Source organism: Rathayibacter sp. PhB179, assembly GCF_004345345.1.
Lineage (GTDB): Bacteria > Actinomycetota > Actinomycetes > Actinomycetales > Microbacteriaceae > Rathayibacter > Rathayibacter festucae.
In genome coordinates, this window is sequence record NZ_SLVD01000001.1 from 166,826 (window position 1) to 222,803 (window position 55,978).

The following is a 55,978-nucleotide window of genomic DNA, read 5'->3' on the forward strand; positions in this document are numbered from 1 at the left end:
GGCCACCGCGTCCGCGAAGAGCGGCAGCTCGCTCCGGGTCGCGTGGATCGCGTAGTCCTCGCGGCTGTAGTCGGAAGTCTCGGCGTCCGGCGTCGCGGCGTCGTCGCCGCGGTCGTCCTGAGTCATGGTGCCCTCTCAGCGGCCCGGTCCGTTCCGAGCACCCCGTCAGGCTAGCCCTGTTCAGGGGGTGTCGGCATCCCCGTCGGCACCGTGCGGCAGCGGCCGCCAGACCACGAGCTCGGTCCGCCGCTGCGCGCGCGTGCCGTGCCGGAGGGTGACGACGTCGCCCTCGAGACCCGCGGCGAAGACCCGGCGGCCGGGGCGGTTGAGCAGCTCGTCGGCCAGCGCGGACTCCAGCTCGCGCACGCGCTGCGACAGCGAGAGCACCTGGTTCTCGAGCTGGAGGATGCGCGCGATGCCCTCGAGCGAGACGCCCTCGGAGGAGAGCCGGGCGACCTCGCGCAGCTGCACGACGTCGCGCATCGAGTAGCGGCGGGACTTGCCGGCCGTCCGGGTCGGCCGCACGAGGCCCAGCCGGTCGTACTGCCGCAGGGTCTGGGGGTGCATGCCGGCGAGGTCGGCGGCGACCGCGATCGCGAACACCGGGGTGCTCTCGTCCACGTCTCCTCCTCTCCGGCCGGCCCGGACGGGCCGGACCGCCCTCGTGCCGATGCCGCGCTAGTAGCGGGCCTTCTCCAGGATGTCGTCCCGCGGGTTGTCCGACGGCTCGGCTGCCGCGTAGGCCTCGAGGGCGTCGCGCGCCGCGCCGGACAGGTGGTCGGGCACCGCGACCTGGATCTCGGCGAGCAGGTCGCCCGTGCCCTTGCCGGTCGCGACGCCGCGGCCCTTGACCCGCAGCACGCGGCCGCTCGGGGTGCCGGGCGCGACGCGGAGCTTGACCGGGTCGCCGCCGAGGGTCGGCACCTCGATCGTCGCGCCGAAGACGGCCTCGACGAAGGTGACGGGGACGGTGACGCGCAGGTTCAGGCCGTCGCGCTCGAAGACCGGATGCTTGCGCACCGCGACGGTGAGCACGAGATCCCCGGGCTCGCCGCCGTCGGGGCTCGGGCGGCCCTTGCCGCGGACGCGGATCTTCTGCTGGTCGGCGACCCCGGCCGGGATCCGGACCGAGAGCGCGCGGCCCTCGCCGGTCTGCAGCTGCACGGTGTCGCCCTGGGTCGCGGTGCGGAAGTCGATGGTGGTGCTGGCGGTGACGTCGGCGCCCTTCTGCGGGCCGCCGAAGCCGCGGAATCCGCCGCTGGGCTGGCCGAAGCGGCCGCCGCCCGCGTTGCCGAACATGCCGCCGAGGATGTCCTCGAAGCCGGCGGGCGGACCCTGCTGGGTGCTGTACGAGGTGCGGCCGCCGCCACCCTGGTTGAAGACGTTGCCGAAGACGTCGTCGAAGCCGCCGGGCTGGCCGCCGGCCGTGAAGCGGGCGCCGGAGCCCATGGCGCGGATCTGGTCGTACTCCTTGCGGTGCTCGGCGTCGGAGAGGACGGTGTACGCCTCGCTGATCTCCTTGAAGCGCGCCTCGGCCTTCGCGTCCCCCGGGTTGGAGTCGGGGTGGAACTGCCGGGCGAGCTTGCGGTAGGTCTTCTTCAGGTCCGCCGCGGAGACGTCCTTCGAGACACCGAGGATCTTGTAGAAGTCCTTGTCGAACCAATCCTGGCTGGCCATGCGCCTCTTTCTTCTCGGTAGTGCGGCCTGTGCCGTCCTGCGGCCCGGGTCGTCGTGGGGCCCGGTGCCGTCGTGCGGCGTGCGTCGTGGTGCGCGGCCCCCGCCGCCCGGCAGGGGCCGCCCGTGCTCGGGACGGCCCCTGCTCGGGAGCGGAGGCTCCGCAGTGGTGCGGGAGGCGGGTCAGTCGGCGGGGACCGCGACGACCACCTTGGCGGCGCGCAGCAGCGAGCCGCCGAGGTAGTAGCCCGACTCGACGACGTCCGCGACCGTGGAGGTCTCGGCGCCGGGAGTGGGCTGCTGGAAGATCGCCTCGTGGATGTTCGGGTCGAACAGGTCGCCCACGGCGCCCGTCTTCACCAGCCCGAGCTTCTCGATGCCGCCGCGCAGCTTCTGCGCGATGGCGGTGAACGGGCCGCCCTCGGCGAGGTCGCCGTGCTTCTCGGCGCGGTCGATGTCGTCGAGCACGGGGAGGATGACCTTCACCGCGTCGCCGATCGCCCGCTCCTTGTCGACCTGGCGGTTCGACTCCGTGCGCTTGCGGTAGTTCGCGTACTCCGCGGTGACCCGCTGGAGGTCGGCGAGGTGCTCGGCCGCGAGCGTCTCGGCGTCGGACTGACCGGAGAGGAACGAGAGGTCGGCGTCGGAGAGCGTCGTCTCGACGTCGGGACCCTCGGCCTCGATCAGGCCCTCGGTGTCCTGGGCGGACTCGGCCGCCTCGGCTCCGCTGGTCGGCTCGTCCTCGGGCACGCCGTTGTCCGGCTCCTGGTTGTGCTTCCCCATCGCTACTTCGTGTCCTTCGGCTCGTCCTCGTCGATGACCTCGGCGTCGACGATGTCCTCGTCGTCCTTCTTCTCGTCCTCGGCCGGCGCGTCCTGCGGGGCGCTCTGCGCGGCCTGGTCCTGCGAGTAGATGGCCTGGCCGATCTTGGTCTGCGAGGCGTTGAGGGCGTCGAACGCGGTCTTGACGGCCGCGTCGTCGTCGCCGGCGAGCGCGGTCTTCAGCGCGTCGACGTCGCCCTGGACCTCGGTCTTGACGTCCTCGGGCAGCTTGTCCTCGTTCTCCTTGATCAGCTTGTCGATCGAGTAGGCGAGGGTCTCGGCGTTGTTGCGGACCTCGGCGGCCTCGCGGCGGGCCTTGTCCTCGGAGGCGTGCTCCTCGGCCTCGCGCACCATGCGGTCGATGTCGTCCTTGGGCAGCGACGAGCCGCCGGTGATCGTCATCGACTGCTCCTTGCCGGTGCCCTTGTCCTTGGCGGACACGTGCACGATGCCGTTCGCGTCGATGTCGAAGGTGACCTCGACCTGCGGGATGCCGCGCGGCGCCGGCGCGATGCCGGTCAGCTCGAAGGTGCCCAGGTTCTTGTTGTCGCGGGTGAACTCGCGCTCGCCCTGGAAGACCTGGATCGCGACGGACGGCTGGTTGTCGTCGGCCGTGGTGAAGGTCTCGGAGCGCTTGGTCGGGATGGCCGTGTTGCGCTCGATGAGCTTGGTCATGATCCCTCCCTTGGTCTCGATGCCGAGCGAGAGCGGGGTGACGTCGATGAGCAGGACGTCCTTGCGCTCGCCCTTGAGGACGCCGGCCTGCAGGGCGGCGCCGACGGCGACGACCTCGTCCGGGTTGACGCCCTTGTTGGGCTCCTTGCCGCCGGTGAGCTTCTTGACCAGCTCGGCCACGGCCGGCATGCGGGTCGAGCCGCCGACGAGCACGACGTGCGCGATGTCGTCGACCTTGACACCGGCCTCCGCGATGACGTCGGTGAACGGCTTGCGGGTGCGCTCGATCAGGTCGTTCGTGAGCTCCTCGAACTTGGCGCGGGTGAGCGTCTCGTCGAGGTTCGCGGGGCCGTTCTCGGTGAGCGAGAGGTACGGCAGCTGGATGCTGGTCGAGGTGCTCGAGGAGAGCTCCTTCTTGGCCTGCTCCGCCGCCTCCTTGAGGCGCTGGCGCGCGATCTTGTCCTTCGAGACGTCGACGCCGGTCGAGTCCTTGAAGCGCTTGACCAGGTAGTCGACGACGCGCTGGTCCCAGTCGTCGCCGCCGAGGCGGTTGTCACCCGAGGTCGCGCGGACCTGGATGGTGGAGAAGTCGTCGTCCTTGCCCACCTCGAGGAGGGAGACGTCGAAGGTTCCGCCACCGAGGTCGAAGACGAGGATGAGCTCGTCCTCCTTGCCCTTGTCGAGGCCGTAGGCGAGCGCCGCGGCGGTCGGCTCGTTGATGATGCGGAGCACGTTCAGGCCGGCGATCTCGCCGGCGTCCTTCGTGGCCTGGCGCTCGGCGTCGTTGAAGTAGGCCGGGACGGTGATGACCGCGTCGGTCACCTTCTCGCCCAGGTACTGCTCGGCGTCGCGCTTGAGCTTGCCGAGGATGCGCGCCGAGATCTCCTGCGGCGTGTACTTCTTGTCCTCGACGGCGAAGGTCCAGTCGGTGCCCATGTGGCGCTTGACGGAGGCGAGGGTGCGGTCGACGTTCGTCACGGCCTGGCGCTTCGCGGTCTCACCGACGAGCACCTCGCCGTCCTTGGTGAACGCGACGACGGACGGGGTGGTGCGGAAGCCCTCGGCGTTGGCGATGACGGTGGGCTCGCCACCTTCGAGGACGGCCACGACCGAGTTGGTGGTTCCCAGGTCGATGCCTACGGCACGGGACATATGCGTGTTTCTCCTTCGCGGGCGGCCGTCGGGCCGCCCCTCACTGGTGGATCTTCTGCGGGAAAGTCGTTCGCGGGAGTTGAGCCCCGCACGCTCAAGTTTACGCATGGGTCGCGGGGAGTCAAGTCGAGAGCCGAGAACCTGAGTCGCATCGACTCAACTCTCAGGCTGCAGAAAACGTCACGCTACCTTCCGTTCTCCGGCTCCCCCTACGGTGAGTCCATGACCGCCGGAACCGCCCCCCGCCCCCGCACCGGCCGCTGGCCCGTCCTCGCCTGGGGGCTGTGGGACTGGGGCAGCGCCGCCTTCAACGCCGTCGTCACGACCTTCGTCTTCACCGTCTACCTCACCACCGACGGCCTCTTCGGCACGCCGAGCGGTGTCTCGGCCGCGCTCGGCTGGACCCTCGCGGGCGCCGGTGTCGTCGTCGCGGTGATCGCCCCGGTCACCGGTCGCCGCGCCGACCTCGGCGGGAGCCGGCGCCGCTGGCTCGGCCTGCACTCCGCGGTCGTCGTCGCCTGCATCCTGCTGATGTTCCTCGTCCGCCCCGACCCGGCCTACCTCTGGCTCGGGCTCGGCCTGCTCGCCGTCGGCACAATCTTCTTCGAGTTCGCGAGCGTCAACTACAACGCGATGCTCAGCCAGGTCTCCACCCGGGCGAGCGTCGGTCGTGTGTCGGGCTTCGGCTGGGGCATGGGCTACGTCGGCGGCATCGCGCTCCTGCTGATCCTCTACTTCGGCTTCATCTCCCCCGAGGTCGGGCTCTTCGGCGTCACGGGCGAGGACGGCCTCGACGTCCGCGTCTCGATCCTCCTCGCCGGCGTCTGGTTCGCCGTCTTCGCACTGCCGGTGCTGTTCGCGGTGCCGGAGCTCCCGGGACGGGTCGGCGGCGGGGAGCGGGTGAGCGTGCTCGAGTCCTACCGCGCGCTCTTCCGCCAGATCGGGGCGCTCCGCCGCGAGAGCCCGACGACACTCGCCTTCCTGCTCGCGAGCGCCGTCTTCCGCGACGGCCTGACCGGCGTCTTCACCTTCGGCGGCGTCCTGGCGCAGGGCACCTTCGGCTTCAGCGCGGGCCAGGTCATCCTCTTCGCGATCGCCGCGAACATCGTCGCCGGGGTCGCGACGATCGCCGTCGGCGCCCTCGACGACCGCCTCGGGCCCAAGTCCGTCATCGTCGCCTCGCTGATCGGGCTGATCGTCTGCGGCGGCGCCGTCTTCCTCCTGCACGACGCCGGCGCGACCGCGTTCTGGGTCTTCGGCCTGCTGCTGTGCCTGTTCGTCGGCCCCGCGCAGTCGGCGAGCCGCAGCTACCTCTCCCGGCTGATCCCGGAGGGGCGCGAGGGCGAGATCTTCGGTCTCTACGCCACGACCGGTCGTGCCGCGTCGTTCCTCGCGCCGGCCGCCTTCGCCGCGGCCGTCTCGATCGCCGCGGGCGTCTCCGACGACGCCGACGTGCAGTACTGGGGCATCCTCGGGCTGGTCGTCGTGCTGGCCGCGGGGCTCGCGCTGCTGCTGCCGGTCAAGACGCCGGCCGCCGCCGCCCGGACGAGCGACTGATCTGCTCGCGAACTCGTGTCAGCCCGCGAGCTCCGATCAGGTCGCGAGCCAGAACAGGATCAGGAGCAGCGTCACCAGGAACCCGGTGAGGAAGTTCAGAGCGAGGAAGCGCTTCCAGCCCGCGTTCGCCCGCTCGGCCTGCTCGTCGGACAGCGAGCGGTACGGCCAGACGCTCAGCGCGTAGGGGATCGCCAGCAGCGCGGCGAGGGTTCCCGGCCAGGGCAGCAGCAGCAGGAGCAGCCCGCTGGCGACGTACGCGCCGATCGCGAAGCGCACCGTCGCCTTCGCGCCGATCACCGTGGCGATCGAGCCGATGCCGCCGGCCCGGTCGGCGAGGATGTCCTGCACCGCACCGAAGGCGTGGCTGGCGATCCCCCAGAGGAAGAACGCGACCAGGAGGGCCCACAGACCCGGCGTCGCCGTCGTGCCCGCGAGCGCGAGGCCGTAGACCGCGGGGCTGACGAAGTGCGTCGCCGAGGTGAGCGAGTCGACGAAGGGTCGCTCCTTGAAGCGCAGTCCGGGCGCGCTGTAGGCGATGACGGCGAAGACGCTGATCGCCAGCACCAGCCAGGAGAGCGGCGAGCCGAGCAGCACGAGCGCGATCAGGAACGGGACGTTCGTCGCCACGGCCGCGATGAGCGTCGCGCGGTGCTCGCTGCGGTCGAGGACAGCGCCCTCGACGCCGCCCTTCCGGGGGTTCCGCAGATCGGACTCGTAGTCGAAGACGTCGTTGATCCCGTACATCGCGAGGTTGTAGGGGATCAGGAAGTAGAGGGTGCCGAGCACGAAGGCGAGGTCGAGCTCGCGGGTGGTCAGCAGGTAGGCCGCGGCGAACGGGTACGCCGTGTTGACCCAGCTCAGCGGGCGGCTCGAGACGAACAGCGCGCGCAGCCGCTTCACGGGGCGCTCCGGCGGCGGGCGGGCAGAAGGGTCCAGAGCGCCGGCAGGGCGAGCGCGGCGGCGATCGCGTAGGCGAAGTCCTCGATCGGCGCGACGCCGATGCGGATGCCGGAGATCAGGTCGTCGTCGTAGGCGACGAGGAGCCCGACGCCGATCATGATGTTGTCGAAGACGGCGGTCATCACGAGCAGCACCGCGAGGGTGCCGAGCAGCGCAAGCAGCCGGAGCCGGCCGCGGCGGAGCGCGACCACGAGCAGCACCGCGACCACCGCGAGGAACACCGCGTTCAGGAGCAGGTAGGTCACGCGCGCGCCTCCGCCCGCTTCGCGAGGAACCCGTGCACGTCCATCGACAGGTAGCAGAGCAGCGTGAGGAAGAGGACCTCCTCGATCGGCAGCTCCGGCGCGATCTGCAGCCCGGTCATGTACGGCGTCTCGCCGCGGAAGAAGACCCCGAGTCCGATCCCGGCGAGGTCCCAGAGCAGGAAGAACGCGACGCCGGCCGGGAGCACGATCGCGGCACGGCGGGCGTCCGCCCAGAAGAACAGGCCGAAGCGCCGGTCGAGCACGACCATCCCGGTGATCGAGACGACGAGCGCGAGCAGGTAGAGGACCCCCACGCGCTACTCCCCCGCGACCGCGACGACCGACTCGGGCACGGGCTCGGGCTCGGCCACGGGCTCGGGCTCGGGCTCGGGAGCCACGCTCGGAGCGACCGGCGCCGAGGGCGCCTCGCGCACCGGCAGCGGCTCGGTCGACACGTCGCCGCGCACGCGCTTGAGCATCACCTCGGCGCTGATCACGCACATCGGCAGGCCGATGCCCGGGATGGTCGAGCTGCCCGCGAAGAGCAGCCCGTCCACGTGCGCGCTGGCGTTGCCGGAGCGGAAGAACGCGCTCTGCGAGAGGATGTGCGCCGGTCCGAGCATCGAGCCGCGCCAGGCGCCGAGGTCGCTCTCGAAGTCGGCCGGTCCGATGGTGCGGCGCACCACGATCCGCTCGGCGAGATCCTCGGCACCGGTCCAGGTCGCGATCTGGCGGATCGCGGCGTCCGCGATCGCCTCGACCTGCGCGTCGCCGGCGCCGTCGACGCCACCGTGGCCGATCGAGGTGTCGGCCGGGATCGGCACGAGCACGAAGAGGTTCTCGTGGCCCTCGGGAGCGACGCCGGGGTCGGTCGCGCTCGGGCGGCAGACGTAGATCGACGCGGGGTCGGGGACGGAGGGGGTCTCGCCGAAGATCCGGCCGAAGTTCTCGCGCCAGTCGCTCGTGAACAGCAGCGTGTGGTGCTCGAGCTGCGGCAGCGCGCCGCGGACGCCGAGCAGCACCAGCACGGCGCTCGGGCCGGGCTCGCGGTTCTCCCAGTACTCCGGTGGGTAGCTGCGCAGCTCGTCGGGCAGCAGCGACTGCTCGGTGGTGAAGAGGTCCGAGGCGTTGACGACGAGCTCGGCCGGGAGCCGCTTCGTCCCCTCCGGCCCCTCGTACTCGACGCCGACGACCTCGGCGCCGCGCCGGCTGCCGCGCGGGGCGCGGGTCGTGAGGATGCGGGTCGCGGGCGAGGAGGTGCGGACGGTGACGCCCGCCTCCTCCGCCACCTCGGCGACCGCCGCGATCAGGCGGGTGAAGCCGCCCATCGGGTAGAGCACGCCGTCGGCCAGGTCGAGGTGGCTCATCAGGTGGTACATGCTCGGCGCCGCGAACGGCGAGGAGCCGAGGAAGACGGCCGGGTAGCCGAGGATCTGCCGCAGGCGGTTGTCGGTGACCGCGGTCGCCGCGAAGGTGTCCAGCGGGGTGAGCAGGAGGCGGCCGAGCCGCCCGGTGCGGCTGAGCACGTCGCGGCGCAGCAGGGGGAGGAAGGACGCGAAGCTGGTGTAGAGGAAGCGGCGCTTGGCGACCTCGTAGGTGTCGCGGGCCGACTCGAGGTAGACCCGCATCCGGGCGCCGGCGCCGGGCTCGATGCTCTCGAACAGGGCGAGGTTCGACTCGAGATCGGCGAGCACGTCGATCGGCTCCTCGATGCCCTGGCTGTACACCCGGTAGCCCGGGTCGAGGCGCTGGAGGTCGAGGCGCTCGGCGGCGCTCGTGCCCATCAGGCGGAAGAAGTGGTCGAACACCTCGGGCATCAGGTACCAGGAGGGGCCGGTGTCGAAGCGGAAGCCGTCGCGCTCCCAGGAGCCGGCGCGGCCGCCGACGACCTCGCGCTGCTCGAGCAGCGTGACGTCCCAGCCGTCGCGGGCGAGCAGGCCGGCGGAGGCGAGTCCGCCGATGCCGCCGCCGATCACGACGGCGCGGTGCGGGCCGCTCGCCGAGCGCGAGGCGCGGGCGGGGCCGGTGCCCAGGCGCGGGCCGATCGTCGAGACCGCGGCGCGGGCGGCGAGCGCCGCCTTCGTCGCGGTCGGGACACTGACCCGGGCACGGAGGAGCTCCTCGGCGGGGGTCGCGCGGATCCGGTCGGCGAGGGCGGCGAAGAGGGAGTGCGCGAGCAGCACGGCACGGCGGCTCGAGCGCGGCAGCTCCGGCACGATCGCGCCGGCGGCGGCGAGGTCGTCGTCGAGGTCAGCGAGCAGGACCGCCTTGTCGGTCTCCGAGAACGCCCGCGGGTCGACCCCGGGGAAGTAGCTGCGGCCGAGGCCGTCGACGTCGGCGGCCAGGTCGCGGAGGAAGTTGACCTTCTGGAACGCGGAGCCCAGGCGACGGGCACCGGCGACGAGGCGGTCGCGCGCGGCGGGCGAGACGAGCCCCGCGTCGGGTGCGGCGAGGAAGACGTGCAGGCACATCAGCCCGACGACCTCGGCGGAGCCGTAGACGTAGCTCTCGAACGACTCCGGGGTGTGCACCGTCTCGCGGAGGTCCGCGCGCATCGAGGCGAAGAACGGCGCGGTGAGCTCGGTGCCGAAGCCGGTCGCCCGCGCGGTGCGGGCGAAGGCGTGGATCACGAGGTTCGCGCTGTAGCCGCTGGCGAGGGCGCGCTCGGTCTCGGCCTCGAAGGCGTCGAGCGACTCCTCGACGGCGGCGCGGTCGAGGTGCGCCTCCTCGGCGACCCCGTCCACGATCTCGTCGGCCACGCGCACCAGCGCGTAGACGTCCTCGACGCGCTCGCGCACGCCGGCGCCGAGCAGGCGGGTCGCCAGGCCGAAGGAGGTGGAGTAGCGCCGGATCACCTGCGCGGACGCCTCATGGGCGACCCGGTCGTACAGTTCGCTCTGCCGGCTCATCGTGCCACCGTACGGCGCGCGCGGGCGTCGAGAAGCATCGGGCCCGAGATCCGCGCGTGGCGGGCGGCCGACGGCTGCGAGGCGGCCTGTCCGGCGGTCATCGGGTGCGCCCGAGGACGCTGGAGACGAGTGGCCGCATCTCGGTGCGGAACGCCTCCGTCACCGCGGGGGTGTGCAGCGCGTCCCAGGCCCGGTTCGCGAAGTCGCTCGCGAGCGCCTCCGCGTAGCCGCGCGAGCCGCACTCCTCGAGGATGCAGCGCACCCGCTCCGCCGTGTCCGGGTCGAGGTGCTCGTCGCCGATCAGCCCCTCGATCTCCGGCCAGCGGTCGGTGCCGGCCGCGTGCGCGATCAGCACCGTGCGCTTGCCCTCGCGGAGATCGCCGAGCGTGGTCTTGCCGGTCTGCCCCTCGGAGCCGAAGACGCCGAGCAGGTCGTCGACGATCTGGTAGGCGATGCCGATGCCGCGGCCGAACTCGCCGAGCGCCTCGACCGCCGCGTCGTCGGCGCCGGCCAGGATCGCGCCGGCCTGCAGCGGTGCCTCGAACGAGTAGACCGCGGTCTTCATCCGCTCCATCTCGAGCACCTCGTCGACGGAGGGCATGCCGGGCATCAGCGAGAAGTCGACGTCGGCCAGCTCGCCCGCGGCGGAGGCGAAGACGGCCTCGTCCAGCAGGGTGAGCAGGCGGGCGCGGACGCCGTCGGAGGCGCCGACGCCCTCGACCAGGCGGTGCGCGCCGGTGAGCGCGAGATCGCCCGCGATGACGGCGACGGAGGTGCCGCGGTGCTCGGCGATCGGGATCGAGAGGCCGGCGGTCGTCGCCTCGTCGCGGTAGCTGCCGGAGACGTTCGGGCCGCCGCGGCGGACGAAGTCGCGGTCGATCACGTCGTCGTGCACGATCAGCGCGGTGTGCAGCAGCTCGAAGGCCGCGCCCAGGTGGGCGGACGCCTCCGGGTCCTGGCCGCCGTGCGCCTCGTAGGCCGAGATCACCATCAGCGGGCGGAAGCGCTTGCCGCCGCGGGTGTTCGCCTCGATGGTCTGCCAGAGGGTCAGGTAGCGGGGTCCGAGCCGGGTCGCGCGCGAGCGCGCCAGCGAGAAGAACCGATCGAGGACAGCATCGACGTGCTCCTGCCGCCTTCGGGAGAGAACCACGGGGTCGCGCGTATCCACGGGGTCGAGGCTAACAAACTCGCTTCTCTAGCAATAAGCCGGCTGAGTTCCGCCGTCGTGCTTGACTTACGGTCATGACTTCGGAAGGAATCGCCGTGCGCACCGACGAGCTCGAGCAGCTGGATCTCCTCGAGGAGGTGGTCCTCCTGGACGAGTCCGGGGCCGCCGTCGGCGTGGCGGACAAGGCGACCGTGCACGACACGCAGACCCGCCTGCACCTCGCGTTCTCCTGCCACGTCTTCGCCCCCGACGGCGCGCTGCTGGTCACCCGGCGCGCGCTCGGCAAGCGCACCTGGCCCGGCGTGTGGACCAACTCGTTCTGCGGGCACCCCGCTCCCGGCGAGCGGATCGAGGACGCGGTGGTGCGCCGCGCGGAGCGCGAGCTCGGTGCCCGCCTCGAGACGCTCGAGGTCGCGCTGCCGGACTTCCGCTACCGCGCGGTCGACGCCTCCGGGATCGTCGAGAACGAGATCTGCCCCGTCTACACCGCGACCGTGTCGAGCCGCGATGCCCTGAACCCGCGCGCCGACGAGGTCATGGACGTCGAGTGGGTCGACCCCGAGGCGACGCTCGCCGCCGCCCGAGCGACCCCCTGGGCCTTCTCCCCCTGGCTCGTGCTGCAGCTCCCCCGCCTGCTCGGCTGACCGCTCCCCGCCCGCGAGATGCCACTTGTGCACGCCTTTCACGGCGTGTCGTGTGCACAAGTGGCATCTCGCGGAGGGGGTCAGTCGTTGTAGACGTCGGTTCGGTGGAAATTCAGGGACGAGCGGGAGGCGGTCGGGCCGCGCTGGCTCTGGTAGCGCGAGAGGTAGGCCGCCGAGCCGTAGGGCTGCTCGGCGGGCGAGCTCAGGCGGAAGAAGCACATCTGGCCGATCTTCATCCCCGGCCAGAGCATGATCGGCAGCGTCGCGACGTTGCTCAGCTCGAGCGTGACGTGCCCGGTGAAGCCCGGGTCGATGAAGCCCGCCGTCGAGTGCGTGAGCAGCCCCAGCCGCCCCAGCGAGCTCTTGCCCTCGAGCCGCGCGGCGATGTCGTCGGGGAGCGCGACCTCCTCGTAGGTCGAGCCGAGCACGAACTCGCCGGGGTGCAGGATGAACGCCTCGCCCGCCGGAGTCTCGACCAGGCGCGTCAGCTCGGGCTGGTCCTCGGCCGGGTCGATGTAGGGGTAGCGGTGGTTGTCGAACAGCCGGAAGAAGCGGTCGAGCCGCACGTCCACCGACGAGGGCTGGATCATCGCCGGGTCGTGCGGCGAGAGCCCGACGCGGCCGGAGGAGAGTTCGAGCTTGATGTCGCGATCGGAGAGCAGCACGAGGCGAGCTTAGGGCGCGGGGCTTGCTAGCATGGCGTGATGCGCCTGAGCGGCGCCGCGCGAGTGTAGTTCAATGGTAGAACTTCTGCTTCCCAAGCAGATAGCGCGGGTTCGATTCCCGTCACTCGCTCCGACTCCCCTCCCCCGCCGGCTCCGTCTCGGCGAACAGCGCGAGGATCTCCGCCGCGATGATCGCGTGGCCGCGCCCGTTCGGGTGGTTCGCCTGCGACATCAGCCCGGCCAGGGGCTCGCCGCGCTCGTGCAGACCGAGGAAGACGCGGAACGGGTCCGCGAGCAGCACACCGTCCCGCTCGGCGAGTCCGCGGATCTGCTCGGCGTGCCGCACGAGCTCGTCGGCGGGGTCGGTCGGATCGGCGGTCAGGTCCGGCGAGGGCGTGATCAGCACGGGGACGGCGCCGGCCCCGAGCACGGAGGCGATCATCGACTCCCACGCGCGGCCGGCCCGGCCGAGCCCGATCACCCGGTCGTTCAGTGCGTAGTCGAGGACCACGACGTCGGGGCGGTGGCCGAGCACCTCGCCCATCCGGCGCGCGCCCGACTCCGAGTGCTCCCCGCCGACGGCGGTGACGATCGCGTTGAGGACGGCGTGCGGGTGGCGCTCGGCGAGCCTGCCGGCGACGACGTGCGGGTAGGAGGCGCGCCGGTCGATCAGGGGCGTCGCGAAGTAGCCCGCGGGAACGCTGTGGCCGTGGAAGACGACGTTCACCGCCCGGTTCTCCGGCCAGATCCGCTCCAGCGCGGCGATCACCGCGGCGAGGCCGGCCACGCCCGACGGCCTAGCGGGTCGCGGGCGGCGCGGTGCTCGCCCGGACGATCAGCGAGGTCGGCACGAGCTCGAGGACGGGGTCGTCGCTGACGCCGTTCGCGAGCTGGTCGAGCAGCAGCTCGACGCACTTCGCCCCGACCGCCCGGTAGTCCTGCCGGACGGTCGTCAGCGGCGGGGAGAAGTCCTGCGCCTCCGGAATGTCGTTGAAGCCCACCACGCTGACGTCGTCGGGGATCCGCAGGCCGTGCTCCGCGAAGGCGCGGTAGACCCCGAGCGCCGCCTCGTCACTGGAGACCAGCACGGCCGTGCAGTCGCCCGCCTCGGCCAGGGCCGCGCCCTGGAGATAGCCGCCGTCCGAGCGCCAGTTGCTGTAGCGGGTCGGCGGCACGGGCGCGCCCGCCGCGAGGAGCGCCTCCCGCCACGCCGTCTCCCGGCGCTCGGCGGCGAAGGAGCCGCGGGGGCCCGCGATGTGGTGCACCGTGCGGTGCCCGAGCCCGAGCAGGTGCTCGACCGCGGCCCGGACGCCGCCCGCCTGGTCGGCGTCGACCACGGGCCCCTGGGCGCCGGCGGCCGCATTGACGAGCACGCGGGGGATCTCGGGGAGGACCAGCTCCGCCGTGTCCCGCAGATAGGTCTCCACGACCACGATCAGGCCGTCCACCGCCAGCTCGCCGAAGCGCGTGAAGGCGCCGTTGAGCCCGGTCTGGCTCGGTGCCGAGACCGGCACCAGCGTGATCGCGTAGCCCGCCTCCGCCGCTGCAGTGGCGATCGAGTCCACGGTCCGCATCATCCCGAGGGTGTCCAGGCTGAAGACCGCGACACCGAGGGTGCGGAACGAGCCGCTCTTCAGGGCGCGCGCGGCGCTGTTCGGCCGGTAGCCGAGGGTGCGCATCGCCTCCAGGACGGCCTGCCGCGTCGCGGGGACGACGTTCGTCTGCCCGTTCGCGACTCGCGAGGCCGTGACGGGCGCGACGCCCGCGAGGCGTGCCACGTCAGCCAGTGAGGGGCGGCGCGGAACGTCGGTCATCTCCCCATAGTGGCTCCTCTTGAGCCTCAGCTCGTCCAGGAGCTCGTCGAGGAAGTCCGGCGGGGGGATCGCCTCGAGCGCGTCGTCTGCGGACATGAAAGGCATGGTAAGGCAACCATCTCGGCCCCGCGTCTCGTAGGATCGGCGACGGCCTCCCCCTTCCGGGACGGCACCACGATCGAGCGAAGGACGACGATGTCTCTCCGGCACCACTCCCGCCCGGCGGCGGCACTCGCCGTCGCCGCCCTCGCAGCCGCGCTCACGGGCTGCGCCGACCGCACGGAGGCGGAGGACGACTCCCTGCTCGTGTGGAGCTGGGACGAGGAGCTGCCGGAAGTCGCGGAGCTCTACGAGGAGGAGCACCCGGGGGTCGAGATCGACGTGGTCGACGTGGGCACGGGCGACGAGCAGTACACCGCCCTGCAGAACGTGATCGCCGCCGGATCGGGACGTCCCGACATCGCCTTCCTCGACTCGACCGCGCTCCCCCAGTTCGCCCTCTCCGGCGCCCTCGCCGACCTCGGGCCGCTCGGCGCCGACGAGCTCTCCGAGGAGTTCGCGCCGGGGCCGTGGGCGGCGTCCCAGGTGGACGGCACCGTCTACGGACTGCCGTGGGCCTCCGGGCCGATGGTGCTGTTCTACAACCGCGCCGTCTTCGAGCGGCTCGGCGTGGCGGTGCCCGGCACCTGGGAGGAGTACGTCGGCGCCGCGGAGCAGCTGCACGCGGCGGACCCGGAGGTCTACATCCTCAACGACGTCGGCAATCCCGGACTCGCCACCAGCCTCATCCAGCAGGCCGGCGGCCGGCCCTTCTCCGTGGACGGCACCGCCGTCGCCATCGATCTCGCCGACCCCGGCACCGCGCGATACGCCGAGAACTGGCAGCGCCTGCTCGACGGCGGGCTGCTCGCCCCGGTCGCCGACTGGAGCGACGAGTGGCGGAAGATGCTCGCGGCGGGCCGGATCGCGACGCTCCCGGCCGGCAGCTGGATGGCCTCCGCCCTGACCCAGAGCGCCCCCGACGCCGCCGGCGACTGGCGCGTGGCGCAGCTGCCGCAGTGGGAGCCGGGCGGCAGCGTGGCCGCCGAGCACGGCGGCGGCGGCTTCTCGGTGCTCGAGAGCAGCGGGAGCAAGGAGCTCGCCGTCGACTTCCTGACCTTCGCCACCGCGGGCGACGGCGTGGACGTCATCCGGGACTCCGGGCTCTGGCCCGCCTACCGGGCCGCGACCGCGTCGCCCGCGTTCCTCGACCGGCCGAGCGAGTACTTCGGCGGGCAGGCCGTCAACCGGGAGTACGCGACCGCGTCGGAGAACGCCCCCGACGACGTCCGCTTCCTCCCCTACCAGGTCTACGCGGCCGCGGTGTTCAACGACTCCGTCGGCACGGCCTACACCGGCGAGACGACCCTCCAGGCGGGGCTGCTCGACTGGCAGGCCGAGCTGGAGGAGTACGGCGCCGAGCAGGGTTTCACCGTCGAGCGGTGAGTCCGGACCGCGACACGCCGACGGGATCGGCGCCGACAGGCCGATCGGGCCGTCCCGCGGTGCAGGGTGGAGGGATGAGCGAGCTCGTCCAGATCCCGTCTCCGGGCATCGCCCTCGAGTACGGGCACCCCGGCCGCCCCGTCGTGGTGATCATGCACGACGTGTTCGGCCGGCTGCCCTGGCTGGAGCCGTTCGCCGAGGCCGTCTCGAAGCACGGCTACCACGTGCTCGTCCCCGACCTCTACGACGGCTGGGCCACGCTCGCCGCCGAGGACGCGCGGGACCTCGCCGCGATGGCCGCGCAGGACCGCGCCCTCGCCTCGGTCGCCGACGCGGTGCGCACCGGATCGGCCGCCGGCGCTGCCCGCTCCGCCCTCATCGGCTTCGGCTTCGGCGGGCGGCTGGCGCTGCTCGTCGCCGCCACCGGTCTCGTCGACGCCGTGGTCGCCTACTACGCGACCCTCGGCCGGGAGGAGCACGCGCTGGTGCCCTGCCCGACGCTGCTGCACTACGCGCAGAGCGACGAGTGGCCCGAGGGCGACGACCCGGAGTCGTTCGTCGGCCGGCTGAAGGAGGCGGGCACGCCCGTCACCGCGCACACCTACCCGGACACCGGGCGGCACTTCGCGAACGCCACCCTGCGGGAGTCGGTCAGCCCGGCCGCCGCCGCGCTCGCCTACGCGCGGACGCTGTCGTTCCTCAACCCGCAGCTGATCGACTGCTGACGGCCCCGCGACGAGCCCGGCCCGGGGTGCTCAGCCCTGGACGTCGTGCAGGTGGTGCTGGACGTCGTGCAGGTAGTACTTCGCGATCGTCTCGACCGTGAAGGACGCGCCGTCGCTGCGGCGACCCGGTCGCTGCCACTGCCGGCCGTCGACCCCCTCGAAGACGTCGCTGATGCGGGCCGCCTCCTCGACGAGCTCGCGGCCGACTGCCGCGGGGTCCTGCTGGTCGTAGCGCTCCTCGACCGCCGCCACGTCCTGATCCCAGTTGGGGAAGAGCGGGTCGTCGCCCTCGAGCATCAGCCCGAGGCGCAGCCGGTAGATGCGGTGCACGTCGCGGACGTGCGCGGCGTACTCCAGCGGCGACCAGGTCTCGTCGTCGGGGCGGCCCGCGGCGTCCTCGCGCTCGAGGACGTACGGCCAGGCGGCGGCGTTCTGGCGGATCAGCGCGGGGACGGCGTCGGACTCCACGAGGGAGGCGTCGAAGCCGCACTCGAGGCAGGGGCGCTCGAGCACCCAGGTCCAGTCCTTGGTATCGGGAGTGATGGGCATGGACCCAGGGTAGGACGGCTCAGCAGCGCGGCTGCGCGCCCTGCACCGCGCCGCGCTCGCCGTCGGCCGTCCAGGGCAGCTGCGGCAGCCCGGCGGCGCCGGTCGCCGCCCCCTGCTCGACCGCGATCGCCGCGAGGGCGCGCGCGGTCGTGGCGGCGAAGCCCTCGCCGGCGGTCGAGCTGTTGAAGGCGACCGCGACCGTCAGCCCCGACTCCGGGTCGGAGTAGGCGGCGGTGAGGAAGCCCGGCGCGATGCCGGAGAAGCCGCGGAGCGGGCCGGCCTCGTGGCCGCCGAGACCGGCGAGCAGCCACTCCGCGCGCCCCTGCCCCTGCGGGACGGGATCGGCCCACATCGCGTCGCCCGCGGGCTCGGTCGCGAGTCCCTGCGCGAGGCGGCGCAGATCGTCGAGATCGGTGACGGCGCCGCCGGCCGCGCCGAGCGAGGAGGGCGACGCCGCGGAGAGGTCGCGGCGGACCTCGCACTGGACGGCGCCGGAGCGCGGATCGAGGGCGGCGGAGAAGCCGAGCATCGCCGGGGCGGGCAGCTCGAGCTCCGAGTCGCCGGGAAGGCTGGTGCTGCTCAGGCCGTAGCGGGGCACGACGTACTCGTCGTAGAGCGACTGCATGCTGCGACCGGTGGCCTGCGTCGCCACCACGCCCGCGAGGAGCGGGCCGGTGGAGGACTCGGACCAGGCGGCGCCCGGCTCGGCGATCGGCGCGCTGACCTGCGCGGCCGAGATCAGCTCGAGGGTGGGCCACTCGCGGGCGGGGTTCTGCACGACGGTCGGCCAGAGGACGGAGCGGAAATCGGCGAGGCCGGAGGTGTGCGAGCAGAGCTGGCGGAGGGTCATCCCCTCGATGCCGGGGAGGGAGGTGAGCGCGTCGCCGACGTCCGCGTCGAGGTCGAGGGTGCCCTTCTCGGCGAGCGCGACGACGACGTCGCAGGTCATCGCCTCGGTGCCGCCGGTGCCGAGCCGCACGTGCGCGTCGGTGGTCACCGGGGTGTTCGCCTCGTCGCCGATCGTGCCGATCGCCGTCTCCCAGCCGCCGGCCCAGGGCGACCAGACCCCCGCGACCACGCCGGAAGCCCCGGCGACGCTCTGCGCCTCGACGAGGAAGCCGGAGAGGGCGATGGCCAGGTCGTCGGGCACGGGCCCGGGCAGCGCATCGGGGACGACGGAGTCGGCACCGCCGGTGCAGCCGGTGAGGGCGAGGACCAGGGCGGGCACGACGAGAGCTCCGACCCGGGTCGGCCTGCGGCCACCGATCATGCCGTTCGACTCCCCCCGAAGACGCGTGCTGGAACTCCTCCACTGTACGGGCGCGGTCTCGCGCAGCACGGGGCGGGGGCCGTGCGCGGGGGCTTTCGTGTCCCGACCGTGACCCGCGACCACGCGGATCCGGATCCGGCCACCCCTTTTCCAAACCGTCTGAGCGGCTGCTACGAAGAAGGGACAAGCGACGCGGAGGCGTTGCCCGGAAGGAGAAGAGGAATCATGCGCACATCACCGAACCGGCTGCTCGCCACGCTCTTCGGCGCGGTCTACGTGGTCGTCGGACTGCTCGGCTTCGTCGTCACCGGCGGCGTCCAGTTCCTCGCGACGGAGGGCGGACTGCTTCTCGGGATCTTCGAGGTCAATCCGCTGCACAACATCGCGCACCTGCTCATCGGCGGCGCACTGCTGATCGCCGGCCTCTCCACCACCTCGGCGGCCAAGACGGTCAACACGACCGTCGGCGCGGTGTACCTGCTGCTCGGAGTCGTCGGCTTCTTCCTGGTCAACACCGCCCTCAACGTTCTCGCGCTGAACACCGCCGATCACTTCCTGCACCTCGCCAGCGCGCTCGTCCTCCTCGGAGTCGGGCTCACCGCCGACAAGGGCGCCCGGGCGCGCACCGCGACCGCCTGACCCGGAGCGGATCCGTCCGCTTCCCCTAGACTCCGTCCGCCGTGGGCCCGCCGTTTTCCGCGGCGGACGGACCGAACGGCCCCGGACGACACGATGCGGTGTGTCGATCCGGGGCCTCTTCCTCTTGCACCTCCACCACGATCGGAGACCGCGATGAGCACCGTCGCCCGCGGAAACGCCGCCTTCGCCGGGATCGGCGCCGGTCTCGTGCACCTCTCCCTCGCCGCCGGGCAGCTCGACGCGGGGACCCTCCCGCTCGCCGCCCTCGGCGTCGCCGAGCTGGTCTGGGGTGTCGTCGTCCTCGCCCGCGGCCGGATCGTCCTCCCGCGGACCGCGCTCGCCGTCACCGGCGTCACCGTCGCCGGCTTCGTCCTCGCGATCGCCGCCGGTCTGCTGCGCGATCCTCTGCCGGCTCTCGCGGCGGGCGCCCTGCAGCTCGTGGCCGCGGCCGTCGTCGCCGCCACCCTCCGCTCGCAGCGCACGGTGGAGCGGCCCGTCTCGGCCCCGCGCGCGGTCCTCGGCCTCTTCGCGGGCGCGCTCCTCGTCTCCGCCCTCGCGACGCCGGCGCTGTCCGCCTCCTCCGAGGGCTCGCACGACATGGGCGGGATGATGACGACGGTCACCGACAGCGGGCACTCGCACTGAGACCTGCCCTGGCGACCGCGGTGCCTTCGAGCTAAGGTAAGGGCAACCTAAGACGCCGAAGGAGGCCGCCGTGCCGAACGTCTCGAACGTCACCTCGTTCTCGCAGGCCCTCCGCACGCGCCTGGCTGAGTCCGGCGCGGACGACGAGGTCTCGGCCTTCATGACCGCGCTGATGACCGGGTCCGGCAGCCGGGACGACTACGTCGCGATGATCGCGCAGCACTACTTCGTCTACGAGGCGCTCGAGGCCGTGGCGGAGGCGATGGCGGGCGACCCGGTGGCCGCACCCTTCATCTCGCCCAAGCTCACCCGCCTGCCGGCGATCGCGGAGGACCTGCGCTTCCTGGTCGGCGAGGACTGGCGCTCGCGCATCGCCCCGCTCCCCTCGACGGCGGCCTACGTCGAGCGGATCCGCACCGTCGCGAGCGGCTGGAGCGGCGGCTTCGTCGCCCACCACTACACCCGCTACCTCGGCGACCTGTCCGGCTGCTCGATCGTCCGCACGCTGCTCCAGCGGCGCTTCGGCTTCGAGACCAACGGCGTCGGCTTCTACCTCTACGGCGAGATCGCGACGCCGTCCGCCTTCCGCGCGGTCTACCGCGAGCAGCTCGACGCCGCCGGCTGGGACGAGGACGAGCGCGAGCGCGTCATCGGCGAGGTGGCGGAGGCGTACCGGCTGACCACCGCGGTGTTCCGCGACCTGGCCGGCTCGCGCGCCGCGGCCTGACGTGCCGCTCGGGCGCTCAGGCGCTCAGGAGGACGCGGACTCCGGCTCCGCGACGGCCGCGGGCTCGGCCCGGCGCTCGGACATGAAGCGCAGCACGTCCTTGTCGACGATGATGTCGCTCGGCCGGAGCGGCCGGGTGAGGTAGAGCCCCTCGAGGCTCGTGATGCGGCTGAGCGCGACGTAGGTCTGACCGGGGGCGAACGCTCGCGAGCCGAGGTCGACCACGGCGGAGTCGTAGGTCTTGCCCTGCGACTTGTGGATCGTGACCGCCCAGGCCAGGCGCAGCGGGAACTGCGCGAACTCGGCGACGATCTCGCGGGTCAGCTTCTTGGTCGCGGCGGAGTAGGAGTAGCGGTAGCGCTCCCAGGTCGCGGGCTCGACCTCGTGCACCTCGCCGTCCACCTCGACCCAGACCGTGCCGGCGACCTTGGTCACGCGGCCGATCGTGCCGTTCACCCAGCGCTGCTCGGCGTCGTTGCGCAGGAACATCACGTGCGCCCCGATCTTCAGCTCGAGGTTCTGATCGGCCGGGTAGGCGCGGCCGCCGAAATCACCGCTGATCTCGGCCGAGGCGGTCTTGACCGGGCCCTTGAGCCGCGCGAGGGCGGTCTGGTTGATCCGGTTGACGGTGTCGTTGCGGGTCGCGAGGGTGATCGCGTCGTTCTCGGGCGGCGTGCGCGCGCCGGCGGCGTTGAGGACGTCCGCGATCTCCTTGGTCACCATGCCGAAGCGCACGGCGTTGAGCATCCACTTGAAGCGCTCGTCGCTCTGGCGGTGGATCCTCCCGAGCTCGATGATCCGCAGGGGCGCCTCCTGCCAGACCAGCGCGTCGAAGAACCAGAGCGAGCGGTAGCGGTCGGCGAAGTAGGCGCGCTCCTCCGGATCGCCCGGGACGGGCGCGAGCTGGAACGGGTCGCCGAAGAGGACGACCTGGACGCCGCCGAACGGCTCGGACCGGCGCTGCCGCGCCTGGCGGAGGCTGCGGTCGATGCCGTCGAGGAGATCGGCGTTGACCATCGAGATCTCGTCGATGACGAGGGTGTCGATGGTGTTCAGCAGCTTGCGCAGCTCGGGCGGCTGATCGAGGTCGGAGTCGGCGATGACCCCGATCGGGAGCCGGAAGAGCGAGTGGATCGTCTGCCCGCCGACGTTCAGCGCGGCGACACCGGTCGGCGCGCAGATGACGATCTGCTTGTCGGTGTTCCAGCTCAGGTGGTTGAGCAGGGTCGACTTGCCGGTGCCGGCGCGGCCCGTCACGAACAGGTGCTCGCGGGTGTTCTCGATGAGGTCGAACACCCGCTGCTGCTCGTCGGAGAGGGTCGGCTGGGTCACCGCTCCACTGTACCCAGCCGACCCCCGCACCCCGGCGCCGCGGTCAGACGTCGCGGACGCGGGTCGCCGTCAGCGCCGGGACCCAGACGGCGAGGAGCCACCCGGCGCTGGCGAGCAGCGCGGACGTCGTGCTGATCTGCTCCACGCCCGAGCCCTCGCTCGGGACGCTGGACAGCGCCAGCCCGAGGTTCGAGAGCAGATAGGGGCTGACGTCGATGATCCACTGGGCCTGCAGCAGACCGCCCGCGATGCTCGCGAGCAGCGGCAGCACGAAGAGCACGCCGACCGAGAGGCCGATGGCGGCCGCCGTGCTGCGCAGCAGCGCCGCCACGGCGACCGAGAACGCCCCGATGACCGCCAGGAAGAGGCCGCCGCCGAGCAGACTGCCGAGCACGCCGTCGTCGAGCAGCGACGTGGGCGTGCCCTTCGCCGCGAGCATCCCGCCGATGACGGCGAACGAGCCGACGCAGGTGAGCACGCCCACCACGAAGGACGCGACCGCCACGACGACCCCGCGGGCGAGGAGGGACGGGACCCGGCGCGGCACGGCGGTGTAGGTCGAGCGGATCATCCCGGTCGAGTACTCGCCGCCGAGCGACAGCGCCCCGAGGACGGCGATCACCAGGCCGACGAACTGCAGGTGCAGGGTCGCGCCGCCCGCGACGAACGCGGAGACGGAGCCCTCCTTCGGCGGCTCGACGACGGCACCGAGGGCCAGGGCCAGAGCGAGCGCGAGGAGCACCGAGACGACGATCGACCACCAGGTGGAGCGGACGGTGACGAGCTTGAGCAGCTCGGAGAGGACGACCCCGTCGAGGCGGAGCCTCACCCCGCTCGGGGCGTCGCGGGCGGGGCTCGGGGCGGTCGCGGTCATCGGGTGACTCCTTCGAGGGGCTGGGATCCGTGGGGACGGACGGCGGTGTACTCGACGGCGTCGGCCGTCATCGCGACGTAGGCCTCCTCGAGCGAGCGGGTCAGCGCGGTGAGCGCGTGCAGCACCGCTCCGGCCTCGTGGGCGAGCGCGCCGATCACCGGCGCCTCGAGCCCCTCGATCTCGAGCCCGCCGCCCGTGACGGCGACCGCGGCGCCGCGGGCGGCGAGGAGCGCGGCGAGCCGCACCGAGTCCGGGCTCTCGACGCGCACGCGCGGCCGCGCCTCGGCGAGGAAGTCGTCCAGCGGGGCGTCGGCGAGGATCCGGCCCCGGCCGAGGACGATGATGTGGTCGGCGGTCTGCGCCATCTCGCTCATCAGGTGCGAGGAGAGCAGCACGCAGCAGCCCTCCGCCGCCTTCGCGCGGACGAAGTCGCGGACCCAGCGGACGCCCTCCGGGTCGAGGCCGTTCACCGGCTCGTCGAGCAGGAGGGTCCGCGGGTCGCCGAGCAGCGCGGTCGCGATGCCCACCCGCTGGCCCATGCCGAGCGAGAAGCCGCCGACGCGCTTGCGCGCGACGCTGCCGAGGCCGACGACCTCGATGACCTCCTCCACCCGGGAGCGCGGGATGCGGTGCGTCGCGGCGATCACGCGCAGGTGGTCGCGGAGGGTCCGGCCGCGGTGCGTCGCCTTCGCGTCGAGCAGGGCGCCGACCTCGGCGAGCGGCGCGGCGTGCTCGCGATAGGGCCGGCCGTTGACCAGCACCGAGCCGGCGGAGGGCCGGTCGAGACCGACGATCATCCGCATCGTCGTCGACTTGCCGGCGCCGTTGGGCCCGAGGAACCCGGTCACCCTCCCCGGCGCCACGGTGAAGTCGATCCCGTCGACCGCGGTCTTCGCTCCGTACCTCTTGGTCAGGCCTCGTGCCTCGATCATGCGCTCCCCTTCTCGCAGCGCTGCGCCTCGAGCCCGCGGGACGCGGGCGAGGTCGGACAGCAGCGGCCAGCCTAGGAAGCGCCCGCGGAGCCCGCTCGGGGCTGTCGCGGGACGTCCGTCGACAGGGGACGACTCGACCGGGGACGACTCGATCGGGGACGGTCCGGATCGTGCAGGGCCCGGCTCAGCCGCGCTTCTGCAGGGCGGCCAGGCGGTCGTTGTACGCGGTGAGCTCGGCCTCGCCGGTGCGGTCGGCCTGGCGGTCGAGCCGCTTGGAGTCGCGCGCGTCCGAGCGGCTCCACATCACCGCGACGATGATCGCGAGGGCGAGCGTGGGGATCTCGCCGATGCTCCAGGCGATGCCGCCGGCCGCCTGCTGGTCGTCGAGGGCGTTCGTGCCCCAGCCCATCGCGCCGTACCAGTCGGCGAGCAGGAGGCCCTCCCCCGTCATCAGCGCCAGGCCGAAGAAGGCGTGGAACGCCATCGTGCCCAGCAGCAGCAGCAGGCGCATCGGGTAGGGCACGCGGTGCACGCTCGGGTCGACGCCGATCAGGACGCTCACGAAGAGGTAGCCGGTGATCAGGAAGTGGACGATCATCCACTCGTGGCCGATGTGGTCGGTCGTCGCCCAGCGGAAGAGCGGCGAGTAGTAGAAGCCCCAGAGCGAGCCGACGAACAGCAGCGCCGCGACGATCGGGTGCGAGATCGCGGTGGCGAAGCGGGAGTGCACGGCGAGCAGGACCCACTCGCGGCCGCCGCGGGAGCCGTCAGTGCGCCGGGCCGCGGCGCGCGCGATCAGCGTGACCGGCGCGGCCGGGACCAGCAGCACCGGGACGGCCATGGTCAGGACCATGTGCGCGAGCATGTGCGCGCTGAACAGGTACTTCTCGTAGGCGTTGACGCCGCCGTTGGTGATGTACGCCAGCAGCAGCATGCCCGCGATCCAGAGCACGGTGCGGTGCACGGGCCAGCGGTCGCCGCGGCGGTGCAGGCGCACGACGCCGGCGACGTAGAACGCGATGCCGAAGCCGCAGACCAGCAGCCAGACCAGGTCGACGTTCCAGAGGGTGAGGAAGTTCAGGGCGGACGGCGCCGGCGGCAGCGGCTCGCCGGTGAGCAGCTCCGCGGGGGTCGGGTTCGTCAGCTCGGTGGCGGCGACCTGGTCCACCGGCGTCGCGGTGCGGGCGAGGGCGGCGGCGACGCCGGAGGCGATGCCCATGAAGGCGATCTCCGCGGCGACGAGCCACCAGAAGCTGCGGCCGCCCGCTCCGCCGGCGCTGCGCATCCGCGCGATCAGGAAGCGGCGCTGGACGAGGCCGAAGACGCCGAGCGCGGTCAGCGCCGCGACCTTCACGAGCACCAGCACGCCGTAGCCGGTGAGCAGGTTGCCGAGCGTCGCGAGCCGCAGCTCGGCGCTGATGTAGCCCGAGGCGGCGACCACGATGAAGCTCACGAGCGCGAGGCTCGAGTAGCGCCCGATCACGGGCAGCAGGCGCGCGCCGCCGAGCAGCGGTCGCAGCACGATGATCGTGACCAGCCCGCCCAGCCAGATCGCGGCGAAGACCAGGTGCAGGCCGAGGGCGGTGACGGCGGCGTCGTGGCCGCTCGCTCCGGCCGCGTGGCCCTGCTGCGCCATCGGCAGCAGCGTCAGGAGCGCGATCGCCGTCACGAAGACGAGGGCGGTCTGGTTGCGCACGGCGAAGCAGAGCACGGTGACGACGGCGGCGAGGAGGGTGGTGATCAGCCAGGCCTGGCCGACCGGGATGCTGCCGATGAAGTAGCTGAGCTTCGTGCCGAAGTCGCGGTCGAGGCTCAGCGGCGTCTGGGTGACGTTGAGGAAGGTGAAGAAGCCGGTCAGCGCGGAGGCGGCGGCGAAGAACGCGGCGCTCGCGGCGGCGACGTCGAGCGCGATCGTGTACTCGGTGCGCGGCTCCGCCTCGGCGGGGGCGCCGGTGCGCTTCGCGATCGCGCGAGGGCTCAGCGCGAACAGCGTCAGGACGAGCGAGCCGATCATGCCGGCGGCGCCGAGGTTGACCGCGAGCTTGGCGGCCGGGAGGCCGAAGCGGACGACGGGCCCCGGGTCGTTCAGGAGCGGTGCGGCCGAACCGCCGCCGAACGCGAGCGCCGCCAGGAGCGCGACGAGGGCGGCGACCACGAGCAGGAGCGCCGGGCCCGCGATCCGGACGGTTCGATTCACCCGGCAAGCCTACGTTCTCGCGGCTGAGGGGCGGCAGGACGACGAAGACCCCGGCGGAGGGCCGGGGTCTTCGAGTGGAACTGCTGCGCCGTGAGGGCGCGGACCGCGACTACTTGGCGGCGGCCTTGAGCTTGGTGCCGGCCGAGACCTTGACCGAGTGGCCGGCGGCGATCTGGATGGTCTCGCCGGTCTGCGGGTTGCGGCCGGTGCGCGCGGCGCGGGACGTGCGCTCGACGGCGATCCAGCCGGGGATGGTGACCTTCACGTCGTTGGAGACGGAGTCGGCGAGGGTCGAGAAGAGCGAGTCGAGGACGCCGTTGACGGCGGCCTGGCTCTGGCCGGAGTCGGCGGCGATCTTCGCGACGAGCTCGGTGCGGTTGAGCGACTTGTCAGCCATTGGAGTGTCCTCCCAGGACGTTCGCGCTGTTGAGAACAGCTGGTGGTTGTGTGTCGTCCAACGGCCGGGGACGGACCCCGTCGACCGGTCGGACCGTCCGTAACCTACCAGCCCGATCCCGGATCGGCGGCGATTCGCGCGACGGAATCCCCGGAAACACGCCGATCGGCAGCCCGCGGAGCTGTCGGGAGCGGCTGGGAGGCGATGTCAGGGGCCGTCGCTACACTCGCCGACGGCGCGCACCCGAGCCCGCCGGGAGAGGCGGCCGCGGTGGCGGAGACGACGACGGACGGCTGGATCTCGACGGCGATCTGGTGGCAGATCCACCCGCTGGCGTTCCTCGGGGCCGAGGCGACCTCGGCCGACGGGCCGCAGCCCGGGGAGGAGCCGCAGCACCGCCTGCGCCGGATCCTGCCCTGGCTCGACGACCTGCTCGCGCTGGGCTGCAACGGCCTGCTGCTCGGGCCGGTGTTCGCCTCGATGACGCACGGCTACGACACCGTCGACCACTTCCGGGTCGATCCGCGCCTGGGCGACGAGCGCGACCTGGACGAGCTGATCGCGGCCTGCCGCGAGCGCGGGATCCGCCTGGTCTTCGACGGCGTCTTCAACCACGTCGGCCGCGAGCACCCGTGGTGGCGCGAGGCCGTCGCGGCGGGCGAGGGCTCCCCAGCCGCCGCGCGCTTCCGGCGGACCGGTGCGGCGCACGACATCGACGGCCTGCCGGTCGACGTCTTCGAGGGGCACGAGGCGCTCGTCGAGCTCGACACCGCGAACCCCGAGGTCGCCGCGCACGTCTCCGCGGTGCTGAGCCACTGGCTCGAGCGCGGGATCGACGGCTGGCGGCTCGACGCCGCCTACGCGGTGGACCCCTCCTCCTGGCGCGCCGCGATCGACCCGGTGCGCGAGCGCTTCCCCGAGGCGTGGTTCGTCGGCGAGGTCATCCACGGCGACTACGCCGGCTACGTGCGGGAGTCGGGTCTGGACTCCGTCACGCAGTACGAGCTCTGGAAGTCGGTGCGCAGCTCGATCGAGGAGGGCAACCTCTTCGAGCTGGACTGGACGCTGCAGCGGCACGCGGAGTTCCTCGAGACGTTCGTGCCACTGACCTTCGTCGGCAATCACGACGTGACCCGGCTCGCCAGCGCGATCAGCGACCCGCGCCACCACGGGCACGCCGTCGCGATCCTCGGCTTCGTCGGCGGCGTGCCGAGCATCTACTCGGGCGACGAGCGCGGGCTCGAGGGCGTCAAGGAGGAGCGCGCGGGCGGCGACGACGCGATCCGGCCGGAGTTCCCGGCGGACCCGGCCGAGTGGCCGCGGAACGACGCCTACCGCGTGCACCAGGAGGTCATCGCCTTCCGCCGCCGCCACCCGTGGCTGGTCGCCTCGCGGACCGGGAGCGTCGATCTGTCGAACACCGCCGTGCTGCTGGTGGCCGAGGGGCCGGCCGGCGAGAGCGCCCGGCTCGCGCTCAACCTCGGCGACGAGGCGACGAGCGTCGGCGGCGTGCGGGTCGAGGCGCACTCCTGGCTGCTGCTCGACTGAGCCGCGATCGACACGCCGTGATCTACGCTCGGGGCAGCGGCGGGAGTGCACGGCCCCCATCCGGGACGACGCTGCCGCGAGGAGACGGACGAGGAGCGACGATGCCCCAGGGGTCGGAGTCACAGCACGAGCAGGCGCGGCGGATCGAGCACGAGCCGGAGGCCGGCGTCGAGCGGACGGGACTGGAGGCGGCGCTGGCCGCTCCGGTCGACGAGCTCACCGATCCCGGGCCGGGCGAGCGCAGCGGGCTCTCGAGCCGGATCGCCGAGGATCTGCTCGACGGCGTCTCGGAGATGGTCGGCGGTGACGCGGACCTCGCACCGGGACGCGCCGTCGAGATCGACGACCCGGCGCGCGCGGTCGGCGACGACCCGGCGCACCCGATCCACGGGACGCTCCGCCAGGAGTTCGAGTCGCGCTGAGCGGCGGGTCTCGATACGCCCCTGCGGGGCTACTCGACCAGCATGGAGGGGCCCTGCGGGGCTGCTCGACCAGCATGCAGGGGGCGCCGCCGCGTCCTCTTCCTCACCGCCGGGACGCGCTGGTCAGGGGGCGCCGAGCGACTCCGTGAGGAAGTGCAGGAGCTCGCGCAGCAGCGTCTCCTTCGAGTCGGCGCGGCGGTACTCGTGGCCCTCGCCGTCCAGCTGGAGGTAGCGGACCGGGCGGCCGAGCTCCTCGAGTGCCGCGACGATCTGCCGGGCCTCGCCGATCGGGACGTTGGTGTCGAGCTCGCCGTGCACGACGAGCAGCGGCACGTCGATCGCGGCGGCCGCGTTCAGCGGCGACAGCTCCTCGAGCAGCTCCGCGTCGTGCTCGGGGTGTCCGTACTTGGTGACGGCAGCGGAGGCGATCCACGGCTCGGTGTCGCGGTAGAAGGTCTGCAGGTGCGACATCCCGCAGATGTCGACGCCTGCGGCGAAGACGCCGGGCGAGAAGGCGAGCGACGCGAGCGTCAGGTAGCCGCCGTAGGAGCGGCCGGTGACGGCGATTCGCGCCGGGTCGGCGATGCCGGCGTCGACGAGGTGCGCGGCGGCGGCGAGGACGTCGTCGAAGGCGCCGCGGCGCTTCTCCACGTCGTCGGCGTGCACGAAGTCGCGGCCGAAGCCCGAGGAGCCGCGCACGTTCGGCGCGAACACCGTGATCCCCGCGGCGGCGACCGCCTGGTGCTGGGCGGAGAAGGTGGGCCGCTCCTGCGACTCCGGACCGCCGTGCAGGCTGAGCATCGCCGCGCCGAGCCCGGTCGACCCGGGCGCGCGGTAGAGCCAGCCGGAGAGCGCGAGGCCGTCGCGGCCCGTGAAGCGCTCGAGGGTCGGCACGATCAGCGGCGGTGCATCGAGCGTCGGCACCCCGGTGATCCGGGACCACTCGTGGGTCGCCGTGTCCAGCCGCCACAGCTCGCGCGGGCGCTCCGGGCCCTCGACGCCCAGGATCACCGCGCCGCCGTCGCGGGAGAGCACCGGCGTCGTCGCCACCAGCCCCGGGAGCCCGGCGACCGGGACCCGGGCGCCGGTGGTGGTGTCCAGCAGCTCGATCTCGCTCGAGCCGGCGACGTTCCAGACCAGCATCAGCATCCGGCCGGCGTCGTCGGCGTCCAGGCCCTCGAGCTCGGCGTCGTCGCGGGCGGCGAGGCGGCGGATCCGGCCGCGCCAGCCGTCCGGGCCGAGCGGCATCGCGACGAGCTGGCGCCGCGGCAGGTCGACGTCGGTCGCGAGGTAGGCGACCATCGGGCTCTCGGTGTCGTGCAGCGGCGACGGGCGCAGCAGCGCGACGTCCGTGGATCCGGTGCCCGAGTCGGGCAGGAGCGCGTGGTTCTCGTTCGTCAGCCGGTCGACGACCACGCAGTACTGCTGGCCGCGCTGGCCGTCGCGGACCACGACGAGACGCTCCTCCACCGAGAGGTCGAGCACCGAGATGAGGTCGCCGTCGACGAGCGGCTTCCGCTCGCCCGTCACCGGGTCGACCAGGAAGGAGCGGGTCGGCTGCTCCGGCTCGGCCGACGGGATCGTGACGACGACGTGGTGGCCGCTGCGGGTCCACGGCCCGAGCTCGGCGTGGGCGTCGCGGGAGCCGGCGATGCGGCGAGCGTCCGAGCCGTCGGGGCGGACCACCCAGACCTGGCTGCGCACCCCGCCGTCGGTCGCGACGAGGCAGGCCAGCCAGGCGGAGTCGGCGGACCAGGAGACCTCGAGCACCGGATCCTCGGTGAGGGCGATGCGGCGCGCCTCGCTCGGCTCGGCCCCGACGACGACGTCCTGCACCCAGACCTCTGGCGACCCGCCGCGATCGCTGAGGAAGGCGACGCGGGCGGCGTCCGGGGTCATCGTCGGACCCCAGCTGCCCCAGGCGTGCACGAGTCCGAGCGCGAGCTCCTCGGCGGCGGCCACGCGGTCGACCTGCGGCGAATCGATGAGAGGAGGCGTCATGCTTCCATCCTCCGGCACCGCTCAGCCGACGCCGTGCTCCTGGAGCCACATCTCGAGCAGGGCGAGCTGCCAGAGCTCGTTCGAGCCCAGGCGGGTGCGGGTCGCGTTCGGGTCGGCCAGCAGCGCGTCGACTGTCGCGGGATCGAAGATCCCCCGGCGCCGCGCGGCGGGGTCGGTCAGCGCCGCCCGCACCCGCTCCAGGTAGGGCCCCTCCAGCTGACGGATCGCGGGCACCGGGAAAGATCCCTTGGTGCGGTCGATCACCTCGTCCGGGACGATGCCGCGCACGGCCCGCTTGAGGATCCCCTTGCCGCCGTCGGCGAGCTTGAGCTCCGGCGGGATCGTGCCGACGAGCTCGACGAACTCGTGGTCGAGGAACGGCACGCGCGCCTCCAGGCCCCAGGCCATGGTCATGTTGTCGACCCGCTTCACGGGGTCGTCGACGAGCATGACCGCGGTGTCGTTGCGCAGCGCCGCGTCCACGGCCGTGTCGGCGCCGGGGCGGGCGAAGCGCTCGGCGAGGAAGGCGGTCGCCGCATCGGTGTCTCCGCGCCAGGCGGGGGCCAGCAGCGCCTGCAGCGCGGAGAAGGGGCGGTCGACGAAGACGTCCGCGTAGGCCTCGACGGCGCGCTCGCGCGGCACCCGCGCCAGGGGCGGGTACCAGTCGTAGCCGCCGAGCACCTCGTCGGCGCCCTGACCCGACTGCACGACCTTCACGTGCTGCGAGACGTCCTCGCTGAGCAGGTGGAAGGCGACGGCGTCGTGCGAGACCATCGGCTCGCTCATCGCGCCGACCGCCGCGTCGATCCCGGGCAGCAGGCGCGCGGAGTCGATCGGCAGGCGGTGGTGGTCGGTGCCGAAGCGCTCCGCGACCAGGCTGGAGTACTCGAACTCGTCGCCGGACTCGCCGCCCGCCGCGTCGAAGCCGATCGAGAAGGTCTGCAGCCCGGTCTGACCGGCCTCGGCCAGCAGCGCCACGATCAGGCTGGAGTCGATGCCGCCGGAGAGCAGCACGCCGACCGGCACGTCCGCGACCATCCGGCGCGAGACGGCGGTGCGGAAGGACGCGAGCAGCGCCTCCTGCCAGTCGCGCTCGGTCCAGGCGGCGCGGTCGGGATCGCGGGCGAAGACCGGCTCCCAGTAGACGCGCTCGCGGCTCGTGCCGTCGGGCTCGATCACGCGCACGGTCGCCGGCGGCAGCTTGGTGACTCCGGCGAGGATCGTGCGCGGGGCGGGCACGACCGAGTGGAAGCTCAGGTAGAGCATCAGCGCCGTGCGGTCGATCGAGGTGTCGACGCCGCCGGCCGCGAGCAGGGACTGGACGGTCGAGGCGAAGCGGATCCGCTCGCGGGTCTCGTCGAGGTAGAGCGGCTTGATGCCGAGGCGGTCGCGCGCCAGCACCACGCGGCCGGACTCGCGCTCGACGATCGCGAAGGCGAACATGCCGAGCAGGTGGTCGACGCAGTCCTCGCCCCACTGGGCGTACGCCTTGCCGATCACCTCGGTGTCGGAGTGCGAGAAGAAGCGGTGCCCCTTCCCCTCCAGCTCGGCGCGCAGCTCCCGGTGGTTGTAGATGCAGCCGTTGAAGACGATCGTCAGGCCGAGCGCGGCGTCGACCATCGGCTGCGCGCCGGCCGCGGAGAGGTCGATGATCGCCAGCCGCCGGTGCCCGAGCGCCACGCGGCCCGCCGCCCACAGGCCGTCGCCGTCCGGGCCGCGGTGCACGAGGCAGCCGGTCATCCGGTCGACGGCGCCGATGTCGGCGCGCGCGCCGTCGAACCGGATCTCGCCCGCGATGCCGCACATCTCAGCCTCCGACGATCCAGGTGTCCTTCGCGCCGCCGCCGCGCGAGGAGTTGACGATCATGCTGCCCTCCGCCGCCACGCGGGTGAGCGCGAGGTCGGCGAGGCGGACGTCGCCGGGCCCGGTGCCGGTGACGAAGACGAAGGCGCGGAGGTCGATGTGCCGCGGCTGCAGGTCGGTGCCCGAGAAGGCGGGCAGCGAGGAGAGCCGGACCACCTCCTGAGCGACCCAGGCGCCCGGATCCGCCGCGATCTCGGCGCGCCGCTCGGCGACCCGCGCCGCCGGAGCCGACGGGCCGATCATCACGCCGCGGCCGCCGTAGCCGTCGACCGGCTTGGTGACCAGCTCGCCGACCCGCTCGAGCACGATCCGGCGCTCGGCCTCGTCCTCGGGGCGGTACGTCGGCACGGACTCGAGCAGCGGGCGCTCGTCGAGGTAGTAGCCGATCAGCTCGGGCACCGCGCAGTAGAGGGCCTTGTCGTCCGCGACGCCGTTGCCGGGCGCGTTAGCCAGGTACACGTCGCCGGCCGCCGCGACCTCGAGGATCTCGCGGCCGATCGCCCGGTCGCCGGCGACGAGGTCGGCCAGCTCGACGTCGAGCCGCAGGTAGAGCGCGTCGACGACCGTGCCGCCGGCCAGGACGCGACCGCCCTCGACGGTGAGGTCGCCGGCCTGGAGCAGCAGGAGCCCGGCGCCCTCGGCGAGGCGGCGGTGCTCGAACCAGGCCGAGCTCGACGCTCCGCTGGAGAGCAGGCCGAGCACCGGGTCGGCGCGCTTCGTCCCGTGGGCGAGCGTCGCGCGCAGTCCGGCGAGCGCCGTCGACGCGTCGAGCAGGCCCGCGGGTCGCGGCAGATCGGGCAGCACGTCGTCGAGCAGCGCGCGGATGCCCAGGGCGTAGGCCAGGCCGCTGGGGTTCCGGAGGTTGTCCTCCAGCACCCGCCAGCCGCCGAACTCGTTGCGGACCAGGTCGAAGCCCATCACGGCGCCGCGGACGGTGCCGGCGGGCAGCCGTGCCGCGTCCTCGCTCCAGCCCGGCGCACCGCGCAGATCGCGGACCACGCCGGCCCGCACCGCCCGGCCCTCGCCGTAGACGTCCTGCAGGAAGCACTCGAGAGCGCGGGCGCGCTGCTCGAGCCCGGCGGCGAGCTCGCTCCACTCGTGGGCCTGCAGCACGCGCGGGACGAGGTCGACCGGGAAGGGCCGGTCCTCCTCACCGACGCGGAAGGTGAGCCCGGCCTGCTCGACGAGCCGGTCGCGGGACTCGTGCAGGCCGGCGAGGCGCTCGGGGCCGAGGCCGCGGAAGTGCTCGAGGATCAGCTGGTAGGCGCTCTTCGCGCGGCCGCCGGTCGCGACGGCCTCGTCGCCGGCGCGGACGCGGTAGGTGCGCAGGCTCGGGGCGGGCAGGATCGGGCCACTCGCCGGGCCGTGCGTCTCGGCGACGACGGCGTCGACCACGGCGTCGAGCGTCCCGCGCTCGGCGAGGACGGCGCGCTGGCGGTCGGCGGAGTTGCCGCGCGCGATCAGCGCCTCGGCGAGCGCGCGCACCTGCTCCAGGTCGCCGAGCTCGTCCAGCGCGGGCTGCAGGCGGGCGATCAGGCTGCGCAGGGCCTCGGCGGCGGGGACGGGGCGGGGGTGCTCGGTGTGGTCGAGCAGCGGCCCCGAGAGCCCGCCGCGGGCGGCCTGCCAGGTGGCGGCGCGCTGGATCGGCGGCGGGGTGTGCCGGAACGGGCGGCCCGCCTCGATGTCGAGCTCGGCGGTGCGGACGAGACCGCGGAAGAGCCCGGCGATCAGCACCGCGTCGTCGACGATCGGCATCGCGTCGCAGACCCGCAGCTCGAGGGTCGGCGCGTGCGAGGAGGGCCGGACGTCGAAGTAGGCCATCTTCGAGTCGGCGATGACGCCGGTGGCGATCAGGTCGTCGAGGAGGCGGTCGTACTCGGCCGCGGACTCCAGCGGCCCGGTCGCGCCGGCGCTCGGCCAGCGCTGCCAGATGATCGTGCGGATGCTGGCGTAGCCGGTGTCCTGGCCGTTCCAGTAGGGGCTGCTCGCGCTGGCGGAGAGCAGCACCGGCAGGTCGCGGGCGATCCGCTGCGCGATCTGCACGGCGAGCTCGCGATCGGAGACGCCGACGTGGATCTGAGTGCCGCAGATCAGCTGCTCGTCCACGAGCATCCGGTACTGCTCCTGCATGCGGCCGTAGCGGCCGGTGCTGGTGAGCTCGAAGTCGCCGTGCTCGGAGCGCGGCGCGGTGCCGACGGCCGCGATGCCGATGCCGTCGGGTGCCGCGGCGTCGATCACCGCGCGCCGGAGCGAGATCAGCTGCTCCCGGAGCCCGTCGAGCGAGTCGACCACCGCGGTGTTCGTCTCGACCGTGGTCCGCTGCAGCTCGGCCGAGAAGCTCTCCTTCGGCAGCCGGGCGAGCACCTGGGGGGCGTGGGGGGAGAGCTGCCTCGACTCGAGATCGATGAGGTGGAGCTCCTCCTCCGCACCGAGGGTCAGTTCTGCGCGCATGCGCTCACCGTACGACCCTCATGTTTCGGGCGGCTACCGGGTGGCCGCAGGCGGCGCGCAGGACGGTGGATCAGCGGGCGGTGCGCGCGCGGATCTCGAGGTCGATCTGCGAGGCGTCGAGCGCGGCGAGCACCGAGGCGAGGACGTCGGCGTCGAAGGTGCCGTTGTCGCGGGCGTCGAGGAGGTCCGCGCGCTGAGCGGCGATCACGGCCAGCCGGTGCCGCTGGGCCTGGAGGAACGCCTCGGTCCGCGGCGCGTCCGGAGCGGGCGGCGGCTCCTGGACGGCCTCGGCGCTGGTGCGCAGGAGGGCGAAGACGCGGGTGCGCTCCTCCTCGCGGGCCGCCGCCTCGGCCTCCTCGTCGACGTCCGGGGCGATGGCGCGCAGCAGCGGCCCGACCGTGCCGCCCTGCAGCAGCAGCGACAGCGCGGCCACCGCGAAGGCGATCAGCACGAGGACCGAGCGCTGCGGGGTGTCCTCGGGCAGGGTCTGCGCGGCGGCGACCGTGACCGCGCCGCGCATCCCGGCCCAGACCACGGCCGTGCCCTCGCGCCAGCCGAGCGGCGCGCGGACGAAGTACTCCATGTCGGCGAGCATCCGGGTCAGCCGGGTGGCGAAGCGCTCGAGATCGCGGGCGGTCGGCGACCGGCGCCCGCGGCTGATCCGCTTCAGGCTCTCCTCGCGGCCCTCCTCGGTGCCCATCTGCTCCTGCAGGCCCTCGACGCGCGGGCGCATCCGCTCGCGGAGACGGCCGCGGCTCCTGAGCACGCCGAGCAGCGGGGCGACATAGGCCGCGCGCACCAGGATCGTCAGCAGGAGCGCGCCCGCCGCGATCAGCACGGCCGGGCCGACGCCGGCGTGGTCCTCCTCGACGCTCGTCACGATCGCCCGGACCTGCAGGCCCATCGTGAGGAAGACCGTGCCCTCGAGCACCAGCTCGACCGTCCGCCAGTTCTGCGAGTCGGACAGGCGGTTCTGCGGCGAGAGCTCGCGCGGCGCCCGGATGCCGGTGACGACGCCGGCGACGACCGCCGCGACCAGTCCCGAGGCGCCGAGGAGCTCGGCCGGGACGGAGGCGAGGAAGGGCACGGTGAAGGACAGGATCGTGTTGACCGTCGGGTCCTGGACCCGGCGGCGCACGGCCAGGTTCAGCCAGCCGACCAGACCGCCGACGACCGCGGCGATCAGCACGGAGTAGCCGAACGAGCCGAGCGCGCCCCAGAAGGAGAAGCTCGCCGCGGCGGCCGCGATCGCGGTGCGCAGCAGCACCAGGGCCGTCGCGTCGTTGAGCAGGCTCTCGCCGTCGAGCATCGCGACGACCCGGCGCGAGACGGAGGTGCCCTTGACGATCGACGTCGCCACCGCGTCCGTGGGGCTGACGATCGCGCCGAGAGCGACGCCCCAGGCGAAGCCGAGATCCGGCAGGACCAGCTGGAAGAACAGGCCGAGCACCAGCGAGGTGCCGACGACCAGCAGCACCGAGAGGCCGCTGATCGCACCGAACTCGCGGCGGAAGTTCATCGCCGGCATCGACACCGCGGACGAGTAGAGCAGCGGCGGGAGCACCCCGGCCAGGATCCACTCCGGCTCGATCTCGATCGGACCGACAACGGGCAGGAAGCTCGCGGCCACCCCGATCCCGACCAGCACGAGCGGCGACGCGACACCGAGGCGCGGGCCGACGACGGCGGCGCCGGCGATCACGACCAGCGCGAGGACCAGCACCACCAGGAGCGGGGTCACGCGTGCCCGGCGGAGTCGGAGGCGGCGTCGGAAGCGGGTCCGACCGCGCCGCGGCGGACGTCCTCGAAGAAGTCGGGGCGGAGCACCCGCCTCTCGATCTCGAACGCGCCGCTGCTCCAGCCGTCGCCGAGGGGGTGCTCGGGGTCCAGCAGCACGTGGCCCGGAGTGGCGCCACGGCCGAGGGCGGCGGCGATCGACCGGTCGGGGTCGTAGAGCGCGTGCTCGACGAGCGGGGCGAACACCTCGTGGGCGGCGAAGTCGGCGGGGGCGCCGAGGAAGACGGGCATCAGCTCCTCGCCCTCGCGCAGGCCGTTCGGCCACCAGCGGAAGCGCTCGACCAGCTCGTGGCAGGAGATGCAGGACGGCGAGAAGAAGACGAGGTGCGTCGGCGGGTCCGCCCACTCGGCGAGGGCGATCGGCTCGCCGGCGGCGGTGAGGAAGGCGAGGTCGCCGATGTCGCTCGGGGACGCGGGTGCCGGAGCGGGCGTCGAGGCGGCGGGTGCTCGCGCGGCGAGCCGGTCGCGCACCGGGACGAGTGCGAGAGCGAGCAGCACAGCGATCAGCGCCGGGACCCCGGGGACGAGCAGCTCCGCCGGTGCGCCGTCCCCGACGAGCCCGGCGAGCGCCAGCGCGAGCAGGACGGCGTTCCGCGCGACCGTGCGGCCGGTCATTCGGGCGTCGCCGAGGCCGCCGAAACACTCGCACTCGAGCGGCTCCGGGGCGCGGACCGCCCGGATCGCGACGACGAGGAAGACGACGTCGACCGCGACCGCGCCGAGCAGCGCGCCGCGGTGCAGCGGTGACGGGGCGAGCAGGATCGCCAGGCCGAGCGCGATCTCGACGACGGGGAAGGCGCGGGCGAAGAGCGGGCCCGCGGAGAGCCGGGCGGGCAGACCGAGCGCGGCGAGGCTCGCGCGGAACCGCTCCGTCCGCCCGAGCTTCAGCACGCCGCTGACGACGAGGACGGCACCGGCGGCGGCGCCGGCGACCGCGAGCAGGACCTCGAGCGCTGACGCGAGCATCCGTGTCCCTCCCCGCACCCGACGGTGCCCCCCGCAGAGCACGCTACCGGGCGGAGGGCGCCGTCAGGAGTCGAAGCCCAGCCCGAGCGCGTCGAGGGTCCGCAGCAGCGGGTTCCGCCGGCCGCCGTCGTGGTCGGCGCGGTCGAGCGACCAGCGGGTGGCCTGGATGCCCGCGGTCGCGAACGGCTCGGGCGGGAACGGCAGCGGGCGCTTGCGGACCATCTCCAGCTCGGTCCGCTCGGTCGGCTCGCCGGCCAGGAGGTCGAGGAGCACGTCGGCCGCGAAGGCGGTCGTCCCGACGCCGAGGCCGGTGTAGCCCGCGGCGTAGGCGACGCGACCGGCGAGCGCGGTGCCGTAGAAGGCGGCGAAGCGGGTGCTGGTGTCGATCACCCCGGCCCAGCGGTGGCTGAAGCGCAGGCCCTCGAGCTGCGGGAAGGTGGTCAGGAAGTGCGCGGCGAGCGCGCGGTCGGTCTCCGGGCGGTCCTCGTAGGCCGAGCGGATCCGGCCGCCGGGGTGGTAGACGGCGTCGTAGCCGCCCCAGAGGATGCGGTCGTCGGCGGTGCGGCGGTAGTAGTGGAACTGGTTGGCGACGTCGCTGAGGCCCTCGCGGCCGGTCCAGCCGATCGAGGCCAGCTGGGCGGCGTCGAGCGGCTCGGTCATCAGGACGTGGTCGTAGACCGGGACGGTCATCAGCCGGGTGCGCGCGAGCAGCGAGGGGAAGGCGCTGGTGCCGAGGATCGCCTGATCGGCCGTCACGGAGCCGCCCGCGGTGCGGACGAGCACGCCGGCGCCGGCGCGCTCGAGGCCGAGCACGCGGCTGTCCTCGTGGATCTCGACGCCGAGCTCCTCCGCGACCCGCGCGAGCTCGCGGACGAGCTTGCCGGGGTGCACCAGGGCGCACTGCTCGGCGGGCGCGGCGAGGCCGGCCAGGAAGGTCGGCGAGTCGACGAGGGCGCGCACCTCGGCGGTGTCGAGGAAGCGGCCGCCCGCGACGCCGTCGCCGTCCGCGAGCGGGCCGACCTGGTACTCCTCCACCGCCACGGCGAGCGAGCCGGTGCGCTCGAAGTCGCAGTCCATGCCGTAGCGGGCGACGGTCGCCTCGATGTCGTCGAGGTTCCGCACGCCCAGCTCCTCGAGGCGGGCGGCCTCGGCGGGCCAGCGCGCGAGGCCGTTCTCGCGGCCGTGGGTGAGGCTCGACTCGACGAAGCCGCCGTTCCGACCGGAGGCGGCCCAGCCGAGCGAGCGGGCCTCGAGCAGCACCACGCGGCGGCTCGGGTCGCGCTCCTTCGCGCGCAGGGCGCTCCACAGGCCGGTGTAGCCGCCGCCGACGACCACCAGGTCGGCGCGGACGGCGCCGGCGAGGGCCGGACGCGGGGCATCGGGGTCCTCGAGCCAGAACACCCCGCGCCGCGTGCCGGCCAGGGCGGCGTCGACGACGGTGGGATCGGGGGCGGATCGTTCGAAAACCGTGCTCGTGAGGGCCATAGTGCCTCCATTACGTCAGTTCCTCTGTCGTTTCGCAACCGGATCCGTCGTTCCGGCGCTGGACTCCCGGCCTGGTCGTCCGCCGCGGTCGTACACTGCGAAGGAAATCGGAGGGGACATGCGAGGACGCCGACCGCGCGACGGGGGACGCGACGCCGCGGCGACCCCTGCGGCCGCGACTCCTCCTGCTCCGACTCCGCCGGACGCCGTCGGCGACGAGCAGCACGACGTCTCCCCCGGCATGCGCATCGCCGCCGCCTGGGGCTGGCGGGTGCTGGCCGTCGCGGCGCTGCTCTGGCTCATCGTGAAGCTCGTCGCGCTGGTGCCGGTCGTCGTGGTGCCGGTGCTGATCGCGATCCTGGTCACCGCGCTGCTCACTCCGCTGCGGGACCGGCTCGAGCGCTGGCGGCTGCCGCGCCCGCTGGCCGTGCTCGTCTCGATCCTCGCGCTCCTGCTCGCGCTGGTCGGCCTGATCGGGCTCGTCGTCGTCCAGTCCCGCGCGGGCTTCGGCGGCGTCGGGCAGCGGGCGCTCGACGCGGTCGACGACGTGGAGGCCTGGCTGCAGGGCCCGCCGCTCGGCTTCTCCGACGTGCAGCTCGGCGACTGGGCGCAGAAGGCGATCGACTGGGCCGACACCCAGGCGTCGACCATCGCCTCCGGAGCCCTCGCCGTCGGCTCGCAGGTGGCCGAGGTGTTCGCGGGCGCGCTACTCACCCTGTTCTCGCTGATCTTCCTGCTGCTGGACGGCCGGCGGATCTGGACCTGGTTCCTCCGCCTGATGCCGCGCGCCGCACGCCTGCCGCTGGACACGGGGGCTGCGGCCGGCTGGCGGACGCTCAGCCAGTTCGTCCGGGCGCAGCTCGGAGTCGCGGCGATCAACGCGATCGGCATCGGGATCGGCGCGCTCGCTCTGCAGCTGCCGCTGGTCGTGCCGATCGCGATCGTGGTGTTCCTCGGCTCCTTCGTGCCGTTCCTCGGCGCGATCGTGACGGGGGCGCTCGCGGCGGTCGTCGCGCTGCTGTTCAGCGGACCGGTGGCGGCGCTGATCATGATCGGCGTCGTCGTCGTCGTGCATCTGCTCGAGGGGCACGTGCTGCAGCCGCTGATCCTCGGCTCGGCCGTGAAGGTGCATCCGCTCGCCGTCGTGCTGGGCGTCGCGACCGGGCTCGAGGTGGCGGGACTGGCCGGCGCGCTGTTCGCGGTGCCGGTGATCGCGACGCTGAACTCGGCGATCACGGCGATGCGGCACGATCCGGAGCAGCCCGACTCCGTGCCCCGCGATCCGGGGCGCTCCGCGTGAGCCGGCACCCCTTCGACCCGGCGGGGATCCCCGGGTCGGTGGTCCTGCCCGCGCTCGCCTGCCCGGTCTGCGGGGCTCCGCTGGCGCCGGACGCGCTGCCGCGGCCGACCCTGCTGCGCTGCCCGCTCGGCCACAGCGCGGATCTGGCGCGCCAGGGCTACGTCTCGCTGCTGCGCGGCCGGCACGCGACCTCGGGCGACACCGCGGCGATGGTGCAGGCGCGCGACGTGCTCCTGGGCTCCGGGCATTACCGGCCGATCCAGGACGCGGTCGCCGCGGCGGTGCCGGCGGGCGCGCGGCTGGTCGTGGACCTCGGCTGCGGGACCGGCGCGTACCTCGCGGCGGTCCTCGAGGCGCGGCCGGAGGCGAGCGGGCTGGGGCTGGACCTGTCGGCGGCGGCGGCGCGGCGGGCCGCGCGCGCCCATCCGCGGGCCGCGGTGGCGACGGCGGACCTGTGGCAGCCGCTGCCGCTCGCCGACGGGTGCGCCGATGCGCTGCTGACGGTCTTCGCGCCGCGGAACGCGCCGGAGATGCGGCGGGTGCTGCGGGCGGGCGGCGTCGCGATCGTGGTGACGCCTCGCGAGCGGCACCTCGGCGAGATCCGCCCGGTGTTCGGGATGCTCGGCATCGACGCGGGCAAGGCGGAGCGGCTGGACGAGCAGCTGCAGGGCTTCGAGCGGGTGGCGCGCGAGGAGCTGGACTACGCGGTCGCGATGACCCCGGACGAGCTGCGGGCCGAGGTGCTGATGGGGCCGAGCGCGCACCACGTCGACGCGGCGGCGGTGGACGCGCTGCTGGCGGGGCGCTCGGCGACGACGGCGGTGACCGTCGCGGTGACGGTGTCGGTGTACCGCGCGGGCTAGGCGGAGCCGGAGACGCTCGCGTCGCGGGGGCGTTCCGACGGGCCCGATCTCGATACGCCCGCTGCGCGGGCTACTCGATCAGCATGCAGTGCGCCCACAGCGCGTCGACGCGGGTCGGCTCCTGCTGGTCGAGTAGCCCGCAGGGCGTATCGAGACCCGGCTCCTGCCGGCCGCGCGTCAGTAGCTCTCGCGGTGGCGCTCCTGGTCGACGACGGCGGCGCGATCGGAGAGGGCGCGCAGGCCCGCGAGGGGCTGCGCCATCCGGTGGTTGCCGCGGAGGACGGGCTCGGTGCGGTCGAGGAAGGCCCAGTAGCCGGCGGTGACGGGGCAGGCGTTCTCGCCCAGGCGCACCTTCGGGTTGAAGCGGCAGCCGCCGCAGTAGTCGGACATCTTGTTGATGTAGGCGCCGCCGGAGGAGTACGGCTTGGTCGCGACGATCCCGCCGTCCGCGTGCTGGGACATGCCGATCACGTTCGCGGGCATCACCCACTCCGTGCCGTCGACGAAGACGTCGACGAACCAGTCGTTCAGCTCGGCCGGGTCCCAGCCGCGCTGCAGGCCCCAGTTGCCGAGCACCATCAGCCGCTGGATGTGGTGCGCCCAGCCGTGGCGGCGCACGTCGTCGAGGGTCTCGTGCAGGCAGTTCGCCTCGATGCCGGCCGGATCGAGGTCGAGCAGCTGCTGCGGCAGCGGGGCCTTCGCGCCGAGCGCGTTGCTGCGCTCGCGGTAGTCCGGACCGAGGTGCCAGTAGAGGTGCCAGACGTAGTCGCGCCAGCCGAGGATCTGCCGGACGAAGCCCTCGACGCTCGCGAGCGGGGCGCCGCCCGAGGCGTGCTCGGCCGCGGCGGCGTCGATGACGGCGCGCGGATCGAGCAGGCCGAGGTTGAGCGGTGCGCTCAGCAGCGAGTGCGCCATCGTCCAGTCGCCGGAGAGCATCGCGTCCTCGTAGGTGCCGAAGTCGCCCAGCCGCGACGAGACGAAGTCGGCGAGCGCCGCCTCCGCCTCCGCAGGGGTCGCCGCGAACCGGCGCGGGCCGTCCTCGCCGACGAGGCGGATCGCGCCCTCGCGCTCCCAGCGGGCGAGATCGGCGCGCACCTCCTCGTCGATGTCGTCCTCCTCCGGCCACCACGGATCGGGCAGGCCGAGCCGCGAGGCGCCCTTGGGCGGCGGGTTGCGGTTGTCGTGGTCGTAGTTCCAGCGGCCGCCCTCCGGCTGGTCGCCGCGCATCAGCACCCCGGTGCGCTCGCGGCTCCAGCGGTAGAAGTCCTCGAGGAGGAGTCGCTTGCCGGACTTCGCGAGCGCCCACTCGCGGAAGTCCTCCTCCTCCGTGACGAAGCCGCGGCTGGGCAGCACGCTCATGCCCAGCCGGCGGGCGAGGCGGCGGCCGCCCCGGGTCGGCGGGTCGATCACCTCGAGGTCGTCGCGGCCCGCGAGCCCCTCGGCGAAGGTCTCGGCGCGGACGTACTCGACGCGGTCGCCGAGCTCGCGGCCGCGGTGGCGCAGGGCCGAGAGCAGCAGCTGCGCCTTCGCGCGGTGCATCGGCCGCCGCCCGAAGGCCGAGCGGGCCTCGACGAGCAGCATCGGGCCGCCGTCGTCGAAGAGGGGGCCGAGCTGGCCGATGACGCTCCAGCGGGTGCGTGCAGTCCGTGCAGTCATGCTCGGAGGCTAGGCGGCGGCGGACGGGTCGCGACAGGAGTTGCGCTCGGGGCGGGGAACGGCGAAGTGCCCGGGACGCCGACGTGCCGGTGACGCGGACGTGCCCGGGACGCCGACGTGCCCGTGACGCGGACGTGCGCCGGATGTCAAGGTGCGCGGATGTGCAGCCGCGACGGCTTGCACCGGCGGACCGGGTGCAGGATCGTCGACTGCATCCACCCGACGCGATGAGGCGAGGAGCCCCGCCATGGCACACGACGACGAGTTCGAGACCACCACGACCACCGAGAGCGGCGGCACGACCGAGGCGACGACCCGACGCGGCCGCCACCTCGCGGACGGCGACGCGGACGGCCACGGCACGGGCGGCCACGGCACCGACGGCCACAGCACCCACGAACACAGCACCGACGGACACAGCACCGACACCTCGGCCGAGGGCGAGTACACCGAGACCGACGGCGTCTCGCACACCGACGGCGAGCGGGAGGGCAGCTACGTCGACACCTCCTCGCACGAGGAGTCGAGCACCGAGAAGGGCAGCTACGTCGACACCGAGGGCTCCGGTCCCGACTCCACCGGCGAGGGCGAGTACACCGACCGCGACGAGTAGTCCGCGGGTGCGGGCCGGCAGTCAGTGCTGGGCGGCCGCCCGCTCCGCCGCGATGAACGCGGCGATCGCGTCGGCGCCCGGATGGTCGTCGGCGCTGATCGTCACCACTGCGTCGCCCGCGAAGACGAGCAGCTGGCCGTAGGCGCCGTGCAGGCGCCAGCTCGCGCCGGGGCCGTCCCAGCCGGCGAGCGCGTAGCGCCGGTAGCCCGGGCCGGTGCCCGCGGCGACCCACTCGGAGTGCATCAGGTCGCTCCACTCGGGCGCGAGGATCCGCTCGCCCCGCCAGACGCCGCGATCGCGGAGGAGGCGGCCGATCCGGGCGGTCTCCTCCGTGCGGAGCGCCAGTCCGCTGCCGGCGACGATGCGGCCGTTCGGGCAGCGCTCCCACTCCGCGCCCTCGATCCCGAGCGGCCGCAGCAGGCGGCGGTCGACGTACTCGCCCACGTCGCCGACCCGTGTCTCCAGGAGACGCATCGCGGTGTAGCTGCTGGCGTTGGAGTACTGGAAGACGGGCCCGGCGGACGGTCGGCGGAGGAACTCGACGGCGAGGTCAGGCCAGTCCGTCATCAGGGTCGGCGACCACGGCAGGTCGATGCCGCTGGTCATGCTGAGCAGCCGGCGCAGCGTGAGGTCCGCGACTCCCTCGCCGAGATCCGCTGAGACGTCCGCGGCCAGCGGTCCCAGCGGCTCGTCGAGCGAGATCAGGCCCTCGTCGACGGCCAGCCCCGCGGCCAGCACGCAGACGCCCTTGGCGACGGAGTGCACGTCCTCGCGGACGTCCGGCGTCCAGCGGTGCTCGGCCGTGTCGTCGCCGATCAGCACGTGCAGGCCGTGCGCACCGAAGCCGACGGCGTCGATGTGCTCGACGAGGCGGTCGCGGAAGATCTGCGCTGCGGTCACCGGAACAGTCTGCCCGGCGCGGGCGCTTCCTAAGATCGTGGGCATGGACGAGGACAGCGCACGGGGCACCTGGCGGCGCGAGCCGAGCACCGTCGTCGTCGCGGACACCGGTGCGCCGACGCGCATCGCCGAGCCGTTCGCGATCGCGGCCGGCAGCGTCCGGCTCGAGGCGCCGCACGAGTTCGCGCCGCACCGGCACGCGCTGCACGAGCTGGTCTGGGTCCGCGGCGGCACCATGACCGTCCGGCTGGAGCACCGGATCCTGACCGTGCCGGACGGCTTCGGCGTCTGGATCCCGGCCGGCACGGAGCACGCCGGGCGGACGACCGCGCGCACCGCGCTCTGCGACGCGCTGTTCGATCCGGAGCGCTCGCCCGTGCCGATCACGGCGCCGGTCCTCGTCGAGATCACCCCGGTGCTCGCCGCGCTGCTCACCCGGCTCGCGCGGACCGACCTCGAGGCGGCGGCGCGGCTGCGGGCGGAGGCGGTGGTCTTCGACGTGATCGCGCCGTCGGCGGAGCAGTACTCCGTCACCGTGCCGCAGGGCGAGCGGCTCGCGCCCCTGGTCGCGGCCCTCCTCGACGACCCGACCGACCGGCGGACGCTCGCCGACTGGGCGGAGCACCTCGGCGTCGGCGAGCGGACCCTCTCGCGGGTCCTCCGCGCGCAGACCGGGCTGTCGTTCCTGCAGTGGCGCCAGGCGCTGCGGGCGCACCGGGCGCTCGCACTGCTGGCGGAGGGGCGCAGCGTGCAGGACGTCTCCGAGCTGATGGGCCACACGCACCCGAGCACCTTCATCGCGGCGTTCAAGCGGGTGATGGGGACCACGCCGGGTGCGTTCGCGCAGGATCAGCGCACGGCCGCGGCATCGGCCGCGGGCTGAGGCGGGGCGTCCGACCGCGTCGGGTCTCGATACGCCCCTCCGGGGCTACTCGACCAGCATGAAGGGGAGGGAGAGCGGATCCGGAGCATCATGCTGATCGAGTAGCCCGCGCAGCGGGCGTATCGAGATCCACCCCTGTCGGAGCCGCCGCTCCGAGCGGCGCCGTCCCGAGCCACGCAGAGGCGGCCCGGGTGGCCGGAACGCTCTATCCGGTGTCGTCGGCAGTCGATTGCGGACGGTCGGGCGGCCGCCTAGCCTGAGGAAGGTAAGCCAACCCTTACTCAGCGGATCCCCTCCCGCTTCCCCCTCCGACGCAGGAATCCGCTCCTCCCATGCCTCCCTCCCCCGAGCCCGCGCGCGCGTCCTCGCGCCTCGCCGGCACCGAGCTCGTGCTCGGCTTCGGCCGGCGCACCGTCGTCGACGGCGTCTCGGTGCAGCTCGAGCCCGGCCGGGTGACCGCGCTCGTCGGGCCGAACGGCTCGGGCAAGTCGACGCTGCTGCGCGCGCTCGCGCGGCTGCACGCCCCGAGCGGCGGCGCCGTCACCCTCGACGGCGACCGCCCCGCGACCGCGCTGAGCAGCCGCGACTTCGCCCGCGAGGTGACCCTCTTCGCGCAGAGCCGCACCGCCCCGCAGGGCCTCAGCGTCCGGGAGGTCGTCGCCTTCGGCCGCCACCCGCACCGCCGGGCCTTCGCCGGGCCGTCCACCCGCGACCGCGAGGCGGTGGAGCAGGCGATGACCACCACCGGGGTGCTGTCGATGGCGGAGCGCGCGGCCGGCGAGCTCAGCGGCGGCGAGCTGCAGCGGGTCTGGCTCGCGGCCTGCCTCGCGCAGGACACCGGCGTGGTGCTGCTCGACGAGCCGACCAACCACCTCGACCTCCGCTACCAGGTGGAGACGCTCGACCTGATCCGCGATCTCGCCGAGGTGCACGGCGCCGCGGTCGGCGTCGTCCTGCACGACCTCGACCACGCCGCGCGCGTCGCCGACCGCCTGCTGCTGCTGAGCGACGGGCGCGTCCTCGCCGAGGGCGACCCGCTCGCCGTGCTCACCGCCGAGCACATCGAGGCGGCCTACGGACTGCGGGTCGAGGTCGCCGTGGACGAGCGGACCGGACACCTGCGCATCGACCCCGTCAGCCGGCACAGCGTCTCGAAGCACAGCGTCCGCCTGCACGACCAGACCCCTGCCCGTTCCCGAGAGGACACCGAAGAATGACCCGAGCCCCCCTCCTCCCCGCCGCCCTGGCCGCGGCCGCCGTCGGAGTGCTCCTGCTCACCGGCTGCGGAACCACCGCCGTCGAGAGCGCCGACGCGGCCGGCACCGTCGACTCCGCCGAGTGCGCCGCCGACGACACCGCGACCGCCACCGGCGCCGTCTCGCTCACCGACAGCCTCGGCCGCACCGTCGAGCTCGACGCGCCCGCCGAGCGGATCGTCGTGCTGGAGTGGCAGCAGACCGAGGACCTGCTGACGCTCTGCGTCGCCCCGGTCGGCGCCGCCTCGACCGAGGACTACGCCACCTACGTCAGCGCCGAGACGCTGCCCGCGAGCACCGCGGACGTGGGCGAGCGCGGCGAGCCGGACCTCGACACCCTCTACGGCCTCGACCCCGACCTGATCGTGATGGAGGCGTACAGCGCCGACGACGAGCTGCTCGCCCAGCTCGAGGAGCGCGACGTGCCCGTGCTCGCCACCATCGGCGCGGACGCGAGCGGCCAGATCGACAACATGAAGGAGGTGTTCTCGCTCCTGGGCGAGGCCACCGGCCGGACCGAGCGCGCCGACGCGGTGCTCGCCGAGTTCGACCAGCACCTCGCCGACGCCAAGAGCGAGGTCGCCGAGGCGGCGCTCGCGACGCCGGAGTTCGTGTTCTTCGACGGCTGGATCGAGAGCGGCAACGTCGTCATCCGCCCCTACGGGAAGGGCGCGCTGTTCACCGAGCTCGGCGAGGAGCTCGGCCTGGAGGGCGCCTGGACCGACGAGATCAACGACTCCTACGGCAGCGGCGGCGTCGACCCCTCCTACGGACTCGCGCAGACCGACATCGAGGGGCTGACCGCGGTCGGCGAGGCGAACCTCGTCTACTCCAACGACGGCACGCCCGACAGCTACGTCACCGAGCTCGCCAAGAGCCCGGTCTGGTCCGCGCTGCCCGCGGTGCAGCAGGGCCGTGCCTTCGAGTTCCCGCCCGGCGTCTGGGGCGCGGGCGGACCGAAGTCGGGCGAGCAGGCCATCGACGCCTTCGTGGACGTCATCGTCGGCGAGTGACGACGACGCCGACCGCCGCCGAGCGCCGCGCGACCGCCCCCTCCGGGCGGCGCGCGGCGCTCGGCGGCGTCGGCGTGCTCGCGGCCCTCGCCGTCGCGGTCGTGCTCATCGGGCTCTGGCACCTGACCCAGGGCACCTCGGGCATCGGCGCGGACGGGCTCCTGCGCGCCCTGCTCGGCGAGGACGTGTCGGTCGGCGGAGTCTCGGCGGGCGACGTCTTCGCCGGCTCGCGGCTGCCGCGCCTGTGCGCGGGCATCGCCGTGGGCCTGGCTCTCGGCGCCGCCGGCGCGCTGCTGCAGTCGATCTCGCGCAACGCGCTCGCCTCCCCCGACACGCTCGCGGTGACCGCGGGCGCCTACTTCGCCCTGACCGCGGTGGCCGCCTTCTCGCTGACCGTGCCGCTCTGGGCGTCCAGCGGGGTCGCCTTCCTCGGCGGTCTCGCCGCGGCGGCGCTGGTGCTGGCGCTCACCGGGCGGGCCGCGGGCACCTCCAGCACCCGGCTGATCCTGGCCGGCTCGGCCATCGCGATGGCGCTCGACTCCGGCACCGCGATGCTGCTGATCCTCTTCCGGGAGAACACCACCGGGCTCTTCGCCTGGGGCAGCGGCTCGCTCGGGCAGCTCAACATCGACGCGTCGGCGCGCGCCGCTCCGCTGATCGTCGTCGTCCTCGCGCTCGCCCTGCTGCTCTCGCGCCGCCTCGACGTGCTCGGCCTCGGCGAGGACGGCGCCGCCTCGCTGGGCGTCCCGGTCCGCTCGACGCGGGCGCTCGCCGTGCTCTGCGCGGTCCTGCTCACCAGCACCTCGGTGACGCTGGCCGGGCCGATCGCCTTCGCCGGCCTCGGCGCCCCCGTCCTCACCCGGCTCCTGGCCGCGCGGGTGCCGGCGCTGCGCCGCCACGTCTTCCTGGTGCCCGCGTCGGCGCTGATCGGCGCCGCGCTGATCGTGCTCGCCGACGCGCTGCTGCGCGCGGTCCTCAGCCCGGAGGGAGCCACGGCGATCCCGACGGGCATCCCGACCGCGGTGCTCGGCGGGCTCGTCATCGTGGTCCTCGCTCTGCGGATGCGCGACGCCGGCGCGGCGCGGTCGGCGCGGACGGTCCGCTCGACGCTGCGGACGGCGCGGCGGTTCCGGGTCGTGCTCGGGGTCGTCGCCGTCCTGCTCGCCGTGACGATCGTGCTCGCCCTGCTCGCGGGGAGCCTGCAGCTGCGGCTCGGCGACGTCGTCCTCTGGCTGCAGAGCGCGGCACCGGATCTCGTCGCCCGCGCCCTCGACGAGCGGGCGCCGCGCATCGCCGCGGCCGTGCTCGCGGGCGGGGCGCTCGCTCTCGCCGGCACCGCCGTGCAGGGCACCGTGCGCAATCCGCTGGCCGAGCCGGGTCTGCTCGGGATCACGGCCGGCGCCGGGCTCGGTGCCGTGATCGTCGTCACCACCGGGCTGGGCGGCGGCGGCCGACCGGTGCTGATCACGATGGCGATCGCCGCGGGGCTCGCGACCTTCGGCGCGATCGCGCTGCTCTCCTGGCGCGGCGGGCTGCAGCCGGACCGCTTCGTGCTCGTCGGCATCGGTGCCGGCTACGCGCTGAGCGCCGTGACCGCCTTCCTGCTGCTGAGCTCCGACCCGTGGCGGACCCCGCGGATCCTCACCTGGCTCTCCGGCACGACCTACGGCCGCTCGCTCCCGGACGTGCTGCCGATCGCGCTCGGGATCCTGGTGCTGCTGCCGGTGCTCCTCGGGCTGCGCCGCCGCCTCGACCTGCTGGCGATCGACGAGGACACGCCGCGGATCCTCGGCGTCCGGCCCGAGCGCACCCGCCTGGGCGTGCTCGCCCTCGCCGCCGTGCTCGCCTCACTGGCCGTCGTCGCCGTCGGCACGGTCGGCTTCGTCGGACTGGTCGCGCCGCACCTGGCCCGGACGCTGGTCGGCGCGCGGCACGGGCGCATCGTCCCGGTCGCGATGCTGCTCGGCGGCCTGCTCGTCCTCGTCGCGGACACCCTCGGCCGCACCCTGATCGCGCCGTCGCAGCTGCCCGCGGGGCTGATGATCGCGCTGGTCGGCGCGCCCTACTTCGTCTGGCTGCTCCGCCGCACCCGCGACTGAGCGACACGGCTGCGCCGGTGGCGCAGAAACGAGAAGAGGGACCCCCGCGGGGATCCCTCTTCCGATTCGATCGTCTGCAAAGGGAGGCCGAAGCCAGCAAGTCTCGCAGCTCTTGGGAGCGATTGTACCCTCGCTCCATGCCGCTCGCCATGCCTCAGAACGTCCCGGCGATCTGCGCAGCGCTCAGCGCACCCCGCATGGGAACGTACCTGGTGGCAGCGGCCGGCGACCAGGCGAGGGCGGTCGAGCTGTACGGTTGGAACGCCCGGATCTCGTCAGCACTGATCCTTCCCGCGCACTTCGCCGAGGTCTCGACGCGGAACGCGGTCGATGACGCGCTGACCACCAAGTACGGCCCACGACGGCCGTGGAACGCCACCTTCGAGCAGAGTCTGCCGGACGGTGGCGGGCCCGCCTTCAACGCACGGCGGAACCTGAGGAGCGTGAGAGCCGTCGAGCGCTCGACCGGGAAGGTCATCGCGGAGCTGAAGTTCATGTTCTGGCAGGCGATGTTCACCGCACGTCACGATCAGCGCCTCTGGAATCGGCAAATCGCCGCACTCTTCCCGCACGCCGACACCGACAGTCCGCAGCAGCTCCGCGCGAGGATCTACGACGACCTGGAGACGATTCGACGCCTCCGCAACCGGATCGCGCATCACGAGCCGATCTTCGCCCGCGATCTTGCAGACGACCTCGCGAAGATGATCGACCTCTGCAGGATCAGATCCGCCGCGACAGCCCGTTGGGTCCAGGCGCTGGAAGACGTGACAGCTACTCTCGCGGAGCGACCCTGACCGGCTCGGTCGCGCTCCCGTCGGGCCGCGCACGCGACTGAGCGACAGCCCGATACGCCGCGCCCGCGGCGAGCACCGCGACGCCGCCCGCGATCGAGGCGGGCGGGAGGGTCGCCACGAGGAGGAGGCAGCCGGCGACGCCGACGACCGCCAGCGGGCGCGGGTAGCGGCGGTGCGGGGCCTCCTGGGTCAGCGCCGCGACGTTCGCGACCAGGTAGTAGAGCAGCACGCCGAACGAGGAGAAGCCGATCGCCGAGCGCAGGTCGGCGACGAGCACCAGGACGACGACGATCAGGCCGACGGCGATCTCGGCGCGGCGCGGGACGCTGCGGACCGGATCGATCACGGCGAGCGCCCGCGGCAGATCGCCGTTCCGCGCCATCGCGAGGCTCGTGCGGCCGATGCCCGCGATCAGCGCGAGCAGCGCACCGAGGCTCGCCGCCGCCGCGCCCACGCGGATCGGCACCGCGGTCCACGGCCAGGCGGCGGCCGCGTCGACGAGCGGCTGCGTCGAGGCGGCGAGCCGCTCCGGTCCGAGCGCCGCGAGCAGCCCGGCGCCGACGACGGTGTAGAGCAGGACCGCGAGCACGAGGGCGCCGAGGATCGCGCGCGGGATCGTGCGGGCGGGGTCGCGCACCTCCTCCCCCATCGTCGCGAGGCGGGCGTAGCCGGCGAAGGCGAAGAACAGCAGGCCGGCCGACTGCAGCACGCCGTAGGCGTCGAAGGGCCGGGCGGCGCCGGTGACGGACGCCAGTCCGGACGCCGCTGCCGCCGCCATCGCGACGACGAGCACCACAAGCACGATCGAGAGCAGGATCCGCGTCGCGAGCGCCGTGCGGGTCACCCCGAGCACGTTCACCGCGACGAGCGCCACGACCGCGGCGACCGCGACCGGCCGCTCCCAGCCCGCGGGCGCGGCGTAGGCGGCGACCGTCAGCGCCATCGCCGCGCAGCTCGCGGTCTTGCCGACGACGAAGCTCCAGCCGGCCAGGAACCCCGGCCACTCGCCGAGCCGCTCCCGGCCGGAGAGGTAGGCGCCGCCCGAGCGGGGGTACTGCGCGGCGAGCTGCGCCGTGGAGGAGGCGTTCGCCCAGGCGACGATCGCGGCCAGCGCGAGGCCGACCAGCAGCCACGGCCCGGCCGCCGCGGCGGCGGGGGCGAAGGCCGAGAAGAGCCCGGCGCCAATCATCGAGCCGAGCCCGATCACGACGGCGTCGCGGAAGCCGAGGCGGCGGGCGAGGGAGGCGTCGGCTGTCACCGGACCGTCTTAGCGCACGCGGGGAACGCGCGGGTTAACCTGGGCGTCCGCGCCGAGACCGGGAGGCTCCCATCCGCATCCTCATCGTCGACGACGAGATCAACCTGCTGGGCGCGCTCGAGGCGGGGCTGCAGGGCGAGGGCTTCGCGGTCGACACCGCGACGAACGGCACCGACGCGCTCTGGCTCGCGCAGGAGGCGGAGTACGCGGCGATCGTGCTCGACCTGATGCTCCCCGACATCAGCGGCTTCCGCGTCTGCGAGCGGCTGCGCGCGGCCGAGGACTGGACGCCGATCCTGATGCTCACCGCGAAGGACGGCGACCTCGACCAGGTCGAGGCGCTCGACACCGGCGCGGACGACTACCTGACCAAGCCGTTCTCCTTCCCCGTGCTGGTCGCGCGGCTGCGGGCGCTGATCCGCCGCGGCGCCGCCGAGCGGCCCACCGTGCTGACCGTCGGCGACCTCGTGCTCGATCCGGCCGCGCGCCGGGTGGAGCGGGGCGGGGTCGCGATCCCGCTCACGGCCCGCGAGTTCAGCGTGCTGGAGTACCTCGTCTCGCGGGCGGGCGACGTCGTCTCCAAGCGCGACGTGCTCGGCGCGGTCTGGGACTTCGACTTCGACGGCGATCCCAACATCGTCGAGGTCTACATCCGGACGCTCCGCAACAAGATCGACCGGCCGTTCGGCCGCGAGACGATCCGCACTCAGCGCGGCGCGGGCTACTCGGTGCTGCCGTGAGGGGCGGGACGACGCCGCCGCGCTCCCTGCGCTCCCGGATCACGCTCGCGGCGACCGCCGTGGTCGCCCTCGCGGCGGTGCTCGGCGCGGCCGGCTTCCTGCTGGTGCTCTCCTCGGTGCTCGCGGGCAGTGCCGCGACGGCCGCCGAGACCGAGGCGGAGCGGGTCGCGACCCTGGTCGAGCGCGGCGGCGCGGACGCGGTCCGGGCCTCGGAGGGCGTGGTCCAACTGGTCGTCGACGGGCGCGTGGCCGCCGCGGGCGAGGACGCCGACGACCTGCCGGCGCTCGCGACCGAGGAGCGCGACGAGCCGTTCACGACGACGCCCGCGGACGAGGATCCGCTGGTCGTCGCGACGCAGGAGCTCGACGACGGCTCGCTCGTCGTCGTCGGCGTGCCCGACGAGGGCCGCGCGGAGGCGCTCGCGACGACCGCGGGTCTGCTCGCTGTCGCCGTCCCGCTGCTCGTCGCCTTCGTCGCGATCGTCTGCTGGATCGTCGTCGGCCGCGCCCTGCGGCCGGTGGACCGGATGCGCGCGGAGGCGGACGCGGTGACCGCCGCGGCCCTGGACCGCCGCGTCGCGGAGCCCGGCTCCGGCGACGAGATCGACCGGCTCGCGCAGACCCTCAACCGGATGCTCGGCCGGCTCGAGGACGGCCAGGAGCGGCAGCGCCGGTTCGTCTCGGACGCCTCGCACGAGTTGCGCTCGCCGGTCGCGGCCCTGCGGCAGAGCGCGGAGGTCGCGCTCGCGCACCCCGACCGGCTCGACGCGGCTCGGCTGGCGAGGACGGTGGCCGAGGAGTCGGTGCGGATGGGTGGCCTGATCGAGGGCCTGCTGCTGCTGGCGCGCGCCGACGAGGCGCGGCTGGCCGTGCTCGCGGCGCCGGTCGACCTCGACGACCTGGCGCTGCGCGAGGTGCGGCGGCTGCGCGACTCCGGGATCGCTGTGGACGCCTCGGGCGTCTCGCCGGTGCAGGCGGTGGCGGACGAGGCGCTGCTCGGGCGGGCGCTGCGGAACCTCGTCGACAACGCGGTGCGGCACCGCGCAGCGCGGCTGGCGATCGCGACCCGCGGGGCGGGCGACTCGGCCGTGCTGGTCGTCGACGACGACGGGCCGGGGATCCCGGCGGCCGACCGCGAGAGGGTGCTGGAGCGCTTCGTGCGGCTGGACGAGGGGCGCGCCCGCGACGCCGGCGGCTCGGGTCTCGGGCTCGCGATCGTCGCCGAGATCGCGGCGGCGCACGGCGGGAGCGTCGCGATCGAGGAGTCGCCGTGGGGCGGCGCGCGAGTGACGCTGCGGGTGCCGCTGCGCTGACCGGTGGCGGGTCCGCTCCGCTTCAGGCTGGCTTCAGCGGCGCCGCGGGACAGTGGCTGCGGCGTCGAGGAACGGCGCCGGAGACGGAGCGGATCATGAAGAAGAAGACCGGCATCATCGTCGGAGTCGCGGGCGCGATCGTGCTCGTCGGAGCCGGCACGGGCATCGCCTTCGCCGCGACCGACGGCTTCGAGCGCTCGGACGCGCTGACCGGCGCCGACCTCGACCGCGCCAGTGAGGTCGCGATCGCCGAGATCGGCGGCGGGACCGTCACCTCGGCCGAGCGCGACGACGACGGCACGCCGGGCTACGAGCTCGAGCTGCGCGGCGACGACGGCCTCGAGTACGACGTGCGGCTCGACGACTCCTTCGGCGTGCTGGTCGTCGACCCGGACGACGACGCGGTGCGCGGCACCGGCGGCAGCACGGACGACGGCACGGACGACGGCACGACCGGCACCACCGGAGACAGCACCGACGACAGCACCACCGGCGTCACCGGCGCGGTCGATCCCGACGACCTCGTCGGCGAGGAGCTGACCCGCGCGAGCGAGGCCGCGATCGCCGCGGTCGGCGGCGGCACGGTCACCGAGGCCGAGCGCAGCGACGACGCCGACCACGCCTTCGACGTCGAGGTCACCCGCGCCGACGGCACGGACGTGGACGTCGACCTCGACGCGTCCTACGCGGTCGTCCGCACGGAGGAGTAGGACGCGGGAGCGGAGGGGCTCAGCCCTTCCCCGGGCCGTTCCCGTTGCCGGGGTTCTGGCCGCTCTCCGGGCTGCGGCCGTTGCCGTTCCCGCCGGAGTTCCCCGGTCCCTCGACCGGCTCCTCGACTGGAACCTGCGTCGCGGGCGCCTGCACGGCGGGCGCACCGGCGGCCGGCGTCGTGGCGGCAGGCGCCGGCGACTCCTCCTCGGGCGGCTCGGTCGGCTCGACGGGCTCGGCCGGCTCGGTCTCCTCAGGCGTCGGCGACGGCTCCTCCTCGGGACTCTCGACCGGGGCCGGCGTCTCCTCCTCCGGGGTCTCCTCGGCGGGCGGCTCCTCCTCGACGGGAGTGGTCTCCTCCGGCTCGGGCTCGGTCGACTCCTCGGGCGCCGGCACGGCGGCGATCAGCGCGGCGAGGTCGGCGCGCACGAGGTCGGCCTGCGCCTTGATCGACGTGGCCCGGTCCTCCCGGACGTTCCCGCCGGCGATCGCCGCGTCGAGCGTCGCCTGGAGCGCGTCGAGCTCGGTGAGCGCTCCGGCCCAGTCGTCGGCCGACGCCTTCTCGGCGACCGCCACGACCGCGTCGTCGAGGGCCTGCGCGGTGCCGTCGTCGATCGACGGATCCGCGGCGGAGCAGCCCGACAGCACGAGGACCGCGGCGAGCACCGCCCCCCCGGCCCGCAGTCGAAGGCCCCGCCGGCCCACGCCCCGTCGGCCCGGCCCCCTCACGAGCGGATGCTCTCGCGCAGCTGACGGAGGTGCTCGCCGAGCTCCCCGTCGACGGCGGGCAGCGGCGACTGCGGACCGTCGAACAGCACGATAACGAGGCCGACCGCCACGGCGACCAGCGCGAGCACCACGACGATCAGCCACGGGCTCGGCCCGGTGCGGCGCCGGGCGACGGCGGCGGGCGGCGTGACCCCTGCGCTCGGCGCGACCCGCGTGGTCGTCGCGGTCGCGGGAGCGGCGCCGGGCAGCAGCTCGGTCGCACCGACCGGCAGCACCGACGTCGCGTCCAGCAGCTCGGTCGCGGCCGCGGTCGGAGCGAAGCGCTCGGTCGCGGGCATGCGCTCGGTCGGCGGCGGTCCGGCGGGCTCCCGGACCGGCACGTCGGGGACGACGATCGCCGTCGGCGGTCCGTCGCGGCGCGGATCGATCAGCGCGCGCGCCGACTCCGCGACCTCGATCGCCGTGGGCCGCTCGGCCGGCTCGCGCCGCGTCATCGCGTTCAGCAGCGCCGACCAGCCGCCGCCGAGCGAGTCCGACACCTCCGGGTCCCGCAGCAGGCGCGCGAGGGTGACCTCGATCGCCGACCCGGTGAACGGGCGGCGGCCGGTCAGCGACTCGAGCAGCACCAGGCCGAGGGAGTAGACGTCGCTCGCCGAGGTCAGCACGTCGCCGTGCGCCTGCTCGGGGCTGAGGTAGGCGGCGGTGCCGATCAGCGTGCCCGGCGAGGTGATCCGGGTGGCGTCGATCAGGTAGGCGATGCCGAAGTCGGCGAGCTTGGGCCGGAACTCGCGGCTCGTCAGCGGGCTCGGCACGAGCAGCACGTTGGAGGGCTTCACGTCGCGGTGCACCACTCCGGCCGCGTGCACGGTGTGCAGGGCCTCGCCGAGGTCGGCGGCCATCGACGCGACGTCGTTCGGCAGGACGGGCCCGCTGGCCAGCCGCTCCGCGAGACTCGGTCCCTCGGCGAGCTCCATCACCATGTACGCCTGGCCGCCGGTGTCGTCGCCGCCGTCGTCGGCGTCGTAGAGGGTCACCAGCGCGGGGTGGTTGAGGGCCGCGAGCAGCCGGATCTCGGAGGACTTGCGCTGGAGGTCCTGCGCGTCGTCGATCCCCGGCGCGAACATCTTCAGCGCCACCGAGCGGCCGAGGATCCCGTCGCGCGCCCGGTACACGGTGGCCATCCCGCCCCGGCCGATCAGCTCCTCGATCGTGTACCGACCGCCGATCGTCGTGCCGACGACGCGGTTCTCGCCCGTTCGG

Annotated in this window: 50 protein-coding genes, 1 tRNA gene and 1 pseudogene (2 of these 52 cut by a window edge); 21 read left to right on the top strand and 31 right to left on the bottom strand. The window is 73.8% G+C overall.

Going from position 1 to position 55,978, the window contains the following annotated elements; translation table 11 throughout:
- The 5 genes from EDF43_RS00805 to dnaK all read right to left on the bottom strand — a co-directional run.
- Positions 1-126 carry the 5' end (the start) of a hypothetical protein gene (locus tag EDF43_RS00805; protein ID WP_123734888.1) on the bottom strand. It extends 129 nt beyond the left edge of the window, so only the first 126 of its 255 coding nucleotides appear in the window; the start codon lies at positions 124-126; its stop codon lies off the left edge, out of view.
- 54 nt (positions 127-180) lie between these two features.
- Entirely contained in the window at positions 181-621 is a 441-nt protein-coding gene (locus EDF43_RS00810; protein WP_132434840.1) for a MerR family transcriptional regulator, read from the bottom strand.
- A 57-nt stretch (positions 622-678) separates the two neighbouring features.
- Positions 679-1,677: a DnaJ C-terminal domain-containing protein gene (locus EDF43_RS00815; RefSeq protein ID WP_123444863.1), complete on the bottom strand. Its 999-nt coding sequence runs from the start codon at positions 1,675-1,677 to the stop codon at positions 679-681.
- Between the two features lie 180 nt (positions 1,678-1,857).
- Positions 1,858-2,457 (bottom strand): nucleotide exchange factor GrpE, encoded by a 600-nt coding sequence (gene grpE, locus EDF43_RS00820; protein ID WP_123444862.1) that lies wholly within the window; start codon positions 2,455-2,457, stop codon positions 1,858-1,860.
- Positions 2,458-2,459: 2 nt separating this feature from the next.
- Complete coding sequence (gene dnaK, locus EDF43_RS00825) at positions 2,460-4,322, bottom strand: molecular chaperone DnaK (RefSeq protein ID WP_123444861.1); 1,863 nt, start codon at positions 4,320-4,322, stop codon at positions 2,460-2,462.
- Between the two features lie 222 nt (positions 4,323-4,544).
- Here dnaK and EDF43_RS00830 point away from each other — a divergent pair, with 222 nt between their 5' ends.
- Complete coding sequence (locus EDF43_RS00830) at positions 4,545-5,879, top strand: MFS transporter (protein ID WP_132434842.1); 1,335 nt, start codon at positions 4,545-4,547, stop codon at positions 5,877-5,879.
- Between the two features lie 36 nt (positions 5,880-5,915).
- Here the strand turns inward: EDF43_RS00830 and EDF43_RS00835 are convergent, their stop codons facing one another.
- The 5 genes from EDF43_RS00835 to EDF43_RS00855 form a co-directional block, all read right to left on the bottom strand.
- Positions 5,916-6,779: a prenyltransferase gene (locus EDF43_RS00835; RefSeq protein WP_132434844.1), complete on the bottom strand. Its 864-nt coding sequence runs from the start codon at positions 6,777-6,779 to the stop codon at positions 5,916-5,918.
- Positions 6,776-7,084, bottom strand: a complete 309-nt coding sequence (locus tag EDF43_RS00840; RefSeq protein WP_132434846.1) for a lycopene cyclase domain-containing protein — start codon at positions 7,082-7,084, stop codon at positions 6,776-6,778. The genes EDF43_RS00835 and EDF43_RS00840 overlap by 4 nt, the downstream gene beginning before the upstream one ends.
- Positions 7,081-7,398: a lycopene cyclase domain-containing protein gene (locus EDF43_RS00845; protein WP_132434848.1), complete on the bottom strand. Its 318-nt coding sequence runs from the start codon at positions 7,396-7,398 to the stop codon at positions 7,081-7,083. Before EDF43_RS00845 ends, EDF43_RS00840 begins: the two co-directional genes overlap by 4 nt.
- Positions 7,399-7,401: 3 nt before the next feature.
- Entirely contained in the window at positions 7,402-9,993 is a 2,592-nt protein-coding gene (gene crtI / locus EDF43_RS00850) for a phytoene desaturase family protein (RefSeq protein ID WP_132434850.1), read from the bottom strand.
- A 97-nt stretch (positions 9,994-10,090) separates the two neighbouring features.
- Complete coding sequence (locus EDF43_RS00855; protein ID WP_123734883.1) at positions 10,091-11,143, bottom strand: polyprenyl synthetase family protein; 1,053 nt, start codon at positions 11,141-11,143, stop codon at positions 10,091-10,093.
- Positions 11,144-11,235: 92 nt separating this feature from the next.
- Here EDF43_RS00855 and idi point away from each other — a divergent pair, with 92 nt between their 5' ends.
- Positions 11,236-11,805: an isopentenyl-diphosphate Delta-isomerase gene (gene idi / locus EDF43_RS00860; RefSeq protein ID WP_132434852.1), complete on the top strand. Its 570-nt coding sequence runs from the start codon at positions 11,236-11,238 to the stop codon at positions 11,803-11,805.
- Between the two features lie 80 nt (positions 11,806-11,885).
- Here idi and dcd read toward each other — a convergent pair whose 3' ends face one another.
- The gene (dcd, locus tag EDF43_RS00865; RefSeq protein ID WP_132434854.1) at positions 11,886-12,470 is read right to left on the bottom strand and encodes a dCTP deaminase; all 585 of its coding nucleotides are present in this window, start codon (positions 12,468-12,470) and stop codon (positions 11,886-11,888) included.
- A gap of 59 nt (positions 12,471-12,529) precedes the next feature.
- On the opposite strand from dcd, the gene EDF43_RS00870 reads away from it, so the two are divergent.
- Positions 12,530-12,600: transfer RNA gene (locus EDF43_RS00870), tRNA-Gly, on the top strand.
- On the opposite strand, the gene EDF43_RS00875 is transcribed toward EDF43_RS00870, so the two are convergent.
- A complete protein-coding gene (locus tag EDF43_RS00875) occupies positions 12,592-13,257 on the bottom strand; it encodes an SGNH/GDSL hydrolase family protein (protein ID WP_132434856.1) in 666 nt (221 codons plus the stop codon). The genes EDF43_RS00870 and EDF43_RS00875 overlap by 9 nt on opposite strands.
- 10 nt (positions 13,258-13,267) lie before the next feature.
- Positions 13,268-14,380, bottom strand: coding sequence for a LacI family DNA-binding transcriptional regulator (locus EDF43_RS00880; RefSeq protein ID WP_243646198.1), 1,113 nt, complete (start codon positions 14,378-14,380; stop codon positions 13,268-13,270).
- Between the two features lie 99 nt (positions 14,381-14,479).
- On the opposite strand from EDF43_RS00880, the gene EDF43_RS00885 reads away from it, so the two are divergent.
- Positions 14,480-15,769: a sugar ABC transporter substrate-binding protein gene (locus tag EDF43_RS00885; RefSeq protein WP_132434858.1), complete on the top strand. Its 1,290-nt coding sequence runs from the start codon at positions 14,480-14,482 to the stop codon at positions 15,767-15,769.
- A 74-nt stretch (positions 15,770-15,843) separates the two neighbouring features.
- Positions 15,844-16,494, top strand: a complete 651-nt coding sequence (locus EDF43_RS00890) for a dienelactone hydrolase family protein (protein WP_132434860.1) — start codon at positions 15,844-15,846, stop codon at positions 16,492-16,494.
- 30 nt (positions 16,495-16,524) lie between these two features.
- Here the strand turns inward: EDF43_RS00890 and EDF43_RS00895 are convergent, their stop codons facing one another.
- Positions 16,525-17,043, bottom strand: coding sequence for a DinB family protein (locus EDF43_RS00895; protein ID WP_132434862.1), 519 nt, complete (start codon positions 17,041-17,043; stop codon positions 16,525-16,527).
- A gap of 19 nt (positions 17,044-17,062) precedes the next feature.
- Positions 17,063-18,271: a serine hydrolase domain-containing protein gene (locus tag EDF43_RS00900; RefSeq protein WP_165908968.1), complete on the bottom strand. Its 1,209-nt coding sequence runs from the start codon at positions 18,269-18,271 to the stop codon at positions 17,063-17,065.
- A gap of 267 nt (positions 18,272-18,538) precedes the next feature.
- Between EDF43_RS00900 and EDF43_RS00905 the strand changes: the two genes are divergently transcribed.
- The 3 genes from EDF43_RS00905 (at position 18,539) to EDF43_RS00915 (ending at position 20,324) form a co-directional block, all read left to right on the top strand.
- Positions 18,539-18,952, top strand: coding sequence for a DUF4383 domain-containing protein (locus tag EDF43_RS00905; RefSeq protein WP_123734875.1), 414 nt, complete (start codon positions 18,539-18,541; stop codon positions 18,950-18,952).
- A gap of 153 nt (positions 18,953-19,105) precedes the next feature.
- Positions 19,106-19,597 (top strand): hypothetical protein, encoded by a 492-nt coding sequence (locus EDF43_RS00910; protein ID WP_132434867.1) that lies wholly within the window; start codon positions 19,106-19,108, stop codon positions 19,595-19,597.
- A gap of 70 nt (positions 19,598-19,667) precedes the next feature.
- A complete protein-coding gene (locus EDF43_RS00915; protein WP_132434869.1) occupies positions 19,668-20,324 on the top strand; it encodes a biliverdin-producing heme oxygenase in 657 nt (218 codons plus the stop codon).
- 24 nt (positions 20,325-20,348) lie between these two features.
- Here EDF43_RS00915 and EDF43_RS00920 read toward each other — a convergent pair whose 3' ends face one another.
- The 5 genes and pseudogenes from EDF43_RS00920 to EDF43_RS00940 form a co-directional block, all read right to left on the bottom strand.
- Positions 20,349-21,656 (bottom strand): DEAD/DEAH box helicase, encoded by a 1,308-nt coding sequence (locus EDF43_RS00920; RefSeq protein ID WP_123444845.1) that lies wholly within the window; start codon positions 21,654-21,656, stop codon positions 20,349-20,351.
- A gap of 43 nt (positions 21,657-21,699) precedes the next feature.
- Positions 21,700-22,530, bottom strand: coding sequence for an ABC transporter permease (locus EDF43_RS00925; protein WP_132434871.1), 831 nt, complete (start codon positions 22,528-22,530; stop codon positions 21,700-21,702).
- Complete coding sequence (locus tag EDF43_RS00930; RefSeq protein ID WP_132434873.1) at positions 22,527-23,462, bottom strand: ATP-binding cassette domain-containing protein; 936 nt, start codon at positions 23,460-23,462, stop codon at positions 22,527-22,529. The genes EDF43_RS00925 and EDF43_RS00930 overlap by 4 nt, the downstream gene beginning before the upstream one ends.
- A gap of 196 nt (positions 23,463-23,658) precedes the next feature.
- Positions 23,659-25,659: pseudogene (locus EDF43_RS00935) on the bottom strand (cytochrome c oxidase assembly protein); the annotation flags it as partial.
- Between the two features lie 109 nt (positions 25,660-25,768).
- The gene (locus tag EDF43_RS00940; RefSeq protein ID WP_055786347.1) at positions 25,769-26,056 is read right to left on the bottom strand and encodes an HU family DNA-binding protein; all 288 of its coding nucleotides are present in this window, start codon (positions 26,054-26,056) and stop codon (positions 25,769-25,771) included.
- Between the two features lie 270 nt (positions 26,057-26,326).
- On the opposite strand from EDF43_RS00940, the gene EDF43_RS00945 reads away from it, so the two are divergent.
- Both EDF43_RS00945 and EDF43_RS00950 read left to right on the top strand, forming a co-directional pair.
- The gene (locus EDF43_RS00945) at positions 26,327-27,604 is read left to right on the top strand and encodes an alpha-amylase family glycosyl hydrolase (protein WP_243646199.1); all 1,278 of its coding nucleotides are present in this window, start codon (positions 26,327-26,329) and stop codon (positions 27,602-27,604) included.
- A gap of 101 nt (positions 27,605-27,705) precedes the next feature.
- The gene (locus EDF43_RS00950; RefSeq protein WP_123734868.1) at positions 27,706-28,026 is read left to right on the top strand and encodes a hypothetical protein; all 321 of its coding nucleotides are present in this window, start codon (positions 27,706-27,708) and stop codon (positions 28,024-28,026) included.
- 123 nt (positions 28,027-28,149) lie between these two features.
- Here the strand turns inward: EDF43_RS00950 and EDF43_RS00955 are convergent, their stop codons facing one another.
- The 6 genes from EDF43_RS00955 to EDF43_RS00980 form a co-directional block, all read right to left on the bottom strand.
- A complete protein-coding gene (locus tag EDF43_RS00955; RefSeq protein ID WP_132434877.1) occupies positions 28,150-30,027 on the bottom strand; it encodes a S9 family peptidase in 1,878 nt (625 codons plus the stop codon).
- Positions 30,028-30,048: 21 nt separating this feature from the next.
- Complete coding sequence (locus EDF43_RS00960) at positions 30,049-31,833, bottom strand: N-acetylglutaminylglutamine amidotransferase (RefSeq protein ID WP_132434879.1); 1,785 nt, start codon at positions 31,831-31,833, stop codon at positions 30,049-30,051.
- Position 31,834: 1 nt separating this feature from the next.
- The gene (locus tag EDF43_RS00965; RefSeq protein WP_132434881.1) at positions 31,835-34,342 is read right to left on the bottom strand and encodes a glutamate--cysteine ligase; all 2,508 of its coding nucleotides are present in this window, start codon (positions 34,340-34,342) and stop codon (positions 31,835-31,837) included.
- Between the two features lie 70 nt (positions 34,343-34,412).
- A complete protein-coding gene (locus EDF43_RS00970) occupies positions 34,413-36,083 on the bottom strand; it encodes a sodium:proton antiporter (protein WP_132434883.1) in 1,671 nt (556 codons plus the stop codon).
- Positions 36,080-37,105 carry a MauE/DoxX family redox-associated membrane protein gene (locus EDF43_RS00975; protein ID WP_132434885.1) on the bottom strand — a complete coding sequence of 342 codons (1,026 nt, stop codon included), beginning with the start codon at positions 37,103-37,105 and terminating at the stop codon, positions 36,080-36,082. Before EDF43_RS00975 ends, EDF43_RS00970 begins: the two co-directional genes overlap by 4 nt.
- A 63-nt stretch (positions 37,106-37,168) precedes the next feature.
- Positions 37,169-38,590, bottom strand: coding sequence for an FAD-binding oxidoreductase (locus EDF43_RS00980; protein ID WP_132434887.1), 1,422 nt, complete (start codon positions 38,588-38,590; stop codon positions 37,169-37,171).
- A gap of 118 nt (positions 38,591-38,708) precedes the next feature.
- On the opposite strand from EDF43_RS00980, the gene EDF43_RS00985 reads away from it, so the two are divergent.
- Together EDF43_RS00985 and EDF43_RS00990 are read left to right on the top strand one after the other, a co-directional pair.
- Positions 38,709-39,890 carry an AI-2E family transporter gene (locus EDF43_RS00985; protein ID WP_132434889.1) on the top strand — a complete coding sequence of 394 codons (1,182 nt, stop codon included), beginning with the start codon at positions 38,709-38,711 and terminating at the stop codon, positions 39,888-39,890.
- Positions 39,887-40,753 (top strand): methyltransferase domain-containing protein, encoded by an 867-nt coding sequence (locus EDF43_RS00990; RefSeq protein ID WP_207901595.1) that lies wholly within the window; start codon positions 39,887-39,889, stop codon positions 40,751-40,753. The genes EDF43_RS00985 and EDF43_RS00990 overlap by 4 nt, the downstream gene beginning before the upstream one ends.
- A gap of 177 nt (positions 40,754-40,930) precedes the next feature.
- Here EDF43_RS00990 and EDF43_RS00995 read toward each other — a convergent pair whose 3' ends face one another.
- Positions 40,931-42,409, bottom strand: a complete 1,479-nt coding sequence (locus EDF43_RS00995) for a cryptochrome/photolyase family protein (protein WP_123444832.1) — start codon at positions 42,407-42,409, stop codon at positions 40,931-40,933.
- Positions 42,410-42,656: 247 nt separating this feature from the next.
- Between EDF43_RS00995 and EDF43_RS01000 the strand changes: the two genes are divergently transcribed.
- Positions 42,657-43,022: a hypothetical protein gene (locus EDF43_RS01000; protein WP_132434890.1), complete on the top strand. Its 366-nt coding sequence runs from the start codon at positions 42,657-42,659 to the stop codon at positions 43,020-43,022.
- A gap of 21 nt (positions 43,023-43,043) precedes the next feature.
- Here the strand turns inward: EDF43_RS01000 and EDF43_RS01005 are convergent, their stop codons facing one another.
- On the bottom strand, positions 43,044-43,922 hold the full coding sequence (locus EDF43_RS01005) for a serine hydrolase (RefSeq protein WP_132434892.1): 879 nt from the start codon (positions 43,920-43,922) through the stop codon (positions 43,044-43,046).
- Positions 43,923-43,965: 43 nt separating this feature from the next.
- On the opposite strand from EDF43_RS01005, the gene EDF43_RS01010 reads away from it, so the two are divergent.
- From EDF43_RS01010 to EDF43_RS01030, 5 genes are all read left to right on the top strand, one after another.
- Positions 43,966-44,805: a helix-turn-helix transcriptional regulator gene (locus EDF43_RS01010; RefSeq protein ID WP_127888350.1), complete on the top strand. Its 840-nt coding sequence runs from the start codon at positions 43,966-43,968 to the stop codon at positions 44,803-44,805.
- 332 nt (positions 44,806-45,137) lie between these two features.
- Positions 45,138-46,022, top strand: a complete 885-nt coding sequence (locus EDF43_RS01015) for an ABC transporter ATP-binding protein (protein ID WP_132434894.1) — start codon at positions 45,138-45,140, stop codon at positions 46,020-46,022.
- A complete protein-coding gene (locus EDF43_RS01020) occupies positions 46,019-47,074 on the top strand; it encodes an ABC transporter substrate-binding protein (protein WP_132434896.1) in 1,056 nt (351 codons plus the stop codon). Before EDF43_RS01015 ends, EDF43_RS01020 begins: the two co-directional genes overlap by 4 nt.
- Complete coding sequence (locus tag EDF43_RS01025; RefSeq protein ID WP_132434898.1) at positions 47,071-49,173, top strand: iron ABC transporter permease; 2,103 nt, start codon at positions 47,071-47,073, stop codon at positions 49,171-49,173. Before EDF43_RS01020 ends, EDF43_RS01025 begins: the two co-directional genes overlap by 4 nt.
- A 137-nt stretch (positions 49,174-49,310) precedes the next feature.
- Positions 49,311-49,970, top strand: a complete 660-nt coding sequence (locus tag EDF43_RS01030) for a hypothetical protein (protein WP_207901596.1) — start codon at positions 49,311-49,313, stop codon at positions 49,968-49,970.
- On the opposite strand, the gene EDF43_RS01035 is transcribed toward EDF43_RS01030, so the two are convergent.
- A complete protein-coding gene (locus tag EDF43_RS01035) occupies positions 49,948-51,228 on the bottom strand; it encodes an APC family permease (protein WP_132434900.1) in 1,281 nt (426 codons plus the stop codon). The two genes, EDF43_RS01030 and EDF43_RS01035, sit on opposite strands and share 23 nt — an antisense overlap.
- A 71-nt stretch (positions 51,229-51,299) precedes the next feature.
- Between EDF43_RS01035 and EDF43_RS01040 the strand changes: the two genes are divergently transcribed.
- From EDF43_RS01040 to EDF43_RS01050, 3 genes are all read left to right on the top strand, one after another.
- Positions 51,300-51,968: a response regulator transcription factor gene (locus tag EDF43_RS01040; protein WP_123701685.1), complete on the top strand. Its 669-nt coding sequence runs from the start codon at positions 51,300-51,302 to the stop codon at positions 51,966-51,968.
- Positions 51,965-53,281 carry an ATP-binding protein gene (locus EDF43_RS01045; RefSeq protein WP_132434902.1) on the top strand — a complete coding sequence of 439 codons (1,317 nt, stop codon included), beginning with the start codon at positions 51,965-51,967 and terminating at the stop codon, positions 53,279-53,281. Before EDF43_RS01040 ends, EDF43_RS01045 begins: the two co-directional genes overlap by 4 nt.
- 95 nt (positions 53,282-53,376) lie before the next feature.
- The gene (locus tag EDF43_RS01050) at positions 53,377-53,991 is read left to right on the top strand and encodes a PepSY domain-containing protein (RefSeq protein WP_132434904.1); all 615 of its coding nucleotides are present in this window, start codon (positions 53,377-53,379) and stop codon (positions 53,989-53,991) included.
- A 19-nt stretch (positions 53,992-54,010) separates the two neighbouring features.
- Here EDF43_RS01050 and EDF43_RS01055 read toward each other — a convergent pair whose 3' ends face one another.
- Together EDF43_RS01055 and EDF43_RS01060 are read right to left on the bottom strand one after the other, a co-directional pair.
- Positions 54,011-54,655: a hypothetical protein gene (locus tag EDF43_RS01055; protein ID WP_132434906.1), complete on the bottom strand. Its 645-nt coding sequence runs from the start codon at positions 54,653-54,655 to the stop codon at positions 54,011-54,013.
- A 59-nt stretch (positions 54,656-54,714) separates the two neighbouring features.
- Positions 54,715-55,978: the 3' portion of a serine/threonine-protein kinase gene (locus EDF43_RS01060; protein ID WP_132434908.1), read on the bottom strand. The gene runs 11 nt beyond the window's last position; the window shows 1,264 of its 1,275 coding nt (coding positions 12-1,275); its start codon lies off the right edge, out of view; the stop codon is at positions 54,715-54,717.

Excerpts from the sequence above, each read along its gene's own strand:
- EDF43_RS00815 (WP_123444863.1), bottom strand. The coding sequence starts at position 1,677 with ATGGCCAGCCAGGATTGGTTCGACAAGGACTTCTACAAGATCCTCGGT.
- grpE (WP_123444862.1), bottom strand. The coding sequence starts at position 2,457 with ATGGGGAAGCACAACCAGGAGCCGGACAACGGCGTGCCCGAGGACGAG.
- dnaK (WP_123444861.1), bottom strand. The coding sequence starts at position 4,322 with ATGTCCCGTGCCGTAGGCATCGACCTGGGAACCACCAACTCGGTCGTG.
- EDF43_RS00830 (WP_132434842.1), top strand. The coding sequence starts at position 4,545 with ATGACCGCCGGAACCGCCCCCCGCCCCCGCACCGGCCGCTGGCCCGTC.
- crtI (WP_132434850.1), bottom strand. The coding sequence starts at position 9,993 with ATGAGCCGGCAGAGCGAACTGTACGACCGGGTCGCCCATGAGGCGTCC.
- idi (WP_132434852.1), top strand. The coding sequence starts at position 11,236 with ATGACTTCGGAAGGAATCGCCGTGCGCACCGACGAGCTCGAGCAGCTG.
- EDF43_RS00880 (WP_243646198.1), bottom strand. The coding sequence starts at position 14,380 with ATGTCCGCAGACGACGCGCTCGAGGCGATCCCCCCGCCGGACTTCCTC.
- EDF43_RS00885 (WP_132434858.1), top strand. The coding sequence starts at position 14,480 with ATGTCTCTCCGGCACCACTCCCGCCCGGCGGCGGCACTCGCCGTCGCC.
- EDF43_RS00890 (WP_132434860.1), top strand. The coding sequence starts at position 15,844 with ATGAGCGAGCTCGTCCAGATCCCGTCTCCGGGCATCGCCCTCGAGTAC.
- EDF43_RS00895 (WP_132434862.1), bottom strand. The coding sequence starts at position 17,043 with ATGCCCATCACTCCCGATACCAAGGACTGGACCTGGGTGCTCGAGCGC.
- EDF43_RS00905 (WP_123734875.1), top strand. The coding sequence starts at position 18,539 with ATGCGCACATCACCGAACCGGCTGCTCGCCACGCTCTTCGGCGCGGTC.
- EDF43_RS00910 (WP_132434867.1), top strand. The coding sequence starts at position 19,106 with ATGAGCACCGTCGCCCGCGGAAACGCCGCCTTCGCCGGGATCGGCGCC.
- EDF43_RS00925 (WP_132434871.1), bottom strand. The coding sequence starts at position 22,530 with ATGACCGCGACCGCCCCGAGCCCCGCCCGCGACGCCCCGAGCGGGGTG.
- EDF43_RS00930 (WP_132434873.1), bottom strand. The coding sequence starts at position 23,462 with ATGATCGAGGCACGAGGCCTGACCAAGAGGTACGGAGCGAAGACCGCG.
- EDF43_RS00940 (WP_055786347.1), bottom strand. The coding sequence starts at position 26,056 with ATGGCTGACAAGTCGCTCAACCGCACCGAGCTCGTCGCGAAGATCGCC.
- EDF43_RS00950 (WP_123734868.1), top strand. The coding sequence starts at position 27,706 with ATGCCCCAGGGGTCGGAGTCACAGCACGAGCAGGCGCGGCGGATCGAG.
- EDF43_RS00955 (WP_132434877.1), bottom strand. The coding sequence starts at position 30,027 with ATGACGCCTCCTCTCATCGATTCGCCGCAGGTCGACCGCGTGGCCGCC.
- EDF43_RS00960 (WP_132434879.1), bottom strand. The coding sequence starts at position 31,833 with ATGTGCGGCATCGCGGGCGAGATCCGGTTCGACGGCGCGCGCGCCGAC.
- EDF43_RS00965 (WP_132434881.1), bottom strand. The coding sequence starts at position 34,342 with ATGCGCGCAGAACTGACCCTCGGTGCGGAGGAGGAGCTCCACCTCATC.
- EDF43_RS00975 (WP_132434885.1), bottom strand. The coding sequence starts at position 37,105 with ATGCTCGCGTCAGCGCTCGAGGTCCTGCTCGCGGTCGCCGGCGCCGCC.
- EDF43_RS00980 (WP_132434887.1), bottom strand. The coding sequence starts at position 38,590 with ATGGCCCTCACGAGCACGGTTTTCGAACGATCCGCCCCCGATCCCACC.
- EDF43_RS00985 (WP_132434889.1), top strand. The coding sequence starts at position 38,709 with ATGCGAGGACGCCGACCGCGCGACGGGGGACGCGACGCCGCGGCGACC.
- EDF43_RS00995 (WP_123444832.1), bottom strand. The coding sequence starts at position 42,409 with ATGACTGCACGGACTGCACGCACCCGCTGGAGCGTCATCGGCCAGCTC.
- EDF43_RS01000 (WP_132434890.1), top strand. The coding sequence starts at position 42,657 with ATGGCACACGACGACGAGTTCGAGACCACCACGACCACCGAGAGCGGC.
- EDF43_RS01010 (WP_127888350.1), top strand. The coding sequence starts at position 43,966 with ATGGACGAGGACAGCGCACGGGGCACCTGGCGGCGCGAGCCGAGCACC.
- EDF43_RS01015 (WP_132434894.1), top strand. The coding sequence starts at position 45,138 with ATGCCTCCCTCCCCCGAGCCCGCGCGCGCGTCCTCGCGCCTCGCCGGC.
- EDF43_RS01020 (WP_132434896.1), top strand. The coding sequence starts at position 46,019 with ATGACCCGAGCCCCCCTCCTCCCCGCCGCCCTGGCCGCGGCCGCCGTC.
- EDF43_RS01030 (WP_207901596.1), top strand. The coding sequence starts at position 49,311 with ATGCCGCTCGCCATGCCTCAGAACGTCCCGGCGATCTGCGCAGCGCTC.
- EDF43_RS01050 (WP_132434904.1), top strand. The coding sequence starts at position 53,377 with ATGAAGAAGAAGACCGGCATCATCGTCGGAGTCGCGGGCGCGATCGTG.